We start from the raw sequence: 54,243 nt of genomic DNA, 5'->3' as shown, positions 1-54,243 counted from the left end.
GTCCGGGCTGACGCTGGCCGTGGGATTGGGCTTGGAGTCCAGGATCTGGGCGATCGGCTGCGGCGGCTGATGATAGGTGGTGGAGGCGGCGGGTGCCTGGGCGGCGGCCGGCATGGCCAGGGCGGGCACGGCGGCCAGAAGGACCAGGACAGGCAGGGCCTGCTTCAACAGTTGACGACGCATAAACGCTTCCCCCCAAAGGATCCGCCCCAAACTTTCGGAGCGCCTTGGTCTAGGGGTCAGCTTGCCCAGGGGTCAACCCGAAAGGCTTTGCTGGAACTCTTCGACCGGAATGCGGGCGCTTGCTCCCCGCCCTCGCCCGCTTTATGGACGGATAAGACCGCAATATTCATCAGACGGTGAAAAAGGGAGAGCGATGCGCAAGATCTACGCTGACGTGACGTCCGCGCTGGAGGGCCTGACCTTTGACGGGATGACCGTCATGTCCGGCGGTTTCGGGCTGTGCGGCATTCCCGAAAACCTGATCGCCGGGCTCAAGGCCTCGGGCGTGAAGGGGCTGACCGTCATCTCCAACAACGCAGGCGTGGACGGCTTCGGTCTGGGCCAGCTGCTGGAGACCAAGCAGATCGCCAAGATGATCTCGTCCTACGTCGGCGAGAACAAGGAATTCGAGCGGCAGTACCTGGCCGGCGAACTGCAGCTGGAGTTCAATCCCCAGGGCACCCTGGCCGAGCGCATCCGCGCGGGCGGCGCCGGCATCCCCGCCTTCTTCACCGCCACCGGCGTCGGCACCCTGGTCGCCGAAGGCAAGGAAGTGCGCAATTTTGATGGGCGGGACTACGTCATGGAAACCGGCCTGATCGCCGACCTGGCTATCATCAAGGCCTGGAAGGCCGATGAGCGCGGCAACCTCGTCTTCCGCAAGACCGCCCGCAATTTCAACCCGATGATGGCCACCGCCGGCAAGGTCACGGTCGTCGAGGTCGAGGAGATCGTCCCCACCGGCTCGCTGGACCCCGACCACATCCACACGCCGGGCGTCTATGTCGACCGCCTGATCCAGACCGTGTCCGAGAAGCGCATCGAACAGCGCACCGTCCGCAGCCGGGAGACCGCATAATGGCTCGTACTCGCGAACAACTGGCCGAGCGCGCCGCCCAGGAGCTGCAGGACGGCTTCTACGTCAACCTGGGCATCGGCATCCCGACCCTGGTGGCCAACTACATCCCCGCCGGAATGGAAGTGACCCTGCAGTCCGAGAACGGGATGCTGGGCATGGGCCCCTTCCCCTATGAGGGCGAGGAAGACCCCGACCTGATCAACGCCGGCAAGCAGACGATCACCGAGATCGCCGAGTCGGCCTATTTCAGCAGCGCCGACAGCTTCGCCATGATCCGCGGCGGCCACATCAACCTGTCGATCCTCGGCGCCATGGAAGTGGCCCAGAACGGCGACATCGCCAACTGGATGATCCCCGGCAAGCTGGTGAAGGGCATGGGCGGCGCGATGGATCTGGTCGCGGGCGTCAAGCGCGTGGTCGTGGTCATGGACCACGCCAACAAGCACGGCCAGTCCAAGGTCTTGAAGGAATGCACCCTGCCCCTGACCGGCACGGGCGTGGTCAGCCGCATCATCACCGATCTGGCCGTCTTCGACGTCAAGCCGGACGGTTCGGGTCTGGAACTGATCGAACTGGCCGAGGGCGTGACCCTGGACGAGGTCGCAGCCAAGACCGAGGCGACCTACACCGTCGCGCCGGGCCTGGGCTGAATCGCCCTCCCCGTCTGAAAACAGAAGCCCCGGCGACCGCGAGGCCGTCGGGGTTTTTCTATTCTTCCTTCTCCCCTCGAGGGAGAAGGTGGCTCGCGGAGCGAGACGGATGAGGGGGAGGTTTACCTCACGCTCACCGTCGGCCGTTGCGTGCATGGACGCGCCCCCTCATCCGAGCGCCTCCGGCGCCCACCTTCTCCCTCGAGGGGAGAAGGGTTCTACTTCGTCGCCCGTCCCGCCTGTTGATCGGTCCAGACCACGATGCGGCGGTTAACCTCCGCGCTCGCCCGATCGAATGCCGCGACGATGGCCGACTGCCGGTTCTCGCCCGCGTTCTCGCCGACCGACATCCGCTCCTCGGCCACGACCGTCCGATCACCCGGTCGAACCAGACGCAGCAGCACCACGATATTGACCTCCGGCACGGCGCCCGGCGCGGCGTAATCCGCCTCGAACCGGCGCACGTCCACGCTCAGCAGCAGACCGTCGCGCGTCAGCTGGCCGGAACTCATGACCGTGCAGGCCGCGCCGTCCGCGAAGGCGTTGCGCAGGGCTTCCTCGAACAGGGTCTCGGCCGGCGACACCCAGCGCGCGCCCTTGATATAGGCCGCCTCGGCCCCGGTCACGGCCAGCAGACGGTCGCCGCGGGCCGCCTCTGTGAAGTCCACCCGGCGCAGGCTGACGCTGACGTCAGGACAGGCGGACATCATCCCGGTCCCCGCGAACGCCGATGCGCCGCCGAAACGATAGAGCTGCACCGGCTCGGGCGACGCCAGCAGGGCGCAGCCGGAAAGGGCGACGGACGCCGAGGCGATCAGCAGCGCCCTAGTCATGAAGGACTGGGTCAGGAAGGTCTGGCGGATCATGGCTGCACCTCGATTTCCTTGGACGGCGCCTTGCTGATGAAGTCGCGCGGGCTTTCGCGCACGTTGTCGATCAGCGACTGCAGCGAGCGCGTCGCCTGATCCAGCTGACGGATGGTGTCGCTCAGTTGCGGCGCCGTCTGGGTTCCGAAGTCGCCCAGCGGCCCCTCCAGTCCCGAAGCCGAGCGGTTGATCGAGGCCATGGCGGTCTGGGCTTCCTGCGTCGCCTTGTTGATGTTGGCGATGGCCTGACGACCATCCGTCTCGACCAGTTGCCGCGCGGTAGCGCCCAGCTTCTGATACTCGCCGACGGCGGCGTTGGCCTTGGTCAGGGTTTCTTCCAACTGCTGGAACATGCCCTTGCGGGCCTCCAGTTGGACGGTCAGTTCCTCGACATTCTTGAGGCTGGTCGAGAAGGACCGGATGTTGTCGTCCGACATGACCCGGTTGATCCGGTTCAGGGCGTCCACCGTCTGGGCCAGCACCGTGCCCGAGCCGCTGAGCAGTTCCGCGATGGGGCTGGGCTGGCTCTGGATCACCGGGATGACGTTCTCGGGATACTGGGTTTTCAGCAGGGGGCTGTTCGGCTCGCCCGCCGTGATCTGGATGTAGTTCAGGCCGGTGATGCCCTGCGGCTCCAGTTGGGCCCGCGAGGTCGTGCGCACCGGCGTCGTGCCGTTCAGCCGGACCCGGGCGATAACCTGATCGCCCTTCTTCGGGTCCAGGTTCAACGCCGTGACCTCGCCGACGCGGATGCCGTTGAAATGCACCTCGCCGCCTTCCGACAGGCCGCGAACAGGGCCGGAGAAGACGATGTCATAGACGTCGTAGTCGTTGTTGAACTGCAGGCGAGCCAGCCAGATCGTGAACACGGCCAGCGCCAGCATCAAGGCCACGGTGGCGATGCCGACGGCGGCGTAGTGGGCGTCTCTTTCCATCTCGTCCCGCTCTCCTCAAGCGGCCTTATGGGCGGCGCGACCGCGCGGCCCGAGGAAGTATTCCTTGATCCAGGGATGATCGGAACGTTCCAGTTCCTGAACCGTGGCCTTTTCAACGACGCGCTTGTCGGCCAGAACCGCCACCTCGTCACAGATGGCGTAGAGGCTGTCGAGGTCGTGAGTGATCATGAAGACGGTCAGGTCCAGGTCGTCCGACAGATCGCGGATCAGTTGATCGAAGGCCGCCGCGCCGATGGGGTCCAGCCCCGCTGTGGGTTCGTCCAGAAAAATCAGTTCGGGGTCCAGCGCCAGGGCGCGGGCCAGTCCGACGCGTTTGCGCATTCCTCCCGACAGCTCGGCCGGCTTCAGATAAAGCGCCTCGGGCTTCAGCCCGACCATGGCGATCTTCATCTCGGCCAGCTCGCGGATCACGTTGCGCGGCAGCTTGGTGTGCTCGACCAGGGGCGCGGCGACATTGTCCAGCACGCTCAGGGACGAGAACAAGGCCCCCTGCTGGAACAGCACCCCCGTGCGCCGTTCGACGTCGGCCGCCTCGGCCTTGGTCATGAGATCGCGGTCATAACCTAACAGCTTCACCGATCCGCCCTCGGGCTGTTTCAGGCCGATGATGGAGTTCAGCAGCACCGTCTTGCCGGTGCCCGAGCCGCCGACCACGCCGAGGACCTCCCCGCGCCGCACATCCAGATCGAGATCCTGATGGATCACCCGGTCGCCAAACTGGCTCAGCAGGCCGCGCACCTCGATGAGGTTTTCGCGCGCCGGCTTGTCCATCGGCGCGGTCACAGGTTGAGCTCCAGGAAGATCATGGCGAAGACGGCGTCGAGGAAGATGATGGCGAAGATGGCCTGCACCACCGCCGCCGTGACCCGCCGCCCCAGGCTCTCGACGTCGCCGGCCACCGACATCCCCTGGCGGCAGCCGATGGCGGCGATCACCACGGCGAAGACGGGCGCCTTGACCAGGCCGACCATCAGATGCGTGTCCATCGTCGGGTCTTCGGTGATGCGCTGGATGAAGAAGGCCGGGCCGTAGGCCAGTTCGTTCCAGGTCACCAGCATGCCGCCGAACAGACCCGCCACCATGCCGACGAAGGTCAGCAGCGGCAGCATGAGAAGCATGGCCGCCAGGCGGGGGATCACCAGGGCCTGGAACGGACTGACGCCCATCACCTGCATGGCGTCGACTTCCTGGTTCATCCGCATCGAGCCGATCTCGGCGGCGAAGGACGAGGCCGACCGACCCGCCAGAAGGACGGAGGTGATGACCACGGCGAACTCGCGCAACACCGAGACGGCGATCAGTTGGACCGTGAACACCCCCGCCCCGAACTGGGTCAGCATGTTGGCCCCCAGGAAGGCGATGACCGCGCCGATGAAGAAGTTGGTCACGGCGATGATGGGGATGGCGTCCAGCCCCGACCGCTCGGCCTGGCTGAACCAGGCGGGCCAGCGGATGGCGCCGGGATGTTTCAGCGCCGAGCCGACGGCCACGATCAGCCGCCCCAGGAAGGCCAGCGACAGCACCGCTTCGGCCCCGAAGTCGTAAACGCCCAGGCCGATCTTGGCGAAGGTGCGGGTGAGGGGGTGGGAGCGGCGGGGCGGCGCGATGGATTCGCGTTCCAGCTTCTCGACCATGGCGTAGATGCGGCCCGCCTCGGGCCGGTCGGCCCAGGCCGCCTCGGGAATAGGCCGCGTCGTCGCCTGGGCCACGGCCAGGGCGCCGGCGGTATCGAAGCGGCCGAGTTCCGTCAGATCCAGCGCGCCCACGGCCCTGCCGCCCAGTTCGGCGCCAAGACGGTCGCCCTGCCGGCCGATGCCTGTGGTGGACCAGTCGCCGGTCAGGCGCAGCGTCGCCGCTCCCTGTCCTTCGCCGTCCTCTATCTGGAACTGGGCCGCCCGACTCATCGCTCAGATCACCGCCACAGATGAAGGAAGGCGCATAGACATAGGCTCGCATCCTCCTTTAGCGCGAAATCCGGTCGCCGTCGGCATCGCCGATACAGCGAGGCTTAGACCCAGCCGCGCCGATCCTGTCAACGGGCGATGACTTTCTGTCGCCGAAGAGTCCGACGCTTGACCCTGCAACCTTCGCCCTCCCTGCCACGGCGGAGCTTCAACGCCGGCCGCAGCGTTTCGTTCAGCGAGGAGACGCCCGTTCGATGATCCGGATCATCTCAGATAGTTGAGCAGCGACACCTGACGCAGCTGACTGATCACCTGGGCCGAGGCCTGGATGGCGATCTGGGCCATCTCCAGTTCCGTCACCGCCTCGGCCATATTGGCGTCAGTCTTGCCCGAGAGGATGGTGTCGATCGAGATTTTTCGCGTCTCCTGCGATTCGATCAGCGTATCGACCCGAGCCTGCATGGCCCCGTTGCGGGCCTGGATGTCGACGACCCCCTTGGCCGCCGTTTCGAAGCGCGTCATCTGCGCGGTCAGGAACGTCCGCTGGGCGTCGGTCAACTGCCCCGTCAGCGGCGTGGCCAGATGGAAGGCCTGGACGTCCCGGAACACGTCGAACAGCGCCTGGCCGATGTCGCTGGCCAGGAAGCCCGTATCCATGGTGACCGTCTCGTCCAGCCACGACGTCTGCTTCAGTTGATCGTTCTTGAAGGCGTCCGTGGTCGCCGGCAGGGCGGTCAGGGCAGTCAGGTCGGCGATATTGACAGGCCGCTGATCAACGGCGCCGCCCGAGAAGACATACTTGCCCTGATGCTTCGTGTTCAGCCCGTCCTGGGCGATCTGAAACTGCGACTCCAGTTCGGTCATCAAACCGTCCAGTCGCCCGGCGGCGATGGCGTTGGCGATGGCGAGACGCGCGGCGGTGGCGGCGTCGGCGACCCGGTCCAGCCCCAAGTCCTGCGTCGTCAATCGGTCCGCGACCGTCTTGGACGTGTCGATGAAGCCCTGGATGCGCGTCTGGCTGGACTTCAGCGCGGTGATCGTCTCCGACTGCCGCCCGAAGCCGACCAGATCGGTGGCGTTCTTCTTGGTGTTGACCTTGTTCTGCGCGTCCTCGCCGCGCGACTGCGCCGCCATCAGCTGCAGCAGGGCCGACTGATAGTTTCCGAATGTCGCTACGCGGTTCATCGCATCATTCCGATCAGCGTGTCGTACATTTCCGACGCCGCCTGAATAAGGCGCGCCGAAGCGTTAAAGGCTTGCTGATAGGTGGTCATCAGCACCAGTTCCTCGTCCATGTTCACGCCCTCCACCGAGGTGCGCCGCGCGGCCGCCTCGGTAAACAGAGCCTGGGCGCCGGTCGCACGGTTCTTGGCGATGGTCGCCTTGCCGCCGATCTCGCCCGACAGTTCCGATGCATAACGCGACACCGACATCGAACCGCTGGCCGAGCCCCCGGCGGCCGAGAAGGCCGTCGCGTTCTGATCCGCGCTGGCCAGCAAGCGGGCGCCGCGCCCGTCGTTCTTGCTCAGAGCGGCCGTGCCGGCGGCCACGCCCAGATCCAGTCTGGCCAGCGCCAGCTTCAACGGGTCCTTGGCGATGTCGCCGCGCAAGGAGAAGCCGTCGGCCCGCGAGGCGCGCACCCCGCCGAGGCCGAACAGTTCACTCATGGACACGCCCGAGGGAACCTGGGTCGTGCGGTCCTCAAGAACCGACATGGTGGGGGCCGGGTCGCCCCGGCCGGTGAAGATCACCTCGCCCGAAGCGTTCATGCTGAACGTGCCCTGACGGCCGGCGCCGGTCACGGGGTCGTTCAACGCCGTCAACAATTCGGCCACTGTGCCCGCACCTGCCGGCACCGCCACGGCGATGTCTCGGATCTTCGTCCCGGAGGCGTCGTTGAACCGCAAGGTCAGGGTCTCGCCCGCCGTGAAACCGTGCAGTGAGCCCGGCGTCAGGCCCGTATCGTAGAGCGCCAGGCGATCCGTCGAGACCAGATCGTTCATGCCGAAATAGTGCGAGAACCCGCGTCCGGCCTTGGTGCTGGGCGCCGCGGCGTCGTCGGCGATGGCGACGCCGTTGGTTCCGCCCGCATTGATGCTCAACACCCCCCCGACAAAGCTGGCTGTCGCCCCGCCCAGTTGGCCGTTCAGCGTGGTCAGGAAGTTGGCGGGCGTGGTCGCCACGCCGTTGATCGTGATCATCCCGCCCGAGAAGTCGATCGCCGCCGAGTTCTGAATCACGCCCTGAGCGTCGACGATAGCGATCGTGGTCTTGCCGGTGAAGCCCGCCAGCGCCGTCTCGAGCGACTGGCCGATATTGCGGCCGTTTAGGACGGTCGGGGCGGGGACCGAAGACGAGGCGTTGTGCGCCCGGTTCAGCTCGTCGGCCAGCCGCGTCATCAACTCGCCCAGACGATCGGCCGCCGCCGGCGCCTCGACGTCGCGCAACTCCATCAACCCCTTGATCTCGCCCGAGGTGATCCCCTCGGACAGGGCCTTCTTCTGACCGTTGGCCTCGGTGACCCAGACCTCGTTGAACGCGGTCTCGGACGAGACGGCTCCCGCGCGCCTGTAATCCAGCTTGGCCGCGCCCTGCCCGGCCAGAAGAATGCCGGCGCCGGTGCGGATCTCGATCCCGCCGACGGATCGGGTGGTGATGCGCACGTCCATTAGTCCGGACAGTTCATTGACCAGCGAGGCCTGGGCCGTCTCGGCGCCGGTGGAGTCGGCGCCGACCGCGGCGGCCTTGGCGATCTCGACGTTCAGCTTCTCGATCTGCTCCAGCAGGCCGTTGGCCCGTTCGACGGCGCTCTGGATACGGCCGTCCGCGTCCTCGCGCACGGCCTGGATCTGTTTGGCGATACGCCCGGCTTCGTTGAAAGCGGTCTGTGTCTTGTAGATGGCGTCCTGGCGCAGCGGGCCCGAAATGGCGTTTTCCGCAGAGTCGGCGAAGGCCGAAAAGATGCTGTCGATCTGCGAGAAGAAGCCACTGTCCGCGCCCGGGTCGCCGAACAGCGACTGGATGCGGTCGTACAATTCATAGCGCACGTTCTGGCGCCCAGCCTCGGCGCCGGCGCTCAGGCTGGCGGCCTGGAGGAAACGGTCGGTGGCTAGGCGGATGCGCGTGATCTCGACGCCCGCGCCGACGCCCTGGTTGGCGTAGGACTGCTGGTCGGCGATCTTGCGGATATAGCCCGGCGTGTTGACGTTCGAGACGTTGTCCGAAACCACCCGCAACTGCGTCTGGGCGGCCGTCATGCCCGACGTGGCGATGTTCATGATCGAGCTGAGCGACATCAGCCACGCCCTCCGCGCAGGGCCGCGCCCGGCAAGCCTTGCTGGCCTGCGCGCAAATCTTGCCCGGTTTTCCGGTTCAGCCTTCTGGCCAACCCTCTGATTTTATTAAACATCGACTTTCAGCCTCTGTACGTTCGTATTCACAGGGGCAAATCGCGGGCCATGCGGAACGGCGCCGGGTCCACCCGGCAAAAAGCGTAGCGGCGCGGCAAGAAGGGCCGACCGCAAGCCGCCCCGACAGTGACGAGACGCGCGGACAAAATCGTTTGTTTTCAGACCGTTGCAGTCAGCCTCCCAACTTGGCCCAAGGCTTGCGCAGCCCCTTGCCGAACACCTTGGGCGCAGCAGGCGCCGACCCCATTGAAAGCCGCCCTGCGCCCCATGTCAGCCCAAAGCGTCATGTCCGTCATCGCCCCCGCCGCCTCGACCGCGGCGGGCATCGGCGTGTCCGACGACACGGCGGCCGACGGCGCCCTGTTCGCCTCCCTGTTCGCCGCCCTGGTGGCGGATGCTTCCGCGACTCAGGGCGACGGGAGCTCCGACGCGGCGCCGACGGCTTCGGCCGAGGTTGCGCCCCTCGACAGCGAGACTCCGACGGCTGACGCCGCCGCGCCAGGTTGGTTGCTGGCGCCCATCCCAGCCCCGATCATCCCGCCAATGACGGCCGAAGCGCTCGTCGCCGAAACGGCCAGCACAGACTCCATAACTGGTGCGCCCGCCGCCCCGTTGCTCGAAGCCGCGCCGACAGCGCCCGCGATCGATGTCGAGGCATCGACGCAGCCGCCAATGACGTCCCCGACGCCGACAGCCGCCGCGCCGGACCAACCGCCGGTTTCCCGGCCTCTGGCCTCTTCGCCCCAGACCTCGGTGCCTGACGCGACCGCCCACAGCGCCCCGCTCGTGACGACAGAGGTCGCGACGCCGGCCGAAACCTCGACGCCACAGCCGGATCAGGACGTTGCCACGCCCGCCGCCGCCTCGACCGAACCGAAGGCAAGCCCCGCGCGCGGACTGGCGACGCCGACGCCCGCCCCGTCTGCGGCCCTGGCGGCGGCGCTCACCGCCAATCGGCCCATGGCCGCCGTCCCGCCGATGACCGCCGAGCCGCCGCCCCCGGCGGAACCGGCGGAACCGGCTCAACCCGTTCCGCCCGCTTCGCCTTCGGCCGCCACAACGACGGCCTCGACGACATCCTCCACAACCGTTCCCGCTCCCGCGCCTGCCCAGAACCTGACGCCGCCCCCCGCGCCGCGGCTCCGTGATGCGCAGGGTCGTGGCGAGGACCGTCCCTCCAACGCGGCCGCCTCGCCTGACGGCGACAGCGCGTCAGCGTCAGCCTCGTCCCTGACCCCAACCGCCGCCGCGCCTTCGACCTCGAACGCCATGGCCGCCAGTTTCGCCGCCTCCACGCCGCGCGCCGACGCCGCAACGGCGCTTCCCGCCTCGTCCGGTGACGCACCGGCCTCGACCGAAGGCGACGCCGCCGCGCCCCCCGCCCTGCCGCCGCAGGAAAGCCAGGCCGGCGCGCCCGCCGCCAATCGCGACCTGGGCCTGTCGATGCTGTCGCGCGCCACGGTCGAGACCACGGCCCAGATCGCCGCCCAGATTCTCAAGAAGCTGGACGGCCGCTCGACCCGCTTCGACATGGCGCTGACGCCCGAAGACCTGGGCCGCGTCGACGTGAGCCTGGAGATCGATTCCGACGGGCGGCTGACGGCGCGTCTGGCCTTCGACAATCCGGCCGCCGCCACAGATCTGCGCGGCCGCGCCGACGAACTGCGCCGCCAGCTTCAGGAAGCCGGCTTCCAGTTGTCGCAGGACTCGCTGGAGTTCGCCGAACGGAACCCTTCGTCCGGCTTCGGCGGCGGCGCCTTTGACCGCCCGCCGGATCGCCGCGCCTTCGCCGGCGCCGCGCGCCTCGCCGCCGACGCCGATCTCGCCGTTCCGCCGCCTCTTTCCGGGGCGCACGGAGCCTGGACATCCCTCTCGCTGACGCCTGACCGCGTCGATCTGAAGGTCTGACGATGGTCAACGCCGTCTCCGCCAACGCCGCCACGGGCAAGATCAACACCGGCTCGACCATGCTGGCCTCGAATTTCGAGACCTTCCTGTCGCTGTTGACCTCCCAGTTGAAGAACCAGGACCCGCTGTCGCCGGTGGATTCCAATCAGTTCACCGCCCAGTTGACCCAGATGGCCGGGGTCGAGCAGCAGTTGCTGACCAACACCCTGCTGAACAGCCTGCTTCAGGCCCAGCAGGGCGACGGCCTGACCGGCGCGGCGCAGTATATCGGCAAGGACGCCACCGCCGTCTGGTCCGCCACCCGCTATGAGGACGGCGCGGCGAACTGGAGCTACGAACTGGGCGGCAACGCCGCGACGGCGACGCTTCAGGTGCTGGACGCCGGCGGCAAGGTGGTCTGGACAGGCGACGCGCCCGCCAAAACCAACGGCATGCACGACTTCAAGTGGGACGGCAAAACCACCGGCGGCGGTCAGGTCGACAACGGCGGCGTCTATACGCTGAAGGTTTTCGCCAAGGACGGCGCCGGCAAGGCCGTCGACGGCCAGGTCATTATCCGCGGCCGGGTCACCGGCGTCGAAATGTACGACGGCGCCCCCTACGTCACGATCGGAAAATCCATCATGCCCGTCTCCAGCCTGATCGCGCTGGAAGAACAAAAGACGGCCGTCACGCCCCCTATCGCCACTCCCGAAGGCGAGGACGCCAACGGCCTCTCGGCCTTCGCCTCCCGCATCAATCCCCTCACTCTTCTCTCGTAAGGAAGCCCAGTCATGAGCATCAACGGCGCCATGCTGGCCGGCGTGTCCGGCCTGACCGCGAACGCCGCGGCCCTGTCAACGATTTCGCAGAATATCGCCAACGTGAACACCGTGGGCTACAAGCGCGCCTCGACCGAGTTCGCCACCGTCGTCAACAGCCAGACCCAGGGCGTCGGTTTCTCGGCCGGCGGCGTTCAGGCCTCGGCCCGCCACTTCATCAGCCAGGCGGGTCAGTTGCAGCGCACCACCTCGGGCACCGACCTGGCCATTTCGGGCCAGGGCTTCTTCGTCGTCACCGAGAAGTCCGAAAACCTGACCCTGAGCGACGCGCGCCTGTTCACCCGCGCCGGGGCCTTCAAGATCGATGACCTGGGCTATCTGAAGAACACTTCCGGCCTCTATCTGCAGGGCTGGCCGGTGGCCGCCGACGGCACGGTCAACAGCGACCCCTCCGACATGAGCCGCCTGCGCACCATCAACGTCGGCTCGGTCGGCGGCGCGGCGGAACCGACCACCCGCGTCAGCCTGAACGCCAACCTGAAGTCGAGCCAGACCATCTCCGACGCCGCCAAGGACGCCGCGCTGGCTCCTGTCGGGCCCCTGGCCTACGACCCGGCGGCCAACTCCATGGCGATGTGGGACCCGGTGACCGGCACGGGCGTCAAGCCGGACTTCGAGATCACGATCCCGGTCTCGGACTCCAAGGGCGGCCAGCGCAACATCAGCGTCTCCTTCCTGAAGAGCGACGTCGCCAACGAATGGTATGCCGAAATCCGCGCCCCCGCCGGCACGGTGACCCACCCCGACGGCCAGTTGCGCGCCGGCAAGATCGCCTTCACTCAGGACGGACGCCTGGACGTCACCAAGATGCAGGGCTGGCCGGCCGGCACCGGCCTGTTCGACGATCCGACCAACGCCAGCCTGACGCTCGGCGCCTCGGACGGCACGACGGCCGGCGCGCTGGACGGCACCTGGGATCCGGCCCTGGGCATCGCCGCCCAGAACATCGCGTTCGACATGAATGCCTCGGCCGGCGGCCTGACCCAGTACGACAGCACCTCGATTGTCCAGGCCACCTATACGAACGGCACGGCCTTCGGAAATCTGACCGAGGTCAAGATCGACGAGGCGGGCTTCGTCACGGCCATCTTCGACAACGGCGTGATGCGCAAGATCGCCCAGGTCGCCCTGGCGACCTTCCCCAGCGCGGACAGCCTGACCGAGGTGTCGGGGAACGCCTTCCGCGTCAGCCAGAACTCCGGCACCTTCAACCTGAAGGCGCCCGGCACCGGCGGCGCGGGCCTGCTGGGCTCGCAACAGCTGGAGGCCTCGACCGTCGACCTGTCGACCGAGTTCACCGGCCTGATCACCACTCAGCGCGCCTATTCGGCCTCATCCAAGATCATCACCACCGCCGACGAGATGCTGGCGGAACTGATCAACATCAAGCGCTGATCGCCCACCGGGAATCGATGAGTAAGCCTTCGTTAGACTCGATGAATCCTTCGTTTCCGTCGCGCCGCGCGCGCCGGAAGCGGACGATGCGTCTTAGCCATTCCTTCACCACGACGCTTAAAAGGCCCTTAGCGGCCAGGGGCCTAGCCTACGCGTCGATGGTGGTGGTGAAAGAGGCTTAAGCCCATGCTGCAAGAGCGACGCCTTAATAATAGAGGCGAACAGTACGTGGTCGGCCCGACGGGCACGCCGCTGACCCTGCGGGATCTCCCGCCGGCGGATACGAACCGCTGGGTGATCCGCCGCAAGGCCGAAGTGGTCGCCGCCGTTCGCGGCGGACTGATCAACCTGGAAGACGCCCTGGCGAAATATCGCCTGACGGCCGAGGAATTCATCGCCTGGCAACAGGCGATCGACAAATGGGGCATGCAGGGCCTGCGCACCACGCGCATCCAGAGCTACCGGGATTAATGGGCCTCAAGTAGCGCAACGCGCGATAGGTCCAAGGATAGTGGCCGCTTCCGGCGACGGAGGCGGCCTTTCTATTTTCTCCTCCCCACTCTGTGGGGAGGGGGACCGCGTAGCGGTGGAGGGGCTCTCTCTGTGTAAGCAGCCCCTCCGTCTCGTCCGCTCGCGCGGCCGATCCACCTCCATTTTATGGGGAGGAGAAGCCCATGCCTCGAAATCGAACGCAGGGACCTCTATATGGCGGCGATGACCCTGGCTGACGACATCTGCCCCATCCCGACCATCGCCCCCATGTCCGGCGCCGCCGACATGGACGCTGCGATCGAGAGCGCGCGACAGGCGGTCGGCCTGCCGGTCGGATCGCGCGTGGTCGCGGCCATGTCGGGCGGGGTGGATTCCACCGTCGTCGCCGCCCTGCTGGCCAAGGCGGGCTATGACGTGGTCGGCGTCACCCTCCAGCTCTACGACCACGGCGCGGCGCTGAAGAAAAAGGGCGCCTGCTGCGCCGGTCAGGACATCCACGACGCCCGTCTGGCCGCCGAGATGCTCGGCATTCCCCACTACGTCCTCGACTACGAAAGCCGCTTCAAGGACGCGGTGATCGACCAGTTCGCGGACTCCTATCTGAAGGGCCAGACCCCGGTCCCCTGCATCCGCTGCAACCAGACGGTCAAGTTCCGCGACCTGCTCGACGTCGCCCGCGACCTGGGCGCCGAGGCCATGGCCACCGGCCACTACGTCCGCCGCGCCGCCGTCGGCAACCGCTCGCAGATGCGCAAGGCCGTCGATCACTCGCGCGACCAGTCCTACTTCCTGTTCGCCACCACCCAGACACAACTGGACTATCTGCGCTTCCCCCTTGCCGATCTGGAAAAGCCCCAGGTGCGCGGCGTCGCCGCCGCCCTCGGTCTGCGCATCGCCGCCAAGCCGGACAGTCAGGACATCTGCTTCGTCCCCTCCGGCGACTATCGCACCCTGATCGACCGCCTGCGTCCGCAAGGCCGCGAGGCCGGCGAGATCGTCCACATGGACGGGCGGGTGCTGGGCCAGCACGGCGGCATCACCGACTACACCATCGGCCAGCGCCGCGGCCTGAACGTCGCCGTGGGCGAGCCTCTGTTCGTCACCAGGCTGGACCCCGAAAACCGCCGCGTCATCGTCGGCCCGCGCGAGGCCCTGCTGACCGCCAGCCTGACGCTGGAAGAAACCAACTGGCTGGGCGACCAGGCCACGATCGAGGAAGCCGCCCGCGACGGCGCGCCCGTCCTGGCCCGCGTCCGCTCGACCCGCCAGCCCTCCCCCGCCCGTCTGAGCATGGACGAGGACGGCGTCGTCTCGGTCGTCTTCGATGAGGGCGAGGAAGGCGTCGCCCCCGGCCAGGCCTGCGCCCTCTACGACCCAGCCGATCCCGACCGCGTCCTGGGCGGCGGCTTCATCCAGAGCACCACCGCTGTCGCCTGAGCCGCACAACGACGCGCCGACGGACAGCCTGGCGCTGGGCGTCCGCGCCTGTCTGCCCGACGACATGCTGTATCTGCGCGACGCCTTCCCGCGTGAGCGCTGGACCGGCGCACTGCCCGAAACCGCGGCCTTCTGGCTGCAGATGCACGCCGGCTTCCGCGCCCAGCAGGCCCAGATGGCCGCCGCCGCGACGCGCTGGCGGTCAGGCGCCCTGGACCCACGCGGCCTGCACGCCGCCCTGCTGCCGACGCTCCAAGCCTTCCTCCAGCATCTGGACGGCCACCACCGGGTCGAGAGCGGCCACTACTTCCCGCACTTCCGCCGCATCGAGCCGCGCATCCAGACGGGCCTCGACCTGCTGGACCGCGACCACGACGCCATCCACGCCCATCTGGACGCCCTCTACCATTACGCCGTCGCCTTCCATCAGGGGGTCGCCGGCCAGTCCCCCGACGCGCCTGACCACGCCCACCGGCTCGCCGATGCGCTGGACCGCGCCGCGCCCGGTCTGACCCGCCACCTCGACGACGAGGAGGACATCGTCATCCCCCTGATGGCGCTGAAAGGCGAACCGGCGGCCTGAGGCTCAGGCCGCCTCATCCTTGGGCATCACGTCCCCGACGGTCGGCCGGTTCTCGGCCCAGGTCAGTTCGATGTCGCGGGGTTTGACGATCTCGTTGCAGTGGCCGCAGGCGATGCGCGGCTTGAGGTCGTGGCCGCAGGTCTTGTGGATCATGGAAATGCCGCTGTCGGCGTCGCCGTAGACGTGCTTCTCGCCCCAGGCGTGCAGGGTCACCAGCACGCCGTACAGATCCTTGCCCTTGGCGGTCAGGATATATTCGTTGCGCGGCGGGCGTTCCGAATAGAGCTGCGGCTCCAGCACCCCGTGCTGCACCAGCGACTTCAGCCGTGCAGCCAGGACGTTGCGCGCCACGCCCAGACGCTCCTGCCATTGTTCGAACCGGCGCACGCCGTTGAAGGCGTCGCGGACGACCAGCAGGGTCCAAGGGTCGCCGATCACCTCCAGCGTGGCGGCGATCGAGCAGCTCTGGCGGCTATAGTCGGCGGTGCGTCCCATGGGCGGAAAGTGACCCCGCGTCAGGCTTTTGACAAGTAGGTTGCCAATCGGGACGCAGTTTGTCAGTTTTCTTAGGCAACCAACATGCGACTCCCCAGTCGCGTTCCTGCATTCCTCGACTTGCGGGCGGCGACGCTTCAGTCTCCACCCGCGCCTCTTTCGCCTGCTGTTGCGTGGACCGATGACCGAAGCCGACCTGCTGCACGACGCCCTGACCCTGACGCCCGGCGACGATGGGCTGGCCGCCCACCTGTCCGGCGAATTCTCCAATGGTCCCATCGCCGCCCCGCCCGAGGCGGGCTTCCCCTTCGGCGGTCTGCTGGCGGCCCTGTGCGCCGGGGCCATGCGTCAGGGGCTGGGGATCAAGGCGCCGCTGCGTAGCCTGAGCGTCCAGTATCTGGCCGCCGCCCGCTATGGCCAGCCGATCCAGTTCCGCCCCCGCCTGCTGCGCGGCGGGCGCAACGTGGCCTATGCCGTGGTTGAGGGCGGGCAAGGCTCGCGCCTGACCCACCACGCCAGCGCCACCTATGGCGTGGACGGCGACAGCGCCGAAACCCTCAGCCCGCTTGCGGCGCCGCCGCCCGCGCTGCACCGTGACGCGCCGGGCCTCAGCGGCCCCATGGCCCCGCGCTTCTCGCAGCACGTTGACTATCGCTTCGACGGCGGCCCCAACATCCTCGGCGGCAACGAGGGCAAGCCGGTGGTCGAGCGGGTCTGGATGCGCACCCGCGACGGGGCGCCGCTGGACGAACTGCGGCTATCCTACCTGCTGGACGCCCTCTATCCCCCGGCGTGGACGGCCTTCAAGGCGCCGCCGATGATGACCTCGGTCGATCTTCGCTACGATTTTCTTGGCGATCCGACGCCCGAGACCGCGCCCGACGGCTGGGCCTTCTTTGAATACCGGCTGCTGGATCACGGCCTCGGCTGGTCGGTGGACGAGGCGACAGCCTGGGGCGCCGACGGGCGGCCTCTGGCCATCGCCCGCCAGCGTCGCAAGCTGCTCTAGATGCCGAACATCGCGTCAGGCGGCGCGACGGCGCTGCACGAACAGGGCGCCGCACCCGGCCAGCACCGTCGCCATCAGGATCATCGCCCATTCCGTCAGGGTCGGCACCGGCTCGGCGTAGATGAAGCTGCTGCTGGGCGACACCAGGCTGGGACCGCCCAGGGCCGAGATCGAGATGTTGCGCGCGCCCTTGGCGGCGGGCGGGGCGACGGCGGTGATCTGGGTCGGGCTGTTGACCGTGAAACCCGCCGGGATTCCGCCAAAGGTCACCGAGGTCACCCCGTTGAAATTGGTTCCGGTGATGACGACGCTGGTCCCGCCCTCCAGCGGACCGGACGCCGGCGAAAGCTGGCCGACCACCGGCGCATGGGTGACCGTCAGGGTCGCATTGGACCCGCCGACCATGGCGAAGCTGCCGCCCGTCGGCGTGGCGAAGGTCAACGTCGTCGGCGTCAGGGGATAGGTGGTCAAAGTGCCGTCCGCCTGCAGGTCCAGCACGATTTCGCAGATGAAGGAGGCGGTCTGGCTGATGCCGCTGACCGACAGGACGTTGCCGACCAGACTGGATCCGGTCGCCGGGCAGAAGGGCGACAGCGCATAGCCCGTCGCCGTCAGCCCTGCCGGAACCGTATAGGTGAAAGCGCCGCCGCTCATCGGGTCCGGCGACACCTCGGAGGTGTAGAGGAAGAACTTCAGCTGGATGCTGCCGCCCGGATTGACGCCCGGCGAGGCATAGGACGCGCTCATGGTCACATTCTGGGCGAGGGCCGGCGCGGCGCAGGCGAAAACGGCGGCGGCCAGAGCGGCGCCCGACAGGCAACGAAGCATGATGTCAGCTTTCTGATCCTGCCTCGGCGACGCCCGGCGAATCGATTTTACAGCAAAGGTTAACAACACCGCCCGGCGAGCAGCGGTCAACCTGCGTCCCATTACGCCTTGCGCCGCATTGCTCGGCGCCCGATCTAGCCCCCACAGAGTTTCCATCAGGACGAACCGCCATGACTGCCCCGAACAGCGCCCAAGACCCCGTCGTCATCGTCTCCTTCGCCCGCACGCCGATGGGCGGCTTCCAGGGCGCGCTGTCCACGGTCAAGGCGACCGATCTGGGCGCCGCCGCGGTCAAGGCCGCCGTCGAGCGCGCGGGCCTCGCCCCTGAAAAGGTCGAGCAGATCTACATGGGCTGCGTCCTGCCCGCCGGCCTGGGCCAGGCCCCGGCGCGTCAGGCCGCCATCGGCGCAGGGCTCGGCAAGCACGTCGAGGCGACGACGGTGAACAAGATGTGCGGCTCGGGCCTGCAAGCCGCCATGATGGCGCACGACGCCCTTCTCGCCGGTACGGCTGACGTCATCGTCGCCGGCGGCATGGAGTCGATGAGCGGCGCCCCCTATCTGATGAACAAGCACCGCGCCGGCGCCCGCATCGGCCACGACGTCATCGTCGATTCCATGATGATGGACGGTCTGGAAGACGCCTATTCCCCCGGCAAGGCCATGGGCGTCTTCGCCGAGGACTCCGCCGCCCAGTATCAGTTCACGCGTGAACAGATGGACGAATACGCCATCGAGAGCCTGACCCGCGCCAAGGCGGCCATCGCCTCGGGCGCCTTCAAGGCCGAGATCGTTCCGGTCGAGGTCGCCACGCGCAAGGGCCCCGTCACGGTCAGCGAGGACGAGCAGCCCGGCAAGGCCGACCCGGCCAAGATTCCGACCCTACGCCCCGCCTTCACCAAGGACGGCGCCATCACCGCCGCCAACGCCAGCTCCATCTCGGACGGCGCAGCGGCCCTGGTCATGACGCGCGAAAGCACGGCCAAGGCGCTCGGCCTGCCGATCGTCGCCCGCGTCGTCGCCCACGCCGCCCACGCCCATGAGCCAGGCCTGTTCACCACCGCCCCCGTCCCCGCCATGCGCAAAGCCCTGAAGAAGGCCGGCTGGTCGGTCGAGGACGTCGATCTGTGGGAGGTCAACGAGGCCTTCGCCGTCGTCGCCATGATCGCGCAGCAGGAACTGGGCATCGACCGCGCCAAGCTGAACGTCAACGGCGGCGCCACCGCCCTGGGCCACCCCATCGGCGCCTCGGGCGCGCGCATCCTCTCCACCCTGTTGGCGGCGCTTCAGGCGCGCGGCGGCAAGAAGGGCGTGGCCTCGCTGTGCATCGGCGGCGGCGAAGCCGTGGCCATGGCCGTGGAACTGGCCTAACGCGGGAGGATGCAGGGCGGCGGGTCCTGCCTGCCGCCCCCGTTTGCGCGGAGCCGCGCGGTGTGGGAGCCTGACCTTCAATCCCGCAAAAGGAACGCCCCATGCGCGAAGACGGAAAACTGGATTATCTCGAACTGCCCGCTGTCGACATGGCGGCGCACAAGGCCTTCTACGCCGCCGCCTTCGGCTGGGTGTTCCAGGACTTTGGTCCCGACTACGCCGCCTTCGGCGAGGGGCTGGACGGCGGCTTCACCACCGAGGCGATGACGCCCAAGCCCCTGCCCATCCTCTACGCCCACGACCTGGAGGCCATGCTGGCCAAGGTTCAGGCGGCGGGCGCAGAAATCCTCCACCCGATTTTCGCCTTCCCCGGCGGACGCCGTTTCCATTTCCGCGACCCGTCCGGCAACGAACTGGCCGTCTGGTCCGAGACCTAGGCCCTATTTCGGATCGATAGATTGGGCGATCCGCTCGGCGGCGTCGCGGTCGGCGCCGTCGAGACTCATCAGCCAGACGTGGATCTCGGCCGGCGCGACCGGACGCTGGAACAGATGTTCCATGGCGATTCGACGCATGCCCTCGGGCACGACGACGCTGACGCGGCCCGCCGCCTGAACCCGCTCGCCGTCATAGATGGGAAACTGCGACGACGGCCCGGCGTAAATCATGGCGAAGGTCTTGCCCGCCTTGCGCACCGACCAGACACGCGAATCCGGCGCCCCCCGGCCTTCGAACAGTTGAAAGCCCGCGGGCAGTTCAATACGGAACGGCAGGGCCGCGACGGCGGCGGCGTTCAGCGCGCCCGTCGCTGGTGCGGCGGCGGCCGAAGCAGGAGCCGGGGCGGGGGTCGAGCTCGGAGCCGGCGCCCGAACGGGAACAACCGGCGCCGCGGCCACCGGAGCGGGCGCTGCGGTCGCGCGAACCGGCGCCGCCTGGGTCGGGGTCGGGGTCGGGGTCGAACTGATCGCGGGCGTCGGAGCCGCGCTCGGACGTGGGTTCTGGGGCTGAGCCTGAGGGGCGGGCCGAACAGCGGCGGGCGGCCCGCCGTTCAGCAGCCGCGTCAGTTCCTCGGCGCTGGGGTTCTGCGCCAGGGCCGAGGCGGGAACGGTCAGGAGGGCGGAAGCGATCAGCAAGGTTCTCATGCGCCGACCTTGGCGCGGAGCGCGCGAAGCGGTCAAGCCGCCTCAAGCTCCACCCAGAAGGTCGCGCCTTCGCCGGGCGCGGAGATCACGCCGATCTCGCCGCCCTGAAGCTCGGTCAGGCGCTTGGCCAGAGCCAGGCCGATGCCGTGCCCCTCGATGGCCGAGCGTTCCAGCCCCAGCCTGTTGAAAGGCTCGAACAGTTGCGCCTGCTTCTCCAGGGACAGGCCGGATCCATGGTCCCGGACCTCGATCCGGACCCGGCCATCGGCCCACAGCGCGCACAGCCGGACCACGCCGCCCGACGCGCCGTATTTGATGGCGTTGTTGGCCAGATTGCCGATCACCTGGGCCAGACGCTGCGAATCCGCCTGAGCGATCAGGGCGTCGCCTTCGACCGCCACGTCGACGGCCACGTTCGCCGCCTCCGGCTTCAGCATCACGGCGCGGCGCACGTCTTCCAGGACGCCGACCACGTCCGTGGGACGCAGATCGACCCTGAGGGCGCCGGACTCGGCGCGCGCCACATCCAGAAGATCATGGGCCAGGGCCTCCACCTGACGCGCGGTCTTGACCAGCATCTGCGCCATTTCGACCTGACTGGCCGAGGCCTCGCCCAGCTGGCCGCCGGCCCACAGTTCGCCGATACCGATGATGCCGCCGACGGGGCTCTTGATCTCATGGGCGACGTTGGCTAGCAGGCGCGACTTGGCCGCCGAGGCGCGTTCGGCGCGGTCCCGTCCGGCGCGGGCGCGTTCCGCCAGACGGTCGCGTTCTTCCAGCAGGGCTGCGACCATCAGGATCGGCATATAGCCCAACAGCACCAGAAGTTGTCCGAGCAGGGCTCGGTGCTCAGCGCTGAACGCATGATAGGGGCCATGACCGACCATCGTGCCGCCGATCGCCATGACCGAAACGATCAACAGCGCGGTGGCCGTCCCGGCCACACGGAAACGCACAGCCATCAGGACCAGCAGCGGCAACAGCAGGAAGCCGTAGGGCAGACTCAGTTGGGAGAAGATCGCATAGCAGGCGGCGCCGACCAGACCGCATATGGCGACGCCCTCGGCCAGCCGCGCGGGCTGACGCAGGATTGCCATATGCCGCGACTGCAGCGCCAGACCGAAGACGCCGATCACCGCGAAGCCCAGCGAATGGCCGAACCACCAGATTCGGAACCCATCCAGCACGTCGGCGCCGACCATGGCCTCAAGCGCCAGCGCACTGAGAATCGCCGAAGGCAGGGCCGATGCGGCGCAGACCGCCAGGAAACGGGTCAGTCCTTCGACGCTGTTGACGTTGAGGCCGGGCACGAACCGACGGGTCAGCACGACCGCCAGAGTGATCTCCAGCAGGTTCATGGCCGTGAACATGAGGGACAGGGCCGGGCCGTTGCCGACCAGGAACTCGCCCGCCAAAACGCCCGTGACCACCAGGGCGCCGAAGCCGAAATCATAGGCCGTGCCGCGACCACTGCGCAGCCAGACCGCGAGAGCCAGCCCGCCCGCGCCCCACAGGGCTGCGACCAGACCGTTGGTGCGGGCGAAGCTGATCGCCAGAACCACCAGCACCGTCACCCCTACCGCAGTCAGGATCGGCGCCAACGGCTGGCGGAAGAAGCTGGCGTTGGGCGCGGCGACAACGCCGACCGCACCGCGCTCCGCGTCGGCGTCGATGACGTATTCAGGCCTGTCGAGCGCGCGGCTCATGGTCATGATCGGGTCCGGTGTACGCGACTAACACCCCATCCTGCCCAAGCTTCCTAAACATCCTCTGAAGTCAGAACGCGGTCGCCAGAACGGCGTTAAGCGCCCGCACCGCCGCCGCAGGGCCTTCGGGATGCTTCCACACGCCCGCGCTGACCGCGACGAAATCCGCGCCCGCAGCGGCTACCTGGGCGGCGTTGTCGACCGTAATGCCGCCGATGGCGACGCACGGGGTCTCCATCGTCTCCTGCCAGATGGTCAGTTCCGCCAGTTCGGGCCGGTGCGTCGTTTCCTTGGTGTCCGTCGGGAAGAAGGCGCCGAAGGCGACATAGTCCGCGCCCGCCTCGGCGGCCTCCATGCCCAGGTGACGGCTATCGTGGCAGGTGGCGCCGATCATCGCGTCCGGTCCCATGATGCGCCGTGCCTCGGCCACCGACATATCGTCCTGGCCGACATGCACCCCGTCGCAGCCCGTGGCCTTCGCCAGGTCCGGCCGGTCATTCAGGATCACGGCCACGCCGTGGGCCCGGGCGATCGGCGCCAGCCGCGCCACGGCGGCGCGCACCTGATCATCCGAAACGTCCTTGAGCCGGATCTGCAGGGCCGCGACCTCGCCCGCCGACAGCGCCTGCTCCAGCAGGCCGGCGAAGGCCTCCAGGTCGGCGATGGCCGGCGGCGTGATCAGATATAGCTGACAGGGCGGACGGGGCGGAAGAGCGGGTTGACGAGCCATGCCCTCGCCCTGCCCGTCCCCGCGCCGGGCGTCAATGTCGCAACCTCATGCGAACGATTTGCACTCGCCTTAAGAAATGCTATAGCGAGCCATTCTCAAGAACTGCTTCGGGGCTTGTCGCCTTGTACGTCTGCAACTGTAACGGCCTTCGCCAACGTGACGTCGCTCAAGCCATCGAGGCGGGTGCGACCCGTCCGAAGGATATTTTCGCGACCAATCAATGCGCTCCGCAATGCGCCAAGTGCGTTTGCGAAATGCGTCAGATGATTCAGGACACCCAGGCGGCCTTCGCCCTCGCGGCCGAATAGTCTCTACTCCCGGCAGCGAATTTCACTCGCACTATCAATGCAGTGATAAATACTCGCAAATAATCCACGACGCCTTTGCCGTGGTAAAAGCCTTTGGCATCAGGCAGCGATCGAGTCTGGAGCGCCGTTCCGGCCTCCCGTCCGCCGCCGACGACGAAAGGCGACGACCATGAAGGGCGATCCGGCGATCATCCGCACCCTCAACGCGGTGCTGACCAACGAGCTGACGGCGGTCAACCAGTACTTCCTGCACGCTCGCATGTTCGAGAGCTGGGGCCTGGCCCACCTCGGCCACGTCATCTACGAAGAATCGATCGGCGAGATGAAGCACGCCGACATGCTGATCAAGCGCATCCTCTTCCTCGACGGCCTGCCCAACCTTCAGGACCTGCACAAGCTCAAGGTCGGCGAAGAGCCGATCGAATGCCTGGGCGCCGACCTGCAACTGGAAATCGACAGCCGCGCCACGACCGCCGCCGCCGTCGCCCAATGTGAAGCCGCAGGCGACTTCGTCAGCCGCGACCTGCTGATGAAGATCCTGTCCGACACCGAGGAGCACATCGACTTCCTCGAGAACCAGCACAAGTTGATCGAACTGCTGGGCGCCCAGAACTACCTTCAGTCCGCCATGAGCGAGATCAAGACGGACAGCGCCGCCACCGGCAACTGATCCTGCCGTCCATGCCGTCATCGTCGGGCTTGACCCGACGATCCAGCCGCACCGCCGTTCAGGCGTCGAGCCTGCTGGATGCTCCGATCAAGTCCGAGCATGACGGCTTTGGGGAGAGGCAGCCGCAGCCCCCAGCCCCACACGACTCCCCCCTCTGATGCCGTCATCGTCGGGCTTGACCCGACGATCCAGCCGCGCCGCCATTTGACAGCCCCTCATTCAAACCCCAGCCTCCCGCATGACGGCTTTGGGGGACCGCCTTGGCGCGACTGACCGACGACAGCTTCATCGCCACCTACATCATCGCCAGCGGTCGAAACGGCACGCTCTACACCGGGGTCAGCAGCGACCTTCCCGCCCGCGTCGCCCAGCACAAACAAGAACTTCGCCCCGGCTTCACCTCGGCCTACGGCTGCAAACGCCTGGTCTGGTTTGAGCGCTACACCTTCATCACCGAGGCCATCCGGCGTGAGCGGGCCATCAAGACCTGGCTACGGGACTGGAAGCTGAAACTGATCGAAGACCTCAACCCCGATTGGCGCGATCTCTCCGAAGGCTGGTTCGAATAATCCAGCCGCCAAACGCCCCCCATTGCCCTTTTTCCGCCGTTCCTCTACGGCTCGCCGCGATTTCGCGCGCCCGCCCACGAAGCGGCCGGGCCGCCCCCAGCCCTTCGATCCCAGCGGTTTCAATGAAAATCAACGGCAACACCATCAAGCCCGGCATGGTCCTGCAGCACAACGGCGGCCTCTGGGTCGTCACCAAGGCCAGCCACGTCAAGCCCGGCAAGGGCGGCGCCTTCGCCAACGTCGAGGCCAAGAACCTCGAAACCGGCAACAAGCTGAACGAACGCTTCCGTTCGGAAGACAAGGTCGAGCGCGTCACGCTCGAACAGAAGGATTTCTCCTATCTGTTCGACAACGGCGACAGCCTCGTCTTCATGGACGACGCCACCTATGAGCAGATCGAACTGCGCAAGGACTGGGTCGGCGACGAACGCATCCCCTACCTGCAGGAGGGCATGAAGGTCATCATCGAGATGCACGAAGAGCGTCCGATCGGCCTGGAACTGCCGGAACAGGTCGTTCTGGAAGTCGCCGAGACCGAGCCCACCGTGAAGGGCCAGACGGCGTCGTCGTCCTACAAGCCCGCGATCGCCAACAACGGCGTCCGCATCATGATCCCGCCCTATATGTCGGCCGGCGAGCGCATCATCGTCGACACGACGACGGGCGAATACGTCCGCCGCGCGGACTAACAAACACCGTCTTTCCCGGCCAAGGTCGGGCGCTATAAGACAGTTACAGGGGCGCGGATGGTCCGCGCCCCTTTTGCTTCTCCGTCTCTCCGGGCCGACAGGGCCTTCAAGGACAGCCGGACCAGGAGATACTCATGGCTCTCGCCTCCGCCCTCGTTCAGGTCATCATCGGCGCAGTGCGCAAGACCGCCCGCCCCATGCTTCGCGACTTCGGCGAAGTCGCCCAGCTTCAGGTCTCGCGCAAAGGTCCGGGTGATTTCGTCACCGCCGCCGACCTCAAGGCCGAAGACACGCTGTTCGAACTGCTCATGAAGGCCCGCCCCGGCTACAGCTTCCTCGGCGAGGAACGCGGCATGGTCGAAGGCACCGACAAGTCGCACACCTGGATCGTCGACCCGATCGACGGCACCACCAACTTCATGCACGCCATGCCCCACTTCGCCATCACGGTGGGGCTGGAGCGCAAGCACCCCGACGGCTCGTCCGAGATCGTCGCCGGCGTCACCTACAACCCCGTGATGAACGAGCTGTTCTGGGCCGAAAAGGGCAAGGGTTGCTATCTGAACGACCAGCGCATCCGCGTCTCGGGCCGTCGCGACCTGTCCGAGAGCCTGATCTCGACCGGCCTGCCCTTCATCGGCAAGATCGGCCACTCCCAGGCGATCAAGGACATCCACGCGGTCGGCCAGCGCGTCGCCGGCATCCGTCGCCTGGGCGCCGCCTCGCTGGACTTCGCCTGGGTCGCCGCCGGCCGCTACGACGCCTATTTCGAGCGTAACCTGCAGCCCTGGGACGTGGCGGCGGGCATCCTGTTCGTCACCGAAGCCGGCGGCACCGTCACCACCATCGACATCGACGGCGACCCCAAGTCGGGCAAGCAGATCGTCGCCGCCAACCCGGAACTGCACCCGCAACTGCGCAAGATCCTGCAGGCGGCCTAACTAGAACTCACCCTCCCCTTCATGGGGAGGGTGGCCGAGCCGTCAGGCGAGGCCGGGTGGGGGCGGCGTGGTCATTGACCCGCCGCCCTTGTCGTATCTAGCCCTCCCACCCGCTCGCCGCTTCGCGACGCCCCCCTCCCCATGAAGGGGAGGGAGAAATCACACGCGCGTCACGTCCCGCCCCTACCCTCGGCGCATGATCCGTCTCATCCTGACCGCCGCCCTCCTCCTCAGCGGAACCCCGGCCATGTCTGCGCCCGTCCCCCAGATCATCGCCCATCGCGGCGCCTCCGGCGAACGGCCCGAGCACACCGCCTCGGCCTATCGACTAGCCATCGAACAGGGCGCGGACTTCATCGAGCCCGATCTGGTCATGACCCGCGACGGCCAGTTCGTCGTCCGCCACGAGAACGAGATCGGCGGCACGACCGACGCGGCCGACCACCCTGAGTTCGCCGCCCGCCGCGCCACCAAGACCATCGACGGCAATGAGACCACCGGCTGGTTCACCGAAGACTTCACCCTGGCCGAACTGAAGACCCTGCGCGCGCGCGAGCGCCTGCCCCTGCTGCGCCCCGCCAACACCGCCTGGGACGGCCAGGACGCCATCCTGACCTTCGACGAGGTCGTGGCCATCGCGCGCGAGGCGACCGCCCGCACCGGCCGCGTCATCGGCGTCGCGCCGGAGCTGAAGCACCCCTCCTATTTTGCCGGCATCGGCCTGCCGATGGAGAACGCCTTCGTCGCCGCGCTGGAGCGTCACGGCCTGACCGGCGCCGACGCCCCCATCCTGATCCAGTGTTTCGAGGTCGGGCCGCTGCAACGGCTCAAGACCCGCATCGACGCGCCGCTGCTGCAACTGATGAGCGTCTCCGGCGGCCCCGCCGACCGTCCCGACCTGACCTACGCCGCCATGAGCAGCCCCGAGGGCCTGAGCGCCGTCGCCGCCTATGCCGATGCTATCGGCGTCGAGACCGGCCTGATCCTGCCGCGCGACGAGGGCCGGAGCCTGCCGTCGACATCCCTCATCGCCGACGCCCATGCCGCGGGGCTGCAGGTCGTGGTCTGGACCTTCCGCGCCGAAAACGCCTTCCTGCCGCTGGAACGCCGGGTTGGCGATGCCCCCGCCAGCCACGGCGACCTGAGCGGCTATCTGAAGACCTTCTACGCCCTCGGCGTCGACGCCGTGTTCAGCGACTTTCCGGGCGTAGCGGTCGCCGCGCGCTAGCCGCCCCCGTCATCCCGGAAGCGGCACAGCCGCTATCCGGGGCCGCAGAAAGCGCCGCCGTCGAGCCTTGGGCGGTCCCGGCTCTGCGCCTCTCTGCGAGAGGCTCCGGCCGGGATGACGGAGGAAAGGCCCGCCAGCCATCACAACGACGCTAGACCGCCCCTTGATCTTACAGGCTTTTCCAACGCCCCGCCGCGCAACTCATAGCGCCGCCCCCGACGGCGTTATCATGCTCGCGTTCTTTGACATCGTCGTAGCCGAGCCATCCGCCTCAATCCTCCCCCGTTCACGGGGGAGGGGGACCGCCGCAGGCGGGAGGAGCGAACCACAGTCGCCGCCCTTCCCTTCGCCTCTCATCATGCGCAAATCTCGAACCGAAGCGCCCGGTCCTCGCCCCCTCCACCATGCTTCGCATGGTCCCCCTCCCCCGCTCCGCAGGGGAGGATCGCCGCCTCAAGGATTGCACCAATTGCACTATTTTTTTCGGGTCGCAGTGCAATCGCCCCCGCTCTTTCCTCCCCATTCCATGGGGAGGGGGACCGCGTAGCGGTGGAGGGGCCGACGCCGCCTCAAGCCGCAAAGCCGCCCCTCCGTCACGTCGGCTGCGCCGCCGCGCCACCTCCCCATCGTTCCGCGATAGGGAGGAAAAACGTCGCTACGTCCCCTGAAACTGCAAGGCCGCCAACCGCGCATACAGCCCGCCCCGCGCCGTCAGTTCGGCGTGGGTGCCTTCCTCGACCACCCTGCCGCCGTCCATGACGACGATGCGGTCGGCCCGCAGCACGGTGGCCAGACGGTGGGCGATGACCAAGGTGGTGCGCTCGGACATGGCCTGATCCAGCGCCGCCTGCACCAGACGCTCGTTCTCGGCGTCCAGAGCGCTGGTGGCTTCGTCCAGCAGAAGGATCGGGGCTTCGCGGACCAGGGCCCGCGCGATGGCCAGACGTTGCCGCTGACCGCCCGACAGGCTCTTGCCGCGCTCGCCCAGCGGCGTGTCGAAGCCCTGCGGCAGGGCCTCGAGGAAGCCCAGCGCCTGGGCCTCGTCGGCCACGGCGCGGGCCTCGGCCAGGGTCGCGGCCTCGCGGCCGAACCGGATGTTCTCCAGCGCCGAGCCCGAGAACAGGGGCGCCTCCTGCGACACCCAGGCGAAGCGCTCGCGCACCGCGACCGGGTCGGCCGCGCGCACGTCCACGCCGTCCACCGACACCAGACCGGATTGCGGATCATAGAAACGCAGCAACAGACGGAAGACCGTCGACTTGCCCGCGCCTGACGGCCCGACCAGGGCCACGGTCTCGCCCGGCCGCACGGTCAGGCTGAAACCCTTCAGCGCCGGCAGGTCGGGACGGCCCGGATAGGCGAAGTCCACCGCCGACATCGACACCTCGCCCAGCGGCGGCTGCGGCAGGGCCACAGGCTTGGCGGGCGGGGCGATGGCGGGGACGGCCCGCATCAGTTCGTCGATCCGCTCCATGGCCCCGGCGGCCTTCTGCACGTCGCCCCAGCTTTCGCCGAGCGCGCCCACGGCCCCGGCGGCGAAGACCGACAGCAGGACGAACTGCAACAGCGCCCCCGGCGTCATGGTCCCGGCGATCACGTCCTGCGCCCCCAGCCACAGCACCAGGGTCACGCCGCCGAACATGACGACGATGATCATGGCGGTCATCACCGCCCGCGCCCGCATCCGAACCAGGGAGACGCCGAAGGCCTCCTCCACCGCCGCGCCGAAGCGGCCGATGGCGCTCTTTTCACGCCCGAAGGCCTGAACCGTCTCGATGGCGTCCACGCTCTCGCCGGCGAAGCCGACGGCGTTGGCGAAGGTGTCCTGCGACTTGACCGTCAGCTTGCGCACCTGACGCCCGAAGATGAACAGCGGCACGATCAGCACCGGCACGATCAGCAGCACGAACCCGGTCAGCTTGGGGCTGACGAAGAACAGCAGAATCACCCCGCCGATCAGGGTGAAGAAGTTGCGCAGCGCATAGCTGACCGAGGTGGTCAGCAGGGTGTCGACCAACTGGATGTCGGTCGTCAGGCGCGACAGCACCTCGCCGGTCCGCATGTGGGCGAAGAAGACCGGGTCCAGCGTCAGAATGCGCTGGAACAGGGCCGTGCGCAGGTCGGCGATGACCCGCTCGCCCGTCTTGGTCACGTAGAAATAGCGGAAGGCCGTCGCCAGCCCCAGAATCAGGGCGTTCGCCCCCAGAATCAGGAACCAGGTATTGATGTCGCGGCCAGCGTTCTCGAAGCCGTTGTCGATGGCCCCGCGCGCCGTCGCCGTCAGCCCCAGGGACGCCGCCGTCGAGAACAGCAGCCACAGGCCGGCGATCCCTGCGTCCAGCCGGTGTCGCATCATGAAGGGCAGCAAACGCCCCAGGGGCCTGATGTTTCGGGTCTTGGCGCGCTTGCCGCCCGCCTCGTCCATCTGTTCGGCCAGAAGGGCGCCGGCGCCGGGGCGACCGCGGGCCGCTTGGGCGTTGGCCTCTTGCGAAGCGGAAGGCGAGGAAACTTGGGTCATGCCAGCGCTCTTGCCCCGGAACGCCCCCCGGTGTAAACGCCGCCGCTCATTCCCGCCGCAGCCTCGGCGGGTTTCTCTATTTACGCGCATTGACGGTCGGCATCGTCGCCGCGCAGAGACGGATCAGATCGATGAAAGCGGACACGCACCCCGACTACCACTTCATCACGGTTGTGATGACTGACGGCAGCACCTTCCAGACCCGTTCGACCTACGGCAAAGAAGGCGCCTCGCTGGCCCTCGACATCGACCCGTCGACGCACCCGGCCTGGACCGGCGGCAACGCCCACATGCTGGACCGCGGTGGCCGCGTGTCGCGCTTCAACAACAAGTTCGGCGGCTTCATCAAGAAGTAGGCCTCCAAGCCCTTCAGGGGCTGCGACAAAGTCGCCACAGAAGCGCCGGTCCGATGGGCCGGCGCTTTTTGTTTGCCCGGAACGTCGATAACATGGCCACGTTCGATCCTTCGGGGCGCAGGCGGTGGGTCTGGCGCCGGATCGGACTGCAAGAGTTTCAAGTGATGAATCGACGGGAACTGGGCCTTGGCGTCGCGACGACGACCCTGACCCTCGGCGCGGCCTCGGCCGCCCTGGCGCAAAACCGGCCGATCGACCCGCAGGCCTTCATCGCCGGCTTCGAGGCCCAGGCTTCGCGCCTGCCGCCAGAGCAGCAGGCCGACGTCCGCGCCGTCTATCAACTGACCGGCGGCAAGCCGATCTGGACCGCCGACCGGCTGCGTATCCTTCAGGACGTCGCCGCCGGGGCCGAGCGCCACGCCCTGCCCGCCGGGGACTTCTTCGACTTCGTCGGCCTGGCGGCTGATCCCGGCTCGGCCGAGATACGCACCACCGCCGCCGCCGTCGCCTACGCCCGCGTCCTGGCCGAGGGCCGTGTCCGTCCCGAGACGGTCGAGGACCTGTGGGAGATGCAGAAGAACAGCGTCGACGTCCCCACCGGCCTGACCCAGGCGATCAGCGCCAACCAACTCAGCCAGTGGTTCGACGGCCTGGCCCCGACCGACATCGGCTACACCAATCTGTCGGCCGGCTACGCCCGCTATCGCGGCATCGCCCGACAGGGCGGCTGGCCCGCCTTCCGTCAGGGCGGCACGATCGAGCCGGGGACCAGCGACAACCGCATCCCCGCTCTGATCGCCCGTCTGGTCGCCGAGGGCGACCTCAGCGCCGCGGCCGGTCCGCGCCTGAAAGGCAATCTGACCTACGGCTCCGAGTTGCAACAGGCCGTGCGCAGCTTCCAGACCCGCCACGGCCTGGGCCCGGACGGTCGCATCGGCCCCGGCACCCAGCGCTCGCTCGGCGCCTCGGCCGAGGACCGCGCTCGCCAGATCGCCCTCAACCTGGAACGCCGCCGCTGGCTGAAGCGCGAGCTGAATCCCGAGCGGATCGAGGTCAACACCGCCGCCGCCATCATGGTCTACTGGAAGGACGGCAAGCCGGTTCACTCCAACCGCGTCATCGTCGGTACGGACGAGAACCAGACCCCCAGCCTGGAAAAACCCTTCGCCTCGGTCGTGGCCAATCCGCCATGGACCGTGCCCATGGGCATCGCCCGCCGCGAAATCCTGCCCAAGGGTCCCGGCTATCTGGCCGCCCACGACATGTACATCAACAGCGACGGATGGGTGGTGCAGCGCGCTGGGCCCAAGTCGTCGCTGGGCTATGTGAAGTTCGAGTTGCGGGACAGCTACGCCATCTTCCTGCACGACACCCCGTCAAAGGCCGCCTTCAACCTGACGGTGCGTCAGCGCAGCCACGGGTGCGTGCGGGTTCAGAACGCGGTCGAGTTCGCCCGCCTGCTGCTGTCGCCCGATCCGACCAAGCTGGCCGAGTTCGACGCCGCCCAGGACAGCCGCGAGACCAAGCGCGTCACCACCGGCCGCGAGATCGCCGTGCGCCTGCTCTACTGGACGGCCTTCGTCGACGGACAGGGCCGGGTCGCCTTCCGCGAAGACGTCTATCAACGGGACGCCAAGCTGGCTCAAGCCTTGGGCATCGCCGTCACCCTGCCGCGCGTCATCGCCGACGGGCCGAGCGACGCCAACGACGTCGGGCCGTAGGACACGACCGCCGGGGGCTCAGCCCCCGAAGGCCGCCTGCAGCCGGTCCAGTTGGCTCTGGACCGGATTGACCGCGGGCTCCTCGCCGCCGTCCAGATACATGCGTCGATCCAGATGCAGGACGCGGTCGTACAGCTTCTCGGCGCGCACGGCGTATTCGATCAGGGCGATCGGCAGTTCACGGTGGCTCGGTTCCGTCTCGATCCGGCGATCCGCCAGCCGGTAACGCGGCTCGCAGGCCGTGGCCGCGCTCATGTCATCCTCGCGCACGGCGCGCTGGACCAGCAGCCAGGACGCGATCTGCATCAGCCGCGTCGTCAGCTTCATGCTCTCGCCCGCATAGGCCAGGGCCGCCGCACGCGACAGCAGGCGCGAATCCTGACGCCCGTCGCCGTCCAAGTAGGCGGCCGTCTCCTCGACCAGCTCCATTCCCTCGCGGAAGGTGCGATCGAACAGCTCAGAACGCGCGAAATCCAGCACCTCGGCGCTGCGCGAACGCGACCCGGCCACATCGGCGTCGATGGCTGTCAACTCGGTTCTACCCATGAAAAGTCACGCGCGTCCGTCAGAACTCGCGGGTCGAAAGGACGCCGCACGGACCGGAACTGCAATCGTCATGCCACGGATTACGAAATCGCGGGAGGGTCTTCTCAGCGGAAATTGAACAGGGCGTCCGCCGCGCTGCGCTTGGAGGACTTGCCTTCAATGGCCGCCTTGGCGCGCGCGATCTCGGCCTCGAGGGCGGCGATACGCTCGTGCAACTCGTCCACGGCGTAGAGGTCCAGGTCCTCGCGTCCCAGCGCCGTCAGCGCCTCGCCGCGTTGGGGCCGGGGCTCCAGATCTTCCAACGTCATCATCGCCTCCGTGGTCAGCGACCGCACGAAGCCGTATGAAAACGCCCCAATGACGACGATTGCAAGCGGCGGAGCCATCATGCGGGTCATCGAGATCGAAGGCGGCAAGGGTCCGGCCGAAGCCCTGCATCTGGCGGAACGACCGCGGCCGACGCCCGCGCCCGGCGAAATCCGCATCCGTGTGCGCGCCGCCGGGGTCAACCGACCCGACATCGTGCAGCGTCTGGGGCTCTACCCCGCCCCGCCCGGCGCCTCGGACATTCTGGGGCTGGAAGTCGCGGGCGAGGTCGATGCGGTGGGCGAAGGCGTCGCCACCCGCTGGCGCGTCGGCGACCGGGTCTGCGCCCTGCTAGGCGGGGGCGGCTACGCCGACTACGCCATGGCCGATGCCCGCCACGCCCTGCCGGTCCCCGGCGATCTGGACTTCGTTCACGCCGCGGCCCTGCCCGAGACCGCCTTCACCGTCTTCGCCAACGTCTTCGAAAGCGGGGGACTGAAGGCCGGCGAGACCCTGCTGATCCACGGCGCGACCAGCGGCATCGGCGTCATGGCGATCCAGATGGCCAAGGCCGCGGGCGCGCGCGTCATCGCCACCTCGCGCGGCCCGGCCAAGGCCGAAGCCGCCCGCGCGCTCGGCGCCGACGTCAGCCTGAACGCCGCCGACGGCGACCTGCTGGCCGCGATCAAGGCCGCGGGCGGCGCCGACGTGGTGCTGGACATGGTCGGGGCGGCCTATGCCGAACTGAACCTCAACGCCCTCAAGCCCGGCGGCCGCTGGGTCGTCATCGCCACCCTGACCGGCGCCCTGGCCCAGATCGACCTGATGCGGGTGATGCTGAAACGGATCGTCCTGACCGGTTCGACCCTGCGAAGCCGCCCCGCCGACGAAAAGGCCCGCCTGGCGGCCGCCCTCGAGCAAACCGTCTGGCCCTGGGTCGCTTCGGGCAAGATCCGGGCGAAGGTCGAGGCGACCTTTCCGCTGGAACAGGCCGCCCCCGCACATCAGCGGCTGGAAGCCGGCGATCATGTCGGCAAGATCGTCCTGACGCTCTGAGCACCCGAACAAAAACGGGAGACCGAAGCCTCCCGTTTCCGGTGTCAGTAGCCGCGACGGGCGGGGCGAAGCGACGAAATCCGGTCGTTCATGCCCGAGCGGCCCAGGTCCCGCACGTCGCCGTTGATGACCTGGCAACGCCCGCGATAGTTGGCGTCCTCGCAGACTTCCCAGCTGCCGCGCTCCAGACGCAACGAACTGATCGCGTCGTTCAGACCGCTACTGCGCAGGTTCGGGATGTCTTCGCGGAAGGTCATCGACTGACCGCGGAAATTAGCGTCGCGATAGACCGTGATCGAAGCATTGCCCCAGCCCCCGCCGTGGCCGCCGCCCGGTCCGCCAGGCCGACCGGGACCGTTGCCAGGTCCGCCGCCGGGACGGCCGCCGTTCTCATAGTCGCCGCGATGATTGTAGCAGACCAGCAGGCCGTTATCGTTGCCGATGTCGCTGCTGGAGCAGCGCGCCAGTTCGATGGACGTCTCGCGCATCCGGCCGGAACGGTCGCGACAGTCGGCGTACAGGCGCCCCTGATTGACGTAGGAGCCGGAGCAGCTCTGCGCATAGCTGCCGCGCGGGGCGCCGCGCGTCTGAGCCTGGGCGTCCGCCGACGTGACAGTAACCGCCGACAGAGCGCCGACCGCCGCGACGACACCTGCGGCTGCAATCAAGAACCTTCTCATGAGACGGTCTCCTCCGCTGCTCCCAGGGCGCACAACGCGCCCTCAGCCACACAGTTCAACATCACCGATGAACCTTGGCTGTATGCCAAGGTCAGACGACGTTTTCATTTGCCGGAAAATCGCCTATACAGAAGCTCTCGCGCCCGGCCGAAAGGTCGGGCGCCGCCGATTCAAACGCCCGATATTCGGGCCGCAAACGCCGGGACGCACGCCCCATGACCGACATCCTGATGCCCAAGGCCACCGCGGTCTGGCTGGTGGACAACACCTCGCTCTCCTTCGAGCAGATCGCAGATTTCTGCGGCCTGCACCCGCTGGAAGTACGCGGCATCGCCGATGGCGACGTGGCCCGCGACATCCGCGGCGTGGACCCGGTCACGGGCGGTCAACTGACGCGTGAAGAGCTGGAAAAGGCCCAGGACCACCCCGACTACCGCATGAAGGCTGTGGTCAGCCGCCACGCCGACCTGATGAAGCCCAGCAAGAGCGGCCCCAAGTACACGCCCGTGTCGCGTCGTCAGGACCGTCCGGACGCCATCGCCTGGTTCGTGCGCAACCACCCGGAAGTGACCGACGCCCAGATCGCCAAACTGCTGGGCACGACCAAGTCCACCATCGAGACCGTGCGCAACCGCACCCACTGGAACTCGGCCAACATCAAGCCGGTCGATCCGGTAACGCTCGGCCTGGTCGGCCAGCTGCAGCTCGATGAAATCGTCAAGAAGGCCGCCGACAAGAAGGCCAAGGACGACGCCAAGGCCGGCGGCGCCGCCCTGCAATCCATCCAAGCCGAACCGGAAGAGCCCGAGTTCGTCCCGGAAGAGCGCGTGCGCCCCGGCGCCGAGCCCACCGCCGAGTCGGTGTTCGGCAAGAACGACTGATCGTTCTGCCCTGAAACAAGAAACGGCCCCGAGGATCGCTCTTCGGGGCCGTTCTCGTTTTGGGAGGAGTGGCTAGTGGGCCCTGGCCTCCAGACTAGTGATTTCTTCCTTCAGCCTGAGCTTTCGCTGCTTGAGTTCCCTGAGTTGGATCGGGTCCGCGGTGGGTCTCCGTGCCTCCTGCTGGATCGTCTCATCCAGCGAACGGTGCCGGTTTCCCAGTTCGCGAATACGAGCCTCGATGGTCATGGCTTGCGCCTCCATGTCTAAGGGACCACTACACTGAGCGCCCGGAACGACGGGCTGTGGAATCACATTGCGGTGACCCTCCGCCGCTCCGAACACGGACACTGTGGAAGTCAAAATGGCCGATGATGTGAACTCGACCATAAGCAAGCCGGCCCCCTTGCGGCTGGTCGTTGGAATCTCCGGCGCTTCCGGCGCGATCTACGGCGCACGGGTGCTGGATGCGCTCCGGGAACTGAGCATCGAGAGCCATCTGGTGGTCAGCAAGGCCGCCCTGCTCACATTGTCGCAGGAGACAGACCTGACGCCCGACGACCTGATGTCCAAGGCCTCCGTCGTCTACAAACTGGCCGATGTCGGCGCCGCCATCGCCTCCGGCTCGTTCCGCACGCTCGGCATGATCGTCGCCCCCTGCTCGGTGCGCACCATGAGCGAGATCGCCACCGGCGTGACCTCGACCCTGCTGACCCGCGCCGCCGACGTGGCGCTGAAGGAGCGCCGCCCCTTGGTGCTGATGGTGCGAGAGACGCCGCTGCACCTGGGCCACCTGCGCACCATGACCGCCCTGGCCGAAATGGGAGCCGTCATCGCCCCGCCCCTGCCCGCCTTCTACGCCAAGCCCGCCTCCATCGCCGACATGGTGGACCAGTCGGTCGGCCGGGCGCTGGACCTGTTCGGCCTGGACTGGTCCGCCGTGCGCCGCTGGGAAGGCCTCAAGGGCGCAAGCGAAGCATGAGCGACCTGTGGACCTGGGCCGTCGCAGCCTATGACGCGCCGGGCGTCGCCGAGGCCTGCCTGAGCCTGCAGGACCACAACGAGCAGAACGTGCCCCTGTTGCTGTGGGCCGCCTGGGTCGCCGTGACCGGCCGCCGCCCGGACGAGGAAACCCTTGAGGCCGCCTGCGACACGGCGAGAGCCTATGACACCGTGATCGTGGCCCACCTGCGCGCCGTTCGCCGCACGCTGAAGGCGCCCATCCCCGACATCGACGATGCGGCGCGCGAGGCGCTGCGACAACAGGTCAAGACGGTCGAGCTGGACGCCGAGCGCCGCCTGATGCTGGAGCTGGAAAGCCTGGCCCCCGCCCCGTCCGGCGCGCCGCGCCGCGCCATCGACGGTCTGGCCGAGACCGCCCGCCAGTGGACCCGGATCGTGCCGCGGCCCGCGCTGACAACCCTGGCCGAACGCCTTCCCGCCTGACGGCCGGTCGGCTATAAGATAACGCGTCCGGGGCGAACCATGAACGACGACCAACCTTTTCTGTCCGATGAGGACCAGCGGCTGCGGGCTGAGCTGAAAACGCTCCTGCAAGAACATGCCGACCTGGACGCCTCGATCGACGCCCTGGGTCATATGCCGATCCCCGATCAACTGCTGATCGCGCGCCTGAAGCGGAAGAAGCTGGCCCTGCGCGACGAGATCGTGAAGGTCGAAGACCGCATCCTGCCCGACATCATCGCCTGAGCCGGACTGATAAGCGCCGTCAGCGGCCCTTCTTCCTCAGCCACATGGCCGCGTCGGCTTCCGACAGCCAGATCTCGGGATCGGTCTGGCCGGAATAGGCCCGGACGCCGAACGAACCGCCCAGAGCCGCGCGCTCGCCCTGCCACTGGAAGCCGTCGGCTTCGAGCGTTTCCGCCAGACGCCGGGCCTTGTCGCGACCTTCCTCGACCCCGGCGTGCAGCAGCAGCAGCGCGAACTCGTCGCCGCCCAACCGCCCGACGGCGTCGGACTCGCGCACATTTTCCAGCAACAGGTCCGCGACCCGCACCAGGGCGGCGTCCCCGGCGGCGTGGCCCAGCCGGTCATTGACGCCCTTGAACCCGTCCAGATCGAGGTACAACAGCACCGCCTGAACCTCGTGACGGCGGCAGAAGGCCATGCTGCGGTTCAATACCGTCATGAAGCCGCGCCGGTTCAGCGCCCGGGTCAGGACATCATGATCCGCCAGGGCCTCGGCCTCCTCGGCGCGGGCGGTCAGGGCGACGACCTCGGCGCGCAGCCGTTCGATCTCGGCGTGCAGATCGGTCTCTGCAGTCGGTTCGGCCACGTCGGTCAAGTCAGGCTCCGGTATCGCGAATCGCGGGCGACTCAGGCCCTCGCGACGCTAGGGATTCTAGCGACCTTGGTTGCGGGCGCAACGCGCGTGCTGTAACGGGCCGCTTTCCGTGTGGGGAGCCTTCGCGCATGACCGCCTCGACGCCACCTGTCGCCATCATCATGGGCAGCCGTTCCGACTGGCCGACCATGAAGCTGGCCGCCGAACGTCTGGACCAGCTGGGCGTCGCCTGGGAAGCCAAGGTCGTCAGCGCCCACCGCACCCCGAAGCGTCTGTATGACTTTGCCACGAACGCCAAGGCGAACGGCCACAAGGTCATCATCGCCGGCGCCGGCGGCGCAGCCCACCTGCCCGGCATGGCCGCCTCGATGACCGACCTGCCCGTGCTGGGCGTGCCGGTCCAGTCCAAGGCGCTGAAGGGGCTGGATAGCCTGCTCTCCATCGTCCAGATGCCCGGCGGCGTGCCGGTCGCCACCCTGGCCATCGGCGAGGCGGGCGCCGCCAACGCCGGCATCCTGGCGGCGCAGATCCTGGCCCTGTCGGACCCCGCATTGGCCGAGCGCCTGAGCGCCTTCCGCACCGCCCAGACCGAATCCGTCGCCGAAACCGTCGAGGACTGACTTGCCCCAGTTGCCCCTGCCCCCCGGATCGACCCTCGGCATTCTCGGCGGGGGCCAGCTGGGCCGGATGCTGAGCCAGGCCGCCTCGCGCCTGGGCTTCGACGTGGTGATCCTCGACCCCGAGCCCGACTGCCCGGCCGCCCGCGTCTCGCGCGCCCAGATCACCGCCCCCTATGACGACCCCGACGCGCTTCAGGCCCTGGGCCGTCTGTGCGACGTCGTCACCTTCGAGTTCGAGAACGTGCCCGCTCTGTCGGTGGAACAGTTGGCCGAGGCCGGCGCCCTGGTCGCGCCCGGGCCGACGGCTCTGGCCGTCGCCCAGGACCGAGTGGACGAGAAGACCTATCTGAACGCCGTCGGCGCCCCGACCGTCGATTTCGCGTCCGTCGCCACGCTGGACGACCTGACCGCCAGCATCGAAGCTCTGGGCCTGCCCGCCCTGCTGAAGACCCGCCGCGAAGGCTATGACGGCAAGGGTCAGGTCTGGATCCGCGACGCCGCCGATGCCGCCGCCGCCTTCGACGCCATCGGCCGCCGCCCCGCCATTCTGGAAGCCGCCGCCGTCTTCAACCGGGAACTGTCGGTGATCGCCGCGCGCGACCACGACGGCGCGGTCGCCGTCTATCCGCTGGGCGAGAACATCCACGCCAACGGGGTGCTGAAGACCACCCTGGCCCCCGCCGCCGTCGATGCGAAGACGCAGGCCCGCGCCGTTGAGATCGCCGCCGCCGTCCTCGACGGCCTCGACTATGTCGGCGTCATGGGCATCGAGCTGTTCGATATGGGAGGCGGAGAATTGCTGGTGAACGAGGTCGCCCCGCGCGTCCACAACACCGGCCACTGGACCCAGGACGGCTGCGTCTGCGATCAGTTCGAACAGCACGTCCGCGCAATCGTCGGCTGGCCCCTCGGCCCCACCGAGGCCCACGCTCGGATCGAGATGACCAATCTGCTGGGCGACGAGGTCGATCAGTGGCGCGCCCTGGCTGCTGAGCCGAACGCCCGACTGCACCTCTACGGCAAGGCCGAGGCTCGCGCCGGGCGCAAGATGGCGCACGTGAACCGGGTGTTGGGTTCGATCTGAGCCGTCAGGCCGAGGGCGTCTCGTCCTTCGCCCCATAGCGTAACCGCCCCAGCGCATCCGTCACGGCCTTCAGCGGCGCGTCGAAATCCTTGCCCGCCTTCCACTTCTCGAAGGCCATGACGTTCTCGATGCGGCGGCCGACGAAGGCCTCCGCCGCCTCCTTGCCGTCGAACCAGCGCATGGTCAGGGCCGGAATCAGGATGCCGCCCAGGATGGCGCGCTTGGAATAGTGGTTCTGATCCGTCGCCGTGTCCCCGGCCCAGCGCCACAGGTGGTCGGCGCTCTCCCAGGCCAGCTTGAAGCCCAGGTCGACGTTGGTCGGCAGGCTTAGGAAACCGGCGCAGCGCTTGGCCGCCTCGATGTCCTGCGCCCCGGCCTCCATCCGCGCCGAGACGGCGGCGGCGATTCGCTGGCGAATCTTCATCGTGTCCGGCGGCGTGGCCTCCAGCGCCTTCAACGCCCGCGAATCGTGACGGCGCGACAGCAGGACGGCGAGATCGCGCGCGCCGTTGGGCAGCAGCAACTCCTCGTCGCCCAGCGACAGGCCGTTCGCCTCGCACGCCGCGCGCACCAGGCGGCTGTTCCAGCCCAGCACGGGCGCGCGTTCTATAGCGGCGTCCAGGACGCCCTGTTCCGTGCGGGCGGCCCAATCGTCCTTGGGGGCGGGTTTGGGATCGGCGTCGGCGGCTTCGGTCATATCCCCAGAATAGTCCTGTCCTTCGGGCTTTTCGACCCATCACGATTGCCTGTGTCGATCTGGACAGGCCCAGGCTGGTCGTGTATCAGCGCGCCTTCATCCGAGAGCCCCGCCTTTCGGAAGAGGTTTTTATTTTGTCTGCCCGTCTCCCTTCGAAAGGACGCGGCGGGCGGCCAAAGGAGAGATAACCCTGGTTCAGATTTTCGTCCGCGACAACAACGTCGATCAGGCCCTCAAGGCCCTGAAAAAGAAGATGCAACGCGAAGGCAGCTTCCGTGAAATGAAGCGCCACGTGCACTTCGAAAAGCCTTCGGAAAAGCGCGCCCGTCAAAAGGCTGAAGCTGTCCGTCGCGCCCGCAAGCTGGCTCGCAAGCGCGCCCAGCGCGAGGGCCTGCTGCCGGCTCCGAAGCCCCGGGTTCCGGGCGGCCGTTAATACGGCCCCAGCCTCGGCTGAAAGATCAAGGCCCGCCCCGGGAAACCGGAGCGGGCCTTTTCTTTGGCTGAACGCCGCTGCCCGCCTCGCGAAATCGCGGGCGGCGGAGGGCTGGGCGGGGCGCCGGGCCTTCGCCCGGAGAGGTTGTAGTTTTACCGTTTCGACGAAGACGCTGCGCCCCGCGCGAAGAGTTGGACATGAGCTCGGGGCAGGCGCCGCTGTTTGCGGCTACTCCCGGCGCCCATGACGGGCAGGCCGCGCGACGACGCGGTCCTGGAACGGTCCGAGTAACCCCCTCGACCCTGACCGGAGCCTCTACGATGGACGGGTCGAACGCCCCGTCGCTAGGCCCCAGCGGCGTCATGTCTTCTCGTGGTCTAACGCGCGTTCGCGCTGCTTGAGACCATTTCACGCTCCGTCCTGAAACGTCGCGTGGAGAACCGCCCGCCTGATCCATCGCCGCCTTCCGCTGGGTGCTCCCTTGCCCGGCGCGCGCGACGAGAGGCTGACGGTCCGACAAGACCCCCGTTCTCTCCGCTCCCGCCGCCGCTTCGGTTCGCCGGCCAAGCGAGCCCTCCCTTGCGACGAGACAGGGAAAGCATGGCGCAGGTTGGGGGTGAGGCGAGGTGATGGGGGCGGATGAGGCGTAATCCCGCCGGTTTTCAAGGATTGGAGGGCCTGATTGTGAAGGCCGTCTCTTTTCTCCGCTCATCCCGGCGGACGCCGGGATCCAGTGAGTGCTCCGCCCGCGGCGTTTGCAGCCAAAGGGCTGGACCCCGGCGTCCGCCGGGGTGAGCGGGAGAATGGGAGCGTCGAGTGGCCGAGCGGAGCGAGGTCGGATGAGGGGTTGCGCGACAGCGGATGAAGCAAGGGGGTTTTGAGCGCGGCGAGCCCCCTCATCCGTCAGCCCCCGATCAAGTCGAGGGCTGCCACCTTCTCCCGCAAGGGGAGAAGGAAGATCAGCCCCCCTCTCCCGAGAGACCTCAGTGTCCGCCGCGCACGGCGCCGAGGAAACTCTTCCAGTTCAGCTTCACGTCCGACAGAGCGCCGGCGCGGAAGGCCCGACCGGCCACCCAGACCATCAGGGCCGCGAACAGGAACATGCCGATCAGGGCGCCGATGATCTCGATCAGCGGCGGGCCGCTGGGCGCGCGGGCGGCCATGACGAAGGGGGTGAAGGGCGGAATCAGGCTCATCACCTTGACCACCGTCGCGTCGGGCGTGCGGATCGCCATCTGCATGACCAGCAGCGGCGCCACCAGCACCATCATGATCGGCCCCATCAGGGTCTGGGCGTCGCGCGGCGTCTCGCAGAAGGCGCCGATGGCCGCGAACAGCACCGCGTACATCAGATAGCCCCCGACCATGAACAGCAGGAAATAGATCAGCAGGCCGTTGCTCATCAGCACCGAGCCGATGTCGCGCGCCATATCGGGCGCCGCCGCCACCAGAGCCACGCCGCCCAGAGCCCCCCAGGCGAGCAGCACGGTCAGCGTCAGCAGGGCCACGCCCAGCACCTTGCCGGCCAGGATCTCGGTCGCCGAGGCCGAGGACAGCAGGACTTCCAGGATCTTGTTGGCCTTCTCCTCCATCACGCTGTTCAGCAGGATGGAGGCCCCGGTGATGATCAGCGACCACAGGATGAAGCCGACCGCCAGGCCGACCACGGTCGGCAGCTTGTCGCGGAACGAGACCTCGCCGCCCGAGGCCGCCTTGGGCGAGAAGACCGACAGATCAGGACGGAAGCGATCCGTCTGAACGACGACGGCGGGGTCGATGCCGCTGGCGGCGAAGACCTGACGGCGGTTGGCGTCCTTCAGGGCGTCGCGGACAGCGTCCTCGACGGCGTTGTCGGTAGCGCGGGCAGTCCAGACGCGGGCGCCGGGCTGGCCGTTGGCCTCGGTCAGGAAGACGACGGCGCTCAGCTTTTGCCCCTCGGGCGCGTCGTCGGTCAGATAGCGCCGGGCCAGGGCGTCGCGAGCCTGGCCCGGCGCTGCGGCGACGATTTCGGCGGGCGGCGCGACCAGGGTCAGGCTGCGTTTCGGCGTCTCAAAGGCGGCCCCGGCGCGCGGCGCCTCGCGCTTCAGCGCGGCGATCCCGGCGGCGAAGCCCTCGGTCTCCGCGACTTGGCGCACCCGGTCGCCGCCCGCTACGCCGGCCTCGGGAATGGCGGCCATGCGCAGGGCGCTGATGTCGCCGCGCGTCTGTTCGGTCTCCAGCGACTGACGCACGGCGGCGGCTAGGCCGGACCCGGCCGGCGCCTCGTCCACCAGGGCCACCTGGCGCACCGGCTCGGCGTGGCTCATCAGGATGGGGATGACCCCGCCCAGCGCCCCGAACAGCGGGAAGGCCAGCAGCGACAGCCAGAAACCGACCGTCTTGGCGTAGGCCATGAACTCTCGGCGGGCGATCAGAAGGGTGCGGTTCATCGGGCGGCCTCCGCCTTGGGCGCATCGCGCGCCGCGTCTCTGGCGACGCTCTGGTCCTGGTCGGGGTGGTCGCCGGTCAGGGCGATGAAGGCGTCGTGCAGGGTCGGCTCCTTGATCTGGAACCGACGCACGTCCAGCCCGGTCAGGAAGGCTGACTTCAGAGCCTCCTGTCCGCCCGCCCCCTGCGCCAGACCGGCGCGGAGCGTGCGCGCGCCGTCGTAGTCGTTCAGCACCTCGACGCCGGACACGCCCGGCAAGGCCGCGACGGCCGCCGGGTCCAGCGCGCCTTCCAGTTCGAGGAAGCGCGGCGAGGTCGCCCTCGCCTCGTCCACCGTGCCCTCGAACGCCTTCTTACCGCGCGCCAGCAGCACGACCTTGTCGCACAGCCGCTCGGCGTGCTGCATGACGTGGGTGGAAAACAGGACGGTCGCGCCGTCGGCGGCCAGGGCGCGGATCATGGCCTCCAGCCCCTGCTGGTTCATCGGGTCGAGGCCGGAGAAGGGCTCGTCCAGGATCACGAACTCGGGCCGATGCACGACCGAGGCGATCAACTGGACCTTTTGAGCCATCCCCTTGGACAACTCCTTCATCTTCTTCTTCTGGGCGTCGCCGAGCCCCATCTGCTCCAGCATCTCGCGGGCGCGCCTGCGGCCCTCAGCGACGGGCAGGCCCTTCAGCCCGCCGAGGAAGGCGATGGCGTCCACGGGGGTCATCTTCTTGTAGAGGCCGCGCTCTTCCGGGAGGAAGCCGATCCGGTCGCGGACCTTGCGCCCGTCGTCAGCGCCGAGGATCTCGATCCGGCCGGACGTCGCCGGCTGAAGCCCCAGGATCATGCGCAGGGTCGAGGTCTTGCCCGCGCCGTTGGGGCCGAGGAAGCCGCAGATCGTGCCCTTCTCGACCTGGAAGCTCAGGTCGGAAACCGCCTGGAAGCCGCCGTATCTCTTGCTGATTCCGTCCAGCGTCAGCGCTGCCGCCATGCCGTTCCCCTTTAACCGTCAGGAGAGAGCCTAGCGGCCCGCCGCCGTCTATGGAAAGGGCGTTTTACATTACGGATTAGTCATTATTGACGAAGCCTGATGACCGCAAGCCTCAGCTCGCGGGGGCGTCGACCTTCACGTCGAAGCTCTCACCCATGACCTTGGTCGGGTTCACCTGACCGCCGTTGCGGCGCATCTCGAAATGCAGGTGCGGGCCGGTGGAATAGCCGGTCGAACCGACCAGGCCGATGCGCTCGCCCGTGGCGACCGACTGGCCCGTATGCACGTCGATCCGGCTCAGGTGGCCATAGACGCTGCTCATCCCGTTCGGGTGCTTCACCTCGATGAAATTGCCGTAGCCGCCGGCCTGGAAGCCGGCGCGGACCACCCGTCCCTCCGCCGTCGAATAGACGCTGGTGCCCTTGGGCGCGGCGATGTCCACACCCTTGTGGGCGCGCGCCTTGGCTTCGATCGCCAGCTTGCGCAGGCCGAAGACCGAGTTGACGCGATAGCCCTTCACCGGAGCCTCGAAGGCGACCTTGCGCATCACCGGCCCGGCCGGCTGGGCCACGGCCTTGACCGGCGGCGCGGCGGGAACGGACAGGTCTTCGAGCTTGTCCGGGGCGGGGTTGGCGCCGTTCAACGGCGCGGCGGCCATGGCGAGAACGGCGGCGCCGGCCAGCATGGTGGCCTGGCCGACATGAAGGGCGAACGGCCTGATGGCCGAGGGTACCAAACGCATACTAAAACTACAGCTCCTGGCGCTCATCGAGCGGGAGGGGCCGACATGTTCACGCGAAATAGGCAGCGCGGGTGGCGAAAAACTCAGTCGCCGACGGCCGGGGTTGACCGCCTTTTGCCATCACACCGGGACTCCAATGGGGCGCTGCGGGGGCGACACGAGGTCGCACCGATGGAACCGGAACGAAAGAAGCCGCGCGACAGTCGCCGCGCGGCCCCGGTCCCTGCCGTCGAACGGCCTACAGCGGCAGGGTCAATTGCACACCGCCCATATGGCTTGTGGCCCGATCGCCGAAGCGGCCCTGGTAGCCGATGCTGACCTTCAGCCGCTCCATCACCACGCCCTCGATGCCCGCCGAGGCCAGGAACTGACTGCCGAACGGCAGTTCAGCCTCGCGCGCCAGAATCTGCGCCGGATTGCCGGCGATGCCGATGCGCACGGCGTCGCTGTCGTCGCTCAGGCTGTCGCGATAGCCGCCCTCGGCGAAGAAGTGGAAGCGGTCGATCCCGCCCTCGGCGCGCAGGGCGATCTCGGCCGTCGTCGCCTCAACCGTGCGGTCCTGATAGGCGTACTGGGCCGCGACGCCCTGTTCGACAAAGCCGTCCACGTCGCTGTTGATCCAGGCCACGGCGGCGCGCGGCGACAGGGCGATCCCGCCCATGTCGAACCACATCCCGCCCTGCAGCCGCGCGCCCGTGCTGACGCCCCGGGTCGAGCCAGTGTGGACGATCGGCGCCAGCGAGGTCCGGCGCGAGATGTCGTGGAAATCGTCCTGGGCCACGCCCGCCGCCGCATTGACGAACAGGGCGCCCGCGCGCCAGCCGCCGTAGAGGTCGAGACCGAACGTATCCAGATCGACCTTCATCGCCCCGGCGTCCACGTCGGCGTTGCGATAGCTTCCCGCCAAGCCGAACCGCATCGTCTCCGTGCCCGACTCCAGCGCGATCCGCACGCCGTAGCCGGTCGAGGTCGCCGCGCTGATCGGGCCGCGCGCATCGGTCCTGGTCCGGTCGGCCAACGCCCCCACCGAGATCGAAGTCCCCGCCGTCCAGGCGTCGCGCCCCGACAGGCTGGCGGTCGAGCCGTCCATGGCGTCCTCGCGGTGCCGCCAGGCCGTCTCGCCCAGCACGGCGCTCTGCGCGCCGAGGTCGCCGTAGTAGAGGTAGTCGTTGGCCAGATGCGCGATCAGCCTGTGACCCGCCGCCGTGGGGTGGACCCCGTCCCAGAACAGGTAGCTGTCGGGATTGGCGCAAACGCTGGTCCCGGTGAAACACATGTCCCTGGCGTTGGTCAGACCGAAACGATCAGGGCTCGCCGACAGGGTGTCGCTGATCTTGTAGAGATCCATCAGGATGATGTTGGTGTTGGGCTGGCCCGCCGCCGTGGCCATCAAGCCCGTCAGCAGGGCGCCATTGAAGGTCGTGCCGGCGTAGTCGGCCAGGGGGGCGGCGGCCGCCGAGGCGCCCTGATTGAACTGCGGCGTCGTGCCCAGTCGCGGCAGGTTGGTCACCAGTATCGTGCCCGCCCCGGCGGACGCCACGCTGTTGACGATGAAATTGATGTCGGCCGCCGCGCTCAGCGAGACCGGCGTGATACTGCCTGTCGGGTTGGCCGAGACGGCCGCCGACGGAATGGCCTGCAGGAGGTTGTTGGCGCCCCCCAGGATGCTGACCAGGTCGCCGCGGCCGAATTTGCCGCCCCCGCCCGTATAGGCCAGCAGTTGATTGCGCATCCCGGGCGGCGACGCCTGGCTGTCCGTCCGCGCGCCGCCGAAGGCGTAGTTGACGCTGCCGGTCACGGGCGCGCCGGCGGTGTAGCGTCCGGCGTTGAAGCCCAACAGCTCCGTGAACACCGGTCCGTTGGAGAAACGACCTTGATAGTAGGGCGCCGGCGGCTGCCCCGACAGGGCGAACAGATTGCCGTTGTCCGACAGGCTGTCGCCGAACACGACCAGTCGATTGTAACTCTGGGCGCCGGCGGCGCCTGCAGCCGAGGCAGCAGCCAGAGTCAGGGCGGCCAGAGCCGCTCCACGGAGAAGACGAGACATCGATTCCCTCCCTCGACCGTCAGTGAGCGGTCGCTATTCGGCAGTCTGCGCCGCTTTTCAGCCGGCGCAAGATGCCGCTAGGGAAACTGAACGATGTTCAGTGAAGCATGCGAAACCGAAGTGTGCCCGGCAGGTCACGCAGAATCTTCAGCACCTCGGGATCATAGTCCCGGTCCACGTCGGTGATGACATAGCCGGTCCGCTCGTCCGTCTTCAGATGCTGACCCAGGATGTTGAGGCCCGCCGCCGACAGGGCGCGGTTCAATTCGGCCAGAACGCCCGGCTGGTTCTTGTGGATGTGCAGCAGGCGGTGGGCGCGCGACACCTCGGCCAACTGCACGTTCGGCAGGTTGACGCAGAAGGTCGTATCGCCCCGGTTCAGATAACCCAGCAGCCGCTCGGCCGCGAATTCGGCGATGGCTTCCTGCGCCTCCTCGGTCGAGCCGCCGATGTGGGGGGTCAGGATGACGTTCTTCAGGCCGCGAAGGGGGCTGTCGAACGGGTCGGCGTTGGTGCGCGGCTCCTCGGGGAAGACGTCCACCGCCGCCCCGGCGATCCGGCCCGACTTCAGCGCCGCCGCCAGGGCGTCGACGTCGACGACGTGGCCGCGCGACAGGTTCAGGAACAGGGCGCCGGGTTTCATTTTGGCGAACTGGGCCGCGCCGATGACGTCGGCGTTGTCCTTGCGCCCGTCGACATGCAGGCTGACCACGTCGGCCTCGGCCAGCAGGGCGTCCAGCGAGCGCATGCGGCGGGCGTTGCCCAAGGCTAGACGCTCGGACAGGTCATGGAAGATGACCCTCATCCCCAGGCCCTCGGCCAGAACCGACAGCTGCGAGCCGATGGCGCCATAGCCGACAATGCCCAGGGTCTTGCCCCGCAGCTCGCGCGAGCCGGTGGCGGACTTGTTCCACTGGCCCTGGTGCATGGCCGCCGACTTGTCGGCCACGTCGCGCATCAGGACGATGGTCAGGCCGATGGCCAGTTCGACCACCGAGCGGGTGTTGGAATAGGGAGCGTTGAACACAGCCACGCCGTGCGCCGCCGCGGCGTCCAGATCGATCTGATTGGTGCCGATGCAGAAGGCGGCGATGGCCAGCAGCCGGTCGGCGTGTTCGAGCACGCGTGCGCTGACATTCGTCTTGGAGCGGATGCCGAGGACGTGCACGCCCTTGATCGCTTCGATCAGGTCATCCTCGTCCAGCGCGCCCTTCAGGGTCTCGACGGAATAGCCCGCCTCCTCCAGCCGCTCGACGGCGGCGGGATGGATGTTTTCCAGCAGCAGCATGCGGATGCGGTTGCGGGGATAGGACCAGCGACCCGACACGCCCTCGGCGAACAGGACCTCGTCCAGCGAGGCGGCGACCGCGTCGGCGACCTCGATGACCTTGGCCCGGCTGACGACTTCGGTGAAGGCGTAGAAGCGGTCGGCGGCCCCGGCCAGCTTGACCTCGGCGTCGGTCCAGCCGTCGCCGACCATGACCACGGGTCCGGTCAGGTTCAGCGCCTTGATGACCTCGGGCTTGCCGCTGTCGCGCGACAGGGGGTTGGCGTCGTCCACGCCCGTGACCCGGCCGTCGGCGTCATAGATCAGGTCGTTGCACAGCACATGATCGGCGGCGACGCCCAGCCGCGCGGCCAGGGGCGCGATCACCTCGCGGAAGCCGCCCGACAGGATATAGACCCGCTCGGCATGACGTTCGAAGAAGTCCACGTTGCGCCGCACCGAGGCGCTGGCCTCGTCGAGAATCCGATCGCTCAAGGTCTCGATATGGCTGCGAGTCAGCGACAGCAGGTCCAGACGGCGGCGCAGGGCCGTGCCGAAATCCACCTGCCCCGACATGGCTTGATCGGTCAGGGCCGCGATCTCGGCCTTCTTGGCCGCCGCATCGGGCGCATCGGAGAGGACGATGTCGGCGAGCGCTTCAAGCGTCTCGATACGCACCAGGGTGGAGTCGAAGTCGAAGATGAAGACGGGCGAAGTCATGCGTGGGACCTAGCCGAGCTTAGCACTTGCAGCAATGAAAAGGGGCGCAGAAGCGCCCCTTTCCGCACGAATATTCCAGCAAGGGTCAGAATTTGCCGAAGCCGCGCGATCCATCGCCCTTGCGCCGGCTTTCCAGGGCGGCCGCGCCGATGGCGGCGGCGATGGTAGCCACCGCCAGCAAGGCGCCGCCCTCCTTCGCATGGTCGCGAGCGAAGTCGCCGGCGTCCTCGGCATAGCGCCGAGCCTGTTTGGCGTAGCGTTTCATCGGCTTGCGAGAGTTCTTGCGCGAGCGATGGCGCCAGTGTTCGGCCTGGGCCCGGGCGTCATGGCGGAAACGGCCGGCGCGCTCGCCGGCGTAGTCGCCCAGTTCGGCGGCGCGATGGCCCAGCCCGTCCGCGCCGTGCCGCACGCCGCGCGCGATATCGTCAAACCGGTGGCGCAGGGCCTCGGCGTCGAACCAGCCGCGCGGATCGGCCCTTTGGCGCAGTCGCTCATAGCGGGTCGGGCCGCTGCGCTGATTCAGCAGCAGGGCGGCGATGCCCACGCCCGCCAGCACGGCGACCACGCCGGCGGTGATCCCGGGGTGTCTGCGGACCTCGTCCACGGCGTTGAACTGTCGAACCATGGGCAATCAAACCTCTTCTTGTCGAAACACTGTCGTCAGGACAGGAGCGAACCGGGCCGAAAGAGGTTCCGCCACAAACGGCCAAGCTGCAAGGCGGGCGACGCCTGTTCCCCGCCGCCTCTTACCAAGAGGGGGCCGCCTCCCTATGTTGCGCCGCTTCCGAACAGTTTCGCCTTTTTCCAGGATCTTCGCCGTGACCGATCACGCGCCCGCCGCACAGCCGACCCCCGTCTCGGCCCCGACCGACGACTTCGCCGCCGCCTTCCAGATCGAAGGCTGGCCCGTGCGCGGCCGCCTGGTGCGTCTGGGCGAGGTGGTGGACAAGGTCCTGTCGGCCCACGCCTATCCCGAGCCCGTCGCCGCCCTGCTGGGCGAGGCCTGCGTCCTGGCCGCCATCGTCGGCTCGGCGCTGAAGTTCCAGGGCCGCCTGATCGTCCAGGCCCAGGGCGACGGCCCGGTGCGCTATGTCGTGGCCGATTACGGCACCGACGGCGCCCTGCGGGGCTTCTGCCGCTTCGATCCCGAAGAGGTGGCCCAGGCGTCGGAAGGCTTCGTCCGTCCCGGCGCGCAGACCCTGTTGGGCCAGGGCGTCTTCATCATGACCATCGACCGGGGCGAGGATTTCGAACGCACCCAGGGCATCACCCCGATCGAGGGTGAAAGCCTGTCGTTGTGCGCCGAGCACTATTTCACCCAGTCCGAACAGGTGCCGACCAAGGTGCGCCTGGCCGTGGGCGAGGTGACGACCGAGGCCGGCACGTCGTGGCGCGCCGGCGGGGCGATGATCCAGGTCATCGCCGGCGACGAGGCGCGCGGTTCGACCGAGGAGGTGTGGGAGCGCACCCGCGCCCTGTTCAACACCCTGGGCGACGATGAACTGATCGACCCGACCATCAGCGGCGAGACCCTCCTGTATCGTCTGTTCCACGAGGACGGCGTGCGGCTGGAAGGCGCGCAAGCCCTGGCCGCCGTCTGCCGTTGCTCCAAGGAGCGGCTCGTCACGGTGATGCAGTCCTTCCCGCCGGAAGACCGCGCCGACATGGTCGAGGACGACGGCATGATCCACGCGACGTGCGAGTACTGCTCGACCGTCTACAAGATCGACCCGGAAGAGATCGCGGGCTGACAAAAACCCTTCTCCCCTCAAGGGAGAAGGTGTCGTGCGAAGCATGACGGATGAGGGGGCGGGTGGAGGCAGACTGTCGGCTAGAGTCGAGCGCGCTGAAGCCTCCCCCTCATCCGAGCGCCTCCGGCGCCCACCTTCTCCCTCAAGGGGAGAAGGAAAACTTGAAGGGGCGCTAACGCCTACCGGCTGCTTGAGCGCTAGCTGTTCAGGTCCAGCGAATAGCCTGCCGAACGCACCGTGCGGATCGGGTTGACCGTGCCTTCGACGTTCAGGGCCTTCCTCAGGCGGCCGACGTGGACGTCGACGGTGCGGGCCTCGACATAGACATCCGAGCCCCAGACGGCGTCCAGCAGTTGTTCGCGGCTGAAAACCCGGCCCGGGTGCTTCATCAGGTGATCCAGCAGACGGAACTCGGTCGGGCCGAGGTGGACCTCCTTGCCCGCGCGGCGGACGCGGTGGGCGACGCGGTCGATGACGATGTCGGCGTGGTTGATGCGGTCGTCGGCCAGGCCCGGACGGATGCGGCGCAGGACGGCGCGGATGCGCGCGGTCAGCTCGGTCATCGAGAAGGGCTTGGTCATATAGTCGTCGGCGCCGGTGTCGAGGCCGCGCACGCGGTCCGATTCCTCGCCGCGCGCCGTCAGCATGATGATCGGCAGGTTGCGGGTCTCGGCCCGGCCGCGCAGACGACGGCAGACCTCGATGCCCGACAGCTTGGGCAGCATCCAGTCCAGCAGCACCAGGTCAGGCAGGCGCTCGTCGACCTGAAGCAGCCCCTCCTCCCCGTCCGCGGCCACGGTGACGTCGTAGCCTTCCTTCTCCAGATTGTACTGGAGCAGGGTGGCCAGGGCGTCCTCGTCTTCCATCACCAGAATATAGGGTTGCACGTCAGGCTCTCCGGTCGGTCGAAGTCGTCAGCGAGAAGGGTCAGTCGGCCGTCGGAAGGGACGGCGGCGTCGAAATATGCGGCGTCGGCGATGGGTCCTCGCCGGGAGCGGGCACGGCCTTGGGCCGCTCGCCCAGCATTTCCTCACCGGTGATCTCATAGTGGACCGTCTCGGCGATATTGGTCGCGTGGTCGCCGATCCGCTCCAGGTTCTTGGCCATGAACAGCAGATGGGTGCAGGCCGTGATCGTGCGCGCATCGCCCATCATGTAGGTCAGCAGTTCGCGGAACAGGGCGTTGTAGTGCTCGTCCACCTCATCATCGGTGCTCCACACCGACAGGGCGCGCTCCAGCTCCGAGGCCGTATAGGCGTCCAGAACGTCGCGCAGACGGGTCGAGACCAGACGGCCCATCCGCTCGATCGAACGGGTCAGCACCTGCATCGGCTCGCCTTCGGCCAGGATCAGCGCGCGCTTGGCGATGTTCTTGGCCAGATCGCCGGTACGCTCCAGATCGGTGGCCAGTTTCATGGCCCCCAGGGTGCGGCGCAGGTCGGAGGCCACCGGCTGACGCAGGGCGATCAGGCGGATCGACTTCTTCTCGATGTCGCGGTGCAGGGCGTCCAGGCGGGCGTCCCGCTCGATCACCGCCTTGGCCAGGGCCACGTCGCGGCGGGCGACGGATTCGATGGCGTCGGCCACCTGCGCCTCGGCCAGACCGCCCATGCGGACGACCTCGGCCGTCAGCTGGTTCAGTTCGTCGCCGTAAGCCTTGACCGTGTGCTGGTTCATGCTCGCGCCCTTAGCCGAAGCGGCCGGTGATGTAGTCGAGCGTGCGACGCTCGCGCGGATTGGTGAAGATCTCTTCGGTGTCGCCGGTCTCGACCAGCTTGCCCATGTGGAAGAAGGCCGTGCGTTGCGAGACGCGGGCCGCCTGGGCCATCGAGTGGGTGACGATGACGATGCAGTAGCGCTCGCGCAGTTCGTCGATCAGTTCCTCGATCTTGGCCGTGGCGATCGGGTCCAGCGCCGAGCAGGGCTCGTCCATCAGGATGACTTCGGGTTCGACGGCGATGGCGCGGGCGATGACCAGACGCTGCTGCTGGCCGCCCGACAGGCCGGTGCCCGGCGAGTGCAGGCGGTCGGCGACCTCCTCCCACAGACCGGCGCGCTTCAGCGCCTTCTGGACGATGTCGTCCAGTTCGCCCTTGGACGAGGCCAGGCCGTGAATCTTGGGCCCATAGGCGACGTTCTCATAGATCGTCTTGGGGAAGGGGTTCGGCTTCTGAAACACCATGCCGACCTGGGCGCGCAGCAGCACGGGGTCGATCTTGCGGTCGTTGATGTCGCCGCCGTCCATCTCAATGCGGCCAGTGACGCGGCAGCCCGGAATAGTGTCGTTCATGCGGTTCATGGTCCGCAGGAAGGTCGACTTGCCGCAGCCCGACGGGCCGATCAGGGCCGTGACCGTCTTGTCGGGGATGTCCAGCGAGACGTCGAACAGGGCCTGTTTGTCGCCATAGAAGACCGAGACGTCGCGCGCGGCGATCTTGATCGGCCCCATGGGCGCCGAGGCGTGTGCGCCGACGATCGGGGCGGTCGACAGGGTCGAGGGCTCAGAGGCGCCGGAACCGCTGGTTTGGCCGTCGGGGGCGCGGAAAATGTTGAACTTCATAGGACTACCACCGGCGTTCGAACCGCCGACGCAGCAGGATCGCGGCGGCGTTCATGACGATCATGAAGGCGAGGAGCACAAGGATGGCGGCGGCGGTCCGCTCATGGAACGCCCGCTCCGAGGCGTTCTCCCAGATGTAGATCAGCGAAGGCAGGGCGCCGACCGGCTCGTCGATGGCGTGGGGCACGCCAGGAACGAAGCTGATCATGCCGATCAGCAGCAGCGGCGCCGTCTCGCCCAGCGCATGCGCCATGGCGATGATCGAACCGGTCATGACGCCGGGCATGGCCAGGGGCAGGACGTGACCGAACACCGTCTGGGTGCGGCTGGCGCCCATGGCCAGGGCCGCCTCGCGGATCGAGGGCGGCACCGCTTTCAGCGACGAGCGAGTGGCGATGATCACCGTCGGCAGGGCCATCAGCGCCAGCACCAGACCGCCGACCAGCGGACTGGCGCGCGGCAGGTGCAGGAAGTTGATGAACAGGGCCAGACCCAGCAGGCCGTAGACGATCGACGGCACCGCGGCGAGGTTGTTGATATTGACCTCGATGATCGCGGTCAGGCGATTGCGCGGCGAATATTCCTCCAACCAGACGGCCGCCCCGACTCCGCACGGAATGGCGATCAGGGCCGTGACCAGCAGCATCAGAGCCGAACCGACCACGGCGCCCAGCACCCCGGCCAGTTCCGGCTGGGTCGAGTCGCCCTTGGTGAACAGGGCGGTGTTGAAGTGGGCGCGCACGGCGCCGGAGGCCTTCATCCGGTCCAGCCAGGCCATCTGCTCATTGCTGATGCGCCGCTGGTCCTCGGGCGTGGCCTTGGAGATTTCGCCCTTCAGATAGAGGTCGGCGTTGTCCGCCAGCGGCGCCGCGACCGGCACGGTCTGGCCCAGCAGGCTGGGCTGGCGCGCGATCATGCCCGCGGCCTGGAATTTCAGCTCGGACGAGAACAGGGCCTTCATCGCGGCGGCCTTGGAGCCCTGCGCGTCGTCCTGAATGCCGAGGCGGCGCAGTTGCTGTTCAGCGACGATCTGCTCGAAATTGGCGCCCTGCGGATAGGACCGGTCGATGCGCGCCGGGTCCATATAGACCGGCAGGGTCACGCTGTGGGCGTAGAAGGCCGTGCGGCCCTGCATGATGATGCTGCCCAGCAGGATCACCAGGAAGATCAGGGCGAAGCCGATGGCCGCGCGGCCATACCATTTGAACCGCGTCTCGCGCGCATAGCGCCCGCGCAGCCGGGCCTGCAGACGCTGGGTCCGGGCGCTGACGGCGGTCGCAGGGACGCCGATATCGACGGGGGCGTCAGTCATACTGTTCCCGATAGGCTTGCACGATGCGCATGGCGACGATGTTGAGCAGC

The 54,243-nt window shown here is 67.9% G+C and carries 58 protein-coding genes (2 of these 58 running past the window's edge); 28 read left to right on the top strand and 30 right to left on the bottom strand.

Annotated features, from left to right (window positions below; translation table 11 throughout):
- On the bottom strand, positions 1-183 hold the beginning of the coding sequence (locus AB4Y68_RS10205; protein ID WP_441455496.1) for a prolyl oligopeptidase family serine peptidase. The gene continues 2,280 nt to the left of window position 1, outside the view; the window shows 183 of its 2,463 coding nt (coding positions 1-183); its start codon is at positions 181-183; its stop codon lies off the left edge, out of view.
- 193 nt (positions 184-376) lie between these two features.
- Here AB4Y68_RS10205 and AB4Y68_RS10200 point away from each other — a divergent pair, with 193 nt between their 5' ends.
- Together AB4Y68_RS10200 and AB4Y68_RS10195 are read left to right on the top strand one after the other, a co-directional pair.
- Complete coding sequence (locus AB4Y68_RS10200) at positions 377-1,081, top strand: CoA transferase subunit A (RefSeq protein ID WP_441455494.1); 705 nt, start codon at positions 377-379, stop codon at positions 1,079-1,081.
- Complete coding sequence (locus AB4Y68_RS10195; RefSeq protein WP_441455493.1) at positions 1,081-1,731, top strand: 3-oxoacid CoA-transferase subunit B; 651 nt, start codon at positions 1,081-1,083, stop codon at positions 1,729-1,731. The genes AB4Y68_RS10200 and AB4Y68_RS10195 overlap by 1 nt, the downstream gene beginning before the upstream one ends.
- Before the next feature lie 218 nt (positions 1,732-1,949).
- Here AB4Y68_RS10195 and AB4Y68_RS10190 read toward each other — a convergent pair whose 3' ends face one another.
- The 6 genes from AB4Y68_RS10190 to flgK form a co-directional block, all read right to left on the bottom strand.
- Positions 1,950-2,597 carry an ABC-type transport auxiliary lipoprotein family protein gene (locus AB4Y68_RS10190; RefSeq protein ID WP_441455491.1) on the bottom strand — a complete coding sequence of 216 codons (648 nt, stop codon included), beginning with the start codon at positions 2,595-2,597 and terminating at the stop codon, positions 1,950-1,952.
- Positions 2,594-3,532, bottom strand: a complete 939-nt coding sequence (locus AB4Y68_RS10185; protein WP_441455490.1) for an MlaD family protein — start codon at positions 3,530-3,532, stop codon at positions 2,594-2,596. The genes AB4Y68_RS10190 and AB4Y68_RS10185 overlap by 4 nt, the downstream gene beginning before the upstream one ends.
- 15 nt (positions 3,533-3,547) lie before the next feature.
- A complete protein-coding gene (locus AB4Y68_RS10180; protein ID WP_441455621.1) occupies positions 3,548-4,324 on the bottom strand; it encodes an ABC transporter ATP-binding protein in 777 nt (258 codons plus the stop codon).
- Positions 4,325-4,332: 8 nt separating this feature from the next.
- Positions 4,333-5,457: an MlaE family ABC transporter permease gene (locus tag AB4Y68_RS10175; protein ID WP_441455488.1), complete on the bottom strand. Its 1,125-nt coding sequence runs from the start codon at positions 5,455-5,457 to the stop codon at positions 4,333-4,335.
- 264 nt (positions 5,458-5,721) lie between these two features.
- Complete coding sequence (locus AB4Y68_RS10170) at positions 5,722-6,642, bottom strand: flagellin (protein WP_441455487.1); 921 nt, start codon at positions 6,640-6,642, stop codon at positions 5,722-5,724.
- Positions 6,639-8,753, bottom strand: coding sequence for a flagellar hook-associated protein FlgK (gene flgK, locus AB4Y68_RS10165; protein WP_441455486.1), 2,115 nt, complete (start codon positions 8,751-8,753; stop codon positions 6,639-6,641). The genes AB4Y68_RS10170 and flgK overlap by 4 nt, the downstream gene beginning before the upstream one ends.
- A gap of 399 nt (positions 8,754-9,152) precedes the next feature.
- Between flgK and AB4Y68_RS10160 the strand changes: the two genes are divergently transcribed.
- The 6 genes from AB4Y68_RS10160 (at position 9,153) to AB4Y68_RS10135 (ending at position 15,503) form a co-directional block, all read left to right on the top strand.
- Positions 9,153-10,775 (top strand): flagellar hook-length control protein FliK, encoded by a 1,623-nt coding sequence (locus tag AB4Y68_RS10160; protein WP_441455485.1) that lies wholly within the window; start codon positions 9,153-9,155, stop codon positions 10,773-10,775.
- A 2-nt stretch (positions 10,776-10,777) separates the two neighbouring features.
- Positions 10,778-11,536 (top strand): flagellar hook assembly protein FlgD, encoded by a 759-nt coding sequence (locus AB4Y68_RS10155; protein WP_441455484.1) that lies wholly within the window; start codon positions 10,778-10,780, stop codon positions 11,534-11,536.
- 12 nt (positions 11,537-11,548) lie between these two features.
- Positions 11,549-12,991, top strand: a complete 1,443-nt coding sequence (gene flgE / locus AB4Y68_RS10150; protein WP_441455483.1) for a flagellar hook protein FlgE — start codon at positions 11,549-11,551, stop codon at positions 12,989-12,991.
- Positions 12,992-13,177: 186 nt separating this feature from the next.
- Positions 13,178-13,462 carry a CtrA inhibitor SciP gene (gene sciP / locus AB4Y68_RS10145; RefSeq protein ID WP_441455482.1) on the top strand — a complete coding sequence of 95 codons (285 nt, stop codon included), beginning with the start codon at positions 13,178-13,180 and terminating at the stop codon, positions 13,460-13,462.
- Between the two features lie 234 nt (positions 13,463-13,696).
- Positions 13,697-14,920 (top strand): tRNA 2-thiouridine(34) synthase MnmA, encoded by a 1,224-nt coding sequence (gene mnmA / locus AB4Y68_RS10140; RefSeq protein ID WP_441455480.1) that lies wholly within the window; start codon positions 13,697-13,699, stop codon positions 14,918-14,920.
- A 64-nt stretch (positions 14,921-14,984) separates the two neighbouring features.
- Entirely contained in the window at positions 14,985-15,503 is a 519-nt protein-coding gene (locus tag AB4Y68_RS10135; RefSeq protein WP_441455479.1) for a hemerythrin domain-containing protein, read from the top strand.
- 3 nt (positions 15,504-15,506) lie between these two features.
- On the opposite strand, the gene AB4Y68_RS10130 is transcribed toward AB4Y68_RS10135, so the two are convergent.
- Positions 15,507-15,998, bottom strand: coding sequence for a winged helix-turn-helix transcriptional regulator (locus tag AB4Y68_RS10130; RefSeq protein WP_441455477.1), 492 nt, complete (start codon positions 15,996-15,998; stop codon positions 15,507-15,509).
- Between the two features lie 181 nt (positions 15,999-16,179).
- On the opposite strand from AB4Y68_RS10130, the gene AB4Y68_RS10125 reads away from it, so the two are divergent.
- Positions 16,180-17,007 (top strand): acyl-CoA thioesterase, encoded by an 828-nt coding sequence (locus tag AB4Y68_RS10125; RefSeq protein WP_441455476.1) that lies wholly within the window; start codon positions 16,180-16,182, stop codon positions 17,005-17,007.
- A 15-nt stretch (positions 17,008-17,022) separates the two neighbouring features.
- Here AB4Y68_RS10125 and AB4Y68_RS10120 read toward each other — a convergent pair whose 3' ends face one another.
- A complete protein-coding gene (locus AB4Y68_RS10120) occupies positions 17,023-17,835 on the bottom strand; it encodes an IPT/TIG domain-containing protein (protein ID WP_441455475.1) in 813 nt (270 codons plus the stop codon).
- Positions 17,836-18,005: 170 nt separating this feature from the next.
- On the opposite strand from AB4Y68_RS10120, the gene AB4Y68_RS10115 reads away from it, so the two are divergent.
- Both AB4Y68_RS10115 and AB4Y68_RS10110 read left to right on the top strand, forming a co-directional pair.
- Positions 18,006-19,205, top strand: a complete 1,200-nt coding sequence (locus AB4Y68_RS10115; RefSeq protein ID WP_441455474.1) for a thiolase family protein — start codon at positions 18,006-18,008, stop codon at positions 19,203-19,205.
- Positions 19,206-19,306: 101 nt separating this feature from the next.
- Entirely contained in the window at positions 19,307-19,642 is a 336-nt protein-coding gene (locus AB4Y68_RS10110; RefSeq protein ID WP_441455473.1) for a VOC family protein, read from the top strand.
- Positions 19,643-19,645: 3 nt separating this feature from the next.
- Here AB4Y68_RS10110 and AB4Y68_RS10105 read toward each other — a convergent pair whose 3' ends face one another.
- From AB4Y68_RS10105 to thiE, 3 genes are all read right to left on the bottom strand, one after another.
- Positions 19,646-20,347, bottom strand: a complete 702-nt coding sequence (locus tag AB4Y68_RS10105) for a hypothetical protein (RefSeq protein WP_441455472.1) — start codon at positions 20,345-20,347, stop codon at positions 19,646-19,648.
- A gap of 32 nt (positions 20,348-20,379) precedes the next feature.
- The gene (locus AB4Y68_RS10100; protein ID WP_441455471.1) at positions 20,380-22,059 is read right to left on the bottom strand and encodes an ATP-binding protein; all 1,680 of its coding nucleotides are present in this window, start codon (positions 22,057-22,059) and stop codon (positions 20,380-20,382) included.
- A gap of 64 nt (positions 22,060-22,123) precedes the next feature.
- Positions 22,124-22,783: a thiamine phosphate synthase gene (gene thiE / locus AB4Y68_RS10095; RefSeq protein ID WP_441455469.1), complete on the bottom strand. Its 660-nt coding sequence runs from the start codon at positions 22,781-22,783 to the stop codon at positions 22,124-22,126.
- Between the two features lie 122 nt (positions 22,784-22,905).
- Between thiE and AB4Y68_RS10090 the strand changes: the two genes are divergently transcribed.
- The 6 genes from AB4Y68_RS10090 to AB4Y68_RS10065 all read left to right on the top strand — a co-directional run bounded on the left by AB4Y68_RS10090 (position 22,906) and on the right by AB4Y68_RS10065 (position 27,188).
- A complete protein-coding gene (locus AB4Y68_RS10090) occupies positions 22,906-23,091 on the top strand; it encodes a (2Fe-2S)-binding protein (RefSeq protein ID WP_441455467.1) in 186 nt (61 codons plus the stop codon).
- A 169-nt stretch (positions 23,092-23,260) separates the two neighbouring features.
- Positions 23,261-23,761: a bacterioferritin gene (gene bfr / locus AB4Y68_RS10085; protein ID WP_441455466.1), complete on the top strand. Its 501-nt coding sequence runs from the start codon at positions 23,261-23,263 to the stop codon at positions 23,759-23,761.
- Between the two features lie 260 nt (positions 23,762-24,021).
- Positions 24,022-24,330 carry a GIY-YIG nuclease family protein gene (locus AB4Y68_RS10080; protein WP_441455465.1) on the top strand — a complete coding sequence of 103 codons (309 nt, stop codon included), beginning with the start codon at positions 24,022-24,024 and terminating at the stop codon, positions 24,328-24,330.
- 122 nt (positions 24,331-24,452) lie between these two features.
- Positions 24,453-25,019, top strand: a complete 567-nt coding sequence (gene efp, locus AB4Y68_RS10075; protein WP_441455463.1) for an elongation factor P — start codon at positions 24,453-24,455, stop codon at positions 25,017-25,019.
- Between the two features lie 134 nt (positions 25,020-25,153).
- Positions 25,154-25,960, top strand: a complete 807-nt coding sequence (locus tag AB4Y68_RS10070; RefSeq protein ID WP_441455462.1) for an inositol monophosphatase family protein — start codon at positions 25,154-25,156, stop codon at positions 25,958-25,960.
- 196 nt (positions 25,961-26,156) lie between these two features.
- A complete protein-coding gene (locus AB4Y68_RS10065; RefSeq protein WP_441455461.1) occupies positions 26,157-27,188 on the top strand; it encodes a glycerophosphodiester phosphodiesterase in 1,032 nt (343 codons plus the stop codon).
- A 655-nt stretch (positions 27,189-27,843) separates the two neighbouring features.
- On the opposite strand, the gene AB4Y68_RS10060 is transcribed toward AB4Y68_RS10065, so the two are convergent.
- A complete protein-coding gene (locus tag AB4Y68_RS10060) occupies positions 27,844-29,706 on the bottom strand; it encodes an ABC transporter transmembrane domain-containing protein (protein ID WP_441455459.1) in 1,863 nt (620 codons plus the stop codon).
- Between the two features lie 131 nt (positions 29,707-29,837).
- Here AB4Y68_RS10060 and rpmE point away from each other — a divergent pair, with 131 nt between their 5' ends.
- Both rpmE and AB4Y68_RS10050 read left to right on the top strand, forming a co-directional pair.
- Complete coding sequence (rpmE, locus tag AB4Y68_RS10055; RefSeq protein ID WP_441455458.1) at positions 29,838-30,062, top strand: 50S ribosomal protein L31; 225 nt, start codon at positions 29,838-29,840, stop codon at positions 30,060-30,062.
- Positions 30,063-30,226: 164 nt separating this feature from the next.
- Entirely contained in the window at positions 30,227-31,783 is a 1,557-nt protein-coding gene (locus tag AB4Y68_RS10050) for a L,D-transpeptidase family protein (RefSeq protein WP_441455457.1), read from the top strand.
- 18 nt (positions 31,784-31,801) lie between these two features.
- Here AB4Y68_RS10050 and rcdA read toward each other — a convergent pair whose 3' ends face one another.
- Entirely contained in the window at positions 31,802-32,329 is a 528-nt protein-coding gene (rcdA, locus tag AB4Y68_RS10045) for a protease adaptor protein RcdA (RefSeq protein WP_441455455.1), read from the bottom strand.
- A 104-nt stretch (positions 32,330-32,433) separates the two neighbouring features.
- Complete coding sequence (locus AB4Y68_RS10040) at positions 32,434-32,637, bottom strand: DUF1192 domain-containing protein (protein ID WP_441455453.1); 204 nt, start codon at positions 32,635-32,637, stop codon at positions 32,434-32,436.
- Positions 32,638-32,716: 79 nt separating this feature from the next.
- On the opposite strand from AB4Y68_RS10040, the gene AB4Y68_RS10035 reads away from it, so the two are divergent.
- Positions 32,717-33,691, top strand: coding sequence for an NAD(P)H-quinone oxidoreductase (locus AB4Y68_RS10035; protein ID WP_441455619.1), 975 nt, complete (start codon positions 32,717-32,719; stop codon positions 33,689-33,691).
- Positions 33,692-33,735: 44 nt separating this feature from the next.
- Here AB4Y68_RS10035 and AB4Y68_RS10030 read toward each other — a convergent pair whose 3' ends face one another.
- The gene (locus tag AB4Y68_RS10030) at positions 33,736-34,371 is read right to left on the bottom strand and encodes a beta/gamma crystallin-related protein (protein WP_441455452.1); all 636 of its coding nucleotides are present in this window, start codon (positions 34,369-34,371) and stop codon (positions 33,736-33,738) included.
- 215 nt (positions 34,372-34,586) lie between these two features.
- On the opposite strand from AB4Y68_RS10030, the gene AB4Y68_RS10025 reads away from it, so the two are divergent.
- Positions 34,587-35,252 (top strand): DUF1013 domain-containing protein, encoded by a 666-nt coding sequence (locus tag AB4Y68_RS10025; RefSeq protein ID WP_441455451.1) that lies wholly within the window; start codon positions 34,587-34,589, stop codon positions 35,250-35,252.
- A gap of 72 nt (positions 35,253-35,324) precedes the next feature.
- On the opposite strand, the gene AB4Y68_RS10020 is transcribed toward AB4Y68_RS10025, so the two are convergent.
- Positions 35,325-35,498: a YdcH family protein gene (locus AB4Y68_RS10020; RefSeq protein WP_441455449.1), complete on the bottom strand. Its 174-nt coding sequence runs from the start codon at positions 35,496-35,498 to the stop codon at positions 35,325-35,327.
- A 115-nt stretch (positions 35,499-35,613) separates the two neighbouring features.
- On the opposite strand from AB4Y68_RS10020, the gene AB4Y68_RS10015 reads away from it, so the two are divergent.
- From AB4Y68_RS10015 to AB4Y68_RS10005, 3 genes are read left to right on the top strand one after another with little or no spacing between them, the layout of a single operon-like run.
- Complete coding sequence (locus tag AB4Y68_RS10015; RefSeq protein WP_441455448.1) at positions 35,614-36,231, top strand: UbiX family flavin prenyltransferase; 618 nt, start codon at positions 35,614-35,616, stop codon at positions 36,229-36,231.
- Positions 36,228-36,695, top strand: a complete 468-nt coding sequence (locus AB4Y68_RS10010) for a TIGR02444 family protein (RefSeq protein ID WP_441455447.1) — start codon at positions 36,228-36,230, stop codon at positions 36,693-36,695. Before AB4Y68_RS10015 ends, AB4Y68_RS10010 begins: the two co-directional genes overlap by 4 nt.
- A gap of 39 nt (positions 36,696-36,734) precedes the next feature.
- A complete protein-coding gene (locus AB4Y68_RS10005; RefSeq protein ID WP_441455446.1) occupies positions 36,735-36,959 on the top strand; it encodes a YdcH family protein in 225 nt (74 codons plus the stop codon).
- 19 nt (positions 36,960-36,978) lie between these two features.
- Here AB4Y68_RS10005 and AB4Y68_RS10000 read toward each other — a convergent pair whose 3' ends face one another.
- Positions 36,979-37,545: a GGDEF domain-containing protein gene (locus AB4Y68_RS10000; protein WP_441455618.1), complete on the bottom strand. Its 567-nt coding sequence runs from the start codon at positions 37,543-37,545 to the stop codon at positions 36,979-36,981.
- 137 nt (positions 37,546-37,682) lie between these two features.
- On the opposite strand from AB4Y68_RS10000, the gene purE reads away from it, so the two are divergent.
- Both purE and AB4Y68_RS09990 read left to right on the top strand, forming a co-directional pair.
- Positions 37,683-38,174, top strand: coding sequence for a 5-(carboxyamino)imidazole ribonucleotide mutase (purE, locus tag AB4Y68_RS09995; RefSeq protein ID WP_441455444.1), 492 nt, complete (start codon positions 37,683-37,685; stop codon positions 38,172-38,174).
- A gap of 1 nt (position 38,175) precedes the next feature.
- Complete coding sequence (locus AB4Y68_RS09990) at positions 38,176-39,258, top strand: 5-(carboxyamino)imidazole ribonucleotide synthase (RefSeq protein WP_441455443.1); 1,083 nt, start codon at positions 38,176-38,178, stop codon at positions 39,256-39,258.
- Positions 39,259-39,262: 4 nt separating this feature from the next.
- On the opposite strand, the gene AB4Y68_RS09985 is transcribed toward AB4Y68_RS09990, so the two are convergent.
- Entirely contained in the window at positions 39,263-39,955 is a 693-nt protein-coding gene (locus tag AB4Y68_RS09985) for a COQ9 family protein (RefSeq protein ID WP_441455441.1), read from the bottom strand.
- A 190-nt stretch (positions 39,956-40,145) separates the two neighbouring features.
- On the opposite strand from AB4Y68_RS09985, the gene rpsU reads away from it, so the two are divergent.
- Positions 40,146-40,388 (top strand): 30S ribosomal protein S21, encoded by a 243-nt coding sequence (gene rpsU, locus AB4Y68_RS09980; RefSeq protein ID WP_184271562.1) that lies wholly within the window; start codon positions 40,146-40,148, stop codon positions 40,386-40,388.
- A gap of 983 nt (positions 40,389-41,371) precedes the next feature.
- On the opposite strand, the gene AB4Y68_RS09975 is transcribed toward rpsU, so the two are convergent.
- From AB4Y68_RS09975 to AB4Y68_RS09950, 6 genes are all read right to left on the bottom strand, one after another.
- Positions 41,372-42,817 (bottom strand): ABC transporter permease, encoded by a 1,446-nt coding sequence (locus tag AB4Y68_RS09975; RefSeq protein WP_441455440.1) that lies wholly within the window; start codon positions 42,815-42,817, stop codon positions 41,372-41,374.
- Positions 42,814-43,794, bottom strand: coding sequence for an ABC transporter ATP-binding protein (locus tag AB4Y68_RS09970; protein WP_441455439.1), 981 nt, complete (start codon positions 43,792-43,794; stop codon positions 42,814-42,816). The genes AB4Y68_RS09975 and AB4Y68_RS09970 overlap by 4 nt, the downstream gene beginning before the upstream one ends.
- A gap of 112 nt (positions 43,795-43,906) precedes the next feature.
- Entirely contained in the window at positions 43,907-44,536 is a 630-nt protein-coding gene (locus AB4Y68_RS09965) for a M23 family metallopeptidase (protein ID WP_441455438.1), read from the bottom strand.
- Between the two features lie 238 nt (positions 44,537-44,774).
- Positions 44,775-46,583, bottom strand: coding sequence for an autotransporter domain-containing protein (locus tag AB4Y68_RS09960; RefSeq protein WP_441455437.1), 1,809 nt, complete (start codon positions 46,581-46,583; stop codon positions 44,775-44,777).
- 97 nt (positions 46,584-46,680) lie between these two features.
- Positions 46,681-48,570, bottom strand: a complete 1,890-nt coding sequence (gene serA / locus AB4Y68_RS09955; protein WP_441455436.1) for a phosphoglycerate dehydrogenase — start codon at positions 48,568-48,570, stop codon at positions 46,681-46,683.
- 85 nt (positions 48,571-48,655) lie between these two features.
- Positions 48,656-49,195 carry a hypothetical protein gene (locus tag AB4Y68_RS09950; RefSeq protein WP_441455616.1) on the bottom strand — a complete coding sequence of 180 codons (540 nt, stop codon included), beginning with the start codon at positions 49,193-49,195 and terminating at the stop codon, positions 48,656-48,658.
- A gap of 145 nt (positions 49,196-49,340) precedes the next feature.
- Between AB4Y68_RS09950 and AB4Y68_RS09945 the strand changes: the two genes are divergently transcribed.
- Positions 49,341-50,321 carry an Hsp33 family molecular chaperone gene (locus AB4Y68_RS09945; RefSeq protein ID WP_441455435.1) on the top strand — a complete coding sequence of 327 codons (981 nt, stop codon included), beginning with the start codon at positions 49,341-49,343 and terminating at the stop codon, positions 50,319-50,321.
- A 197-nt stretch (positions 50,322-50,518) separates the two neighbouring features.
- On the opposite strand, the gene phoB is transcribed toward AB4Y68_RS09945, so the two are convergent.
- The 5 genes in view from phoB to pstC are tightly spaced (at most 40 nt apart) and all read right to left on the bottom strand, a layout consistent with a single transcriptional unit that may run on beyond the window.
- Positions 50,519-51,208 carry a phosphate regulon transcriptional regulator PhoB gene (gene phoB, locus AB4Y68_RS09940; protein ID WP_114817985.1) on the bottom strand — a complete coding sequence of 230 codons (690 nt, stop codon included), beginning with the start codon at positions 51,206-51,208 and terminating at the stop codon, positions 50,519-50,521.
- 40 nt (positions 51,209-51,248) lie between these two features.
- Positions 51,249-51,998, bottom strand: a complete 750-nt coding sequence (phoU, locus tag AB4Y68_RS09935) for a phosphate signaling complex protein PhoU (RefSeq protein ID WP_441455434.1) — start codon at positions 51,996-51,998, stop codon at positions 51,249-51,251.
- A 10-nt stretch (positions 51,999-52,008) separates the two neighbouring features.
- Entirely contained in the window at positions 52,009-52,881 is an 873-nt protein-coding gene (gene pstB, locus AB4Y68_RS09930; RefSeq protein WP_441455433.1) for a phosphate ABC transporter ATP-binding protein PstB, read from the bottom strand.
- Positions 52,882-52,885: 4 nt separating this feature from the next.
- On the bottom strand, positions 52,886-54,193 hold the full coding sequence (pstA, locus tag AB4Y68_RS09925) for a phosphate ABC transporter permease PstA (protein ID WP_441455432.1): 1,308 nt from the start codon (positions 54,191-54,193) through the stop codon (positions 52,886-52,888).
- Positions 54,186-54,243 carry the end of a phosphate ABC transporter permease subunit PstC gene (gene pstC, locus AB4Y68_RS09920; RefSeq protein WP_441455431.1) on the bottom strand. It continues 1,373 nt past the right edge of the window, so only the last 58 of its 1,431 coding nucleotides appear in the window; its start codon lies beyond the right edge, outside the window; its stop codon occupies positions 54,186-54,188. The genes pstA and pstC overlap by 8 nt, the downstream gene beginning before the upstream one ends.

The organism is Brevundimonas sp. 2YAF1, assembly GCF_052114745.1.
GTDB lineage: Bacteria > Pseudomonadota > Alphaproteobacteria > Caulobacterales > Caulobacteraceae > Brevundimonas.
This window is presented reverse-complemented; position numbering and strand designations above follow the sequence as displayed.

Excerpts from the sequence above, each read along its gene's own strand:
- AB4Y68_RS10200 (WP_441455494.1), top strand. The coding sequence starts at position 377 with ATGCGCAAGATCTACGCTGACGTGACGTCCGCGCTGGAGGGCCTGACC.
- AB4Y68_RS10195 (WP_441455493.1), top strand. The coding sequence starts at position 1,081 with ATGGCTCGTACTCGCGAACAACTGGCCGAGCGCGCCGCCCAGGAGCTG.
- AB4Y68_RS10190 (WP_441455491.1), bottom strand. The coding sequence starts at position 2,597 with ATGATCCGCCAGACCTTCCTGACCCAGTCCTTCATGACTAGGGCGCTG.
- AB4Y68_RS10185 (WP_441455490.1), bottom strand. The coding sequence starts at position 3,532 with ATGGAAAGAGACGCCCACTACGCCGCCGTCGGCATCGCCACCGTGGCC.
- AB4Y68_RS10180 (WP_441455621.1), bottom strand. The coding sequence starts at position 4,324 with ATGGACAAGCCGGCGCGCGAAAACCTCATCGAGGTGCGCGGCCTGCTG.
- AB4Y68_RS10175 (WP_441455488.1), bottom strand. The coding sequence starts at position 5,457 with ATGAGTCGGGCGGCCCAGTTCCAGATAGAGGACGGCGAAGGACAGGGA.
- AB4Y68_RS10170 (WP_441455487.1), bottom strand. The coding sequence starts at position 6,642 with ATGAACCGCGTAGCGACATTCGGAAACTATCAGTCGGCCCTGCTGCAG.
- flgK (WP_441455486.1), bottom strand. The coding sequence starts at position 8,753 with ATGTCGCTCAGCTCGATCATGAACATCGCCACGTCGGGCATGACGGCC.
- AB4Y68_RS10160 (WP_441455485.1), top strand. The coding sequence starts at position 9,153 with ATGTCCGTCATCGCCCCCGCCGCCTCGACCGCGGCGGGCATCGGCGTG.
- AB4Y68_RS10155 (WP_441455484.1), top strand. The coding sequence starts at position 10,778 with ATGGTCAACGCCGTCTCCGCCAACGCCGCCACGGGCAAGATCAACACC.
- flgE (WP_441455483.1), top strand. The coding sequence starts at position 11,549 with ATGAGCATCAACGGCGCCATGCTGGCCGGCGTGTCCGGCCTGACCGCG.
- sciP (WP_441455482.1), top strand. The coding sequence starts at position 13,178 with ATGCTGCAAGAGCGACGCCTTAATAATAGAGGCGAACAGTACGTGGTC.
- mnmA (WP_441455480.1), top strand. The coding sequence starts at position 13,697 with ATGGCGGCGATGACCCTGGCTGACGACATCTGCCCCATCCCGACCATC.
- AB4Y68_RS10135 (WP_441455479.1), top strand. The coding sequence starts at position 14,985 with ATGCTGTATCTGCGCGACGCCTTCCCGCGTGAGCGCTGGACCGGCGCA.
- AB4Y68_RS10130 (WP_441455477.1), bottom strand. The coding sequence starts at position 15,998 with ATGGGACGCACCGCCGACTATAGCCGCCAGAGCTGCTCGATCGCCGCC.
- AB4Y68_RS10125 (WP_441455476.1), top strand. The coding sequence starts at position 16,180 with ATGACCGAAGCCGACCTGCTGCACGACGCCCTGACCCTGACGCCCGGC.
- AB4Y68_RS10120 (WP_441455475.1), bottom strand. The coding sequence starts at position 17,835 with ATGCTTCGTTGCCTGTCGGGCGCCGCTCTGGCCGCCGCCGTTTTCGCC.
- AB4Y68_RS10115 (WP_441455474.1), top strand. The coding sequence starts at position 18,006 with ATGACTGCCCCGAACAGCGCCCAAGACCCCGTCGTCATCGTCTCCTTC.
- AB4Y68_RS10110 (WP_441455473.1), top strand. The coding sequence starts at position 19,307 with ATGCGCGAAGACGGAAAACTGGATTATCTCGAACTGCCCGCTGTCGAC.
- AB4Y68_RS10105 (WP_441455472.1), bottom strand. The coding sequence starts at position 20,347 with ATGAGAACCTTGCTGATCGCTTCCGCCCTCCTGACCGTTCCCGCCTCG.
- AB4Y68_RS10100 (WP_441455471.1), bottom strand. The coding sequence starts at position 22,059 with ATGACCATGAGCCGCGCGCTCGACAGGCCTGAATACGTCATCGACGCC.
- thiE (WP_441455469.1), bottom strand. The coding sequence starts at position 22,783 with ATGGCTCGTCAACCCGCTCTTCCGCCCCGTCCGCCCTGTCAGCTATAT.
- bfr (WP_441455466.1), top strand. The coding sequence starts at position 23,261 with ATGAAGGGCGATCCGGCGATCATCCGCACCCTCAACGCGGTGCTGACC.
- efp (WP_441455463.1), top strand. The coding sequence starts at position 24,453 with ATGAAAATCAACGGCAACACCATCAAGCCCGGCATGGTCCTGCAGCAC.
- AB4Y68_RS10070 (WP_441455462.1), top strand. The coding sequence starts at position 25,154 with ATGGCTCTCGCCTCCGCCCTCGTTCAGGTCATCATCGGCGCAGTGCGC.
- AB4Y68_RS10065 (WP_441455461.1), top strand. The coding sequence starts at position 26,157 with ATGATCCGTCTCATCCTGACCGCCGCCCTCCTCCTCAGCGGAACCCCG.
- AB4Y68_RS10060 (WP_441455459.1), bottom strand. The coding sequence starts at position 29,706 with ATGACCCAAGTTTCCTCGCCTTCCGCTTCGCAAGAGGCCAACGCCCAA.
- rpmE (WP_441455458.1), top strand. The coding sequence starts at position 29,838 with ATGAAAGCGGACACGCACCCCGACTACCACTTCATCACGGTTGTGATG.
- AB4Y68_RS10050 (WP_441455457.1), top strand. The coding sequence starts at position 30,227 with ATGAATCGACGGGAACTGGGCCTTGGCGTCGCGACGACGACCCTGACC.
- rcdA (WP_441455455.1), bottom strand. The coding sequence starts at position 32,329 with ATGGGTAGAACCGAGTTGACAGCCATCGACGCCGATGTGGCCGGGTCG.
- AB4Y68_RS10040 (WP_441455453.1), bottom strand. The coding sequence starts at position 32,637 with ATGACGTTGGAAGATCTGGAGCCCCGGCCCCAACGCGGCGAGGCGCTG.
- AB4Y68_RS10035 (WP_441455619.1), top strand. The coding sequence starts at position 32,717 with ATGCGGGTCATCGAGATCGAAGGCGGCAAGGGTCCGGCCGAAGCCCTG.
- AB4Y68_RS10030 (WP_441455452.1), bottom strand. The coding sequence starts at position 34,371 with ATGAGAAGGTTCTTGATTGCAGCCGCAGGTGTCGTCGCGGCGGTCGGC.
- AB4Y68_RS10025 (WP_441455451.1), top strand. The coding sequence starts at position 34,587 with ATGACCGACATCCTGATGCCCAAGGCCACCGCGGTCTGGCTGGTGGAC.
- AB4Y68_RS10020 (WP_441455449.1), bottom strand. The coding sequence starts at position 35,498 with ATGACCATCGAGGCTCGTATTCGCGAACTGGGAAACCGGCACCGTTCG.
- AB4Y68_RS10015 (WP_441455448.1), top strand. The coding sequence starts at position 35,614 with ATGGCCGATGATGTGAACTCGACCATAAGCAAGCCGGCCCCCTTGCGG.
- AB4Y68_RS10010 (WP_441455447.1), top strand. The coding sequence starts at position 36,228 with ATGAGCGACCTGTGGACCTGGGCCGTCGCAGCCTATGACGCGCCGGGC.
- AB4Y68_RS10005 (WP_441455446.1), top strand. The coding sequence starts at position 36,735 with ATGAACGACGACCAACCTTTTCTGTCCGATGAGGACCAGCGGCTGCGG.
- purE (WP_441455444.1), top strand. The coding sequence starts at position 37,683 with ATGACCGCCTCGACGCCACCTGTCGCCATCATCATGGGCAGCCGTTCC.
- AB4Y68_RS09985 (WP_441455441.1), bottom strand. The coding sequence starts at position 39,955 with ATGACCGAAGCCGCCGACGCCGATCCCAAACCCGCCCCCAAGGACGAT.
- AB4Y68_RS09975 (WP_441455440.1), bottom strand. The coding sequence starts at position 42,817 with ATGAACCGCACCCTTCTGATCGCCCGCCGAGAGTTCATGGCCTACGCC.
- AB4Y68_RS09970 (WP_441455439.1), bottom strand. The coding sequence starts at position 43,794 with ATGGCGGCAGCGCTGACGCTGGACGGAATCAGCAAGAGATACGGCGGC.
- AB4Y68_RS09965 (WP_441455438.1), bottom strand. The coding sequence starts at position 44,536 with ATGCGTTTGGTACCCTCGGCCATCAGGCCGTTCGCCCTTCATGTCGGC.
- AB4Y68_RS09960 (WP_441455437.1), bottom strand. The coding sequence starts at position 46,583 with ATGTCTCGTCTTCTCCGTGGAGCGGCTCTGGCCGCCCTGACTCTGGCT.
- serA (WP_441455436.1), bottom strand. The coding sequence starts at position 48,570 with ATGACTTCGCCCGTCTTCATCTTCGACTTCGACTCCACCCTGGTGCGT.
- AB4Y68_RS09950 (WP_441455616.1), bottom strand. The coding sequence starts at position 49,195 with ATGGTTCGACAGTTCAACGCCGTGGACGAGGTCCGCAGACACCCCGGG.
- AB4Y68_RS09945 (WP_441455435.1), top strand. The coding sequence starts at position 49,341 with ATGTTGCGCCGCTTCCGAACAGTTTCGCCTTTTTCCAGGATCTTCGCC.
- phoU (WP_441455434.1), bottom strand. The coding sequence starts at position 51,998 with ATGAACCAGCACACGGTCAAGGCTTACGGCGACGAACTGAACCAGCTG.
- pstB (WP_441455433.1), bottom strand. The coding sequence starts at position 52,881 with ATGAAGTTCAACATTTTCCGCGCCCCCGACGGCCAAACCAGCGGTTCC.
- pstA (WP_441455432.1), bottom strand. The coding sequence starts at position 54,193 with ATGACTGACGCCCCCGTCGATATCGGCGTCCCTGCGACCGCCGTCAGC.